Annotated in this window: 53 protein-coding genes and 4 pseudogenes (1 of these 57 running past the window's edge); 29 read left to right on the forward strand and 28 right to left on the reverse strand. The window is 72.7% G+C overall.

Annotation, left to right across the window (positions count from 1 at the left end; translation table 11 throughout):
• The first annotated feature begins 226 nt into the window (after positions 1-226).
• Both AB0M27_RS28020 and AB0M27_RS28025 read left to right on the forward strand, forming a co-directional pair.
• Positions 227-1525, forward strand: coding sequence for an aldolase (locus tag AB0M27_RS28020; protein WP_365725315.1), 1299 nt, complete (start codon positions 227-229; stop codon positions 1523-1525).
• A 342-nt stretch (positions 1526-1867) separates the two neighbouring features.
• Positions 1868-2163 (forward strand): annotated as a pseudogene (locus AB0M27_RS28025) (serine/threonine protein kinase); the annotation flags it as partial.
• On the opposite strand, the gene AB0M27_RS28030 reads toward AB0M27_RS28025, so the two are convergent.
• Together AB0M27_RS28030 and AB0M27_RS28035 are read right to left on the reverse strand one after the other, a co-directional pair.
• On the reverse strand, positions 2109-2888 hold the full coding sequence (locus AB0M27_RS28030) for a hypothetical protein (protein WP_365725316.1): 780 nt from the start codon (positions 2886-2888) through the stop codon (positions 2109-2111). The pseudogene AB0M27_RS28025 and the gene AB0M27_RS28030 overlap by 55 nt on opposite strands.
• Before the next feature lie 7 nt (positions 2889-2895).
• Positions 2896-3945: a LacI family DNA-binding transcriptional regulator gene (locus tag AB0M27_RS28035; protein WP_365725319.1), complete on the reverse strand. Its 1050-nt coding sequence runs from the start codon at positions 3943-3945 to the stop codon at positions 2896-2898.
• Between the two features lie 259 nt (positions 3946-4204).
• On the opposite strand from AB0M27_RS28035, the gene AB0M27_RS28040 reads away from it, so the two are divergent.
• Positions 4205-5155, forward strand: a complete 951-nt coding sequence (locus AB0M27_RS28040; RefSeq protein ID WP_365725321.1) for an ROK family protein — start codon at positions 4205-4207, stop codon at positions 5153-5155.
• Between the two features lie 273 nt (positions 5156-5428).
• Here the strand turns inward: AB0M27_RS28040 and AB0M27_RS28045 are convergent, their stop codons facing one another.
• The 4 genes from AB0M27_RS28045 to AB0M27_RS28060 form a co-directional block, all read right to left on the reverse strand.
• Entirely contained in the window at positions 5429-7450 is a 2022-nt protein-coding gene (locus tag AB0M27_RS28045) for an NPCBM/NEW2 domain-containing protein (RefSeq protein WP_365725322.1), read from the reverse strand.
• Positions 7451-7666: 216 nt separating this feature from the next.
• On the reverse strand, positions 7667-8437 hold the full coding sequence (locus tag AB0M27_RS28050) for a maleylpyruvate isomerase family mycothiol-dependent enzyme (protein ID WP_365725324.1): 771 nt from the start codon (positions 8435-8437) through the stop codon (positions 7667-7669).
• Positions 8434-8787, reverse strand: a complete 354-nt coding sequence (locus tag AB0M27_RS28055; RefSeq protein WP_365725326.1) for a hypothetical protein — start codon at positions 8785-8787, stop codon at positions 8434-8436. Before AB0M27_RS28055 ends, AB0M27_RS28050 begins: the two co-directional genes overlap by 4 nt.
• A 110-nt stretch (positions 8788-8897) precedes the next feature.
• Entirely contained in the window at positions 8898-9221 is a 324-nt protein-coding gene (locus tag AB0M27_RS28060; RefSeq protein ID WP_365725328.1) for a hypothetical protein, read from the reverse strand.
• 110 nt (positions 9222-9331) lie between these two features.
• Between AB0M27_RS28060 and AB0M27_RS28065 the strand changes: the two genes are divergently transcribed.
• Entirely contained in the window at positions 9332-9526 is a 195-nt protein-coding gene (locus AB0M27_RS28065) for a hypothetical protein (RefSeq protein WP_365725329.1), read from the forward strand.
• Between the two features lie 143 nt (positions 9527-9669).
• Positions 9670-10713 carry an NUDIX domain-containing protein gene (locus tag AB0M27_RS28070; protein WP_365725331.1) on the forward strand — a complete coding sequence of 348 codons (1044 nt, stop codon included), beginning with the start codon at positions 9670-9672 and terminating at the stop codon, positions 10711-10713.
• 123 nt (positions 10714-10836) lie between these two features.
• Here AB0M27_RS28070 and AB0M27_RS28075 read toward each other — a convergent pair whose 3' ends face one another.
• Positions 10837-11541, reverse strand: a complete 705-nt coding sequence (locus AB0M27_RS28075) for an MBL fold metallo-hydrolase (protein WP_365725333.1) — start codon at positions 11539-11541, stop codon at positions 10837-10839.
• Between the two features lie 62 nt (positions 11542-11603).
• Entirely contained in the window at positions 11604-12959 is a 1356-nt protein-coding gene (locus AB0M27_RS28080) for a dipeptidase (protein ID WP_365725334.1), read from the reverse strand.
• A 141-nt stretch (positions 12960-13100) separates the two neighbouring features.
• Between AB0M27_RS28080 and AB0M27_RS28085 the strand changes: the two genes are divergently transcribed.
• Positions 13101-14342, forward strand: coding sequence for a geranylgeranyl reductase family protein (locus AB0M27_RS28085; protein ID WP_365725336.1), 1242 nt, complete (start codon positions 13101-13103; stop codon positions 14340-14342).
• Between the two features lie 151 nt (positions 14343-14493).
• Here the strand turns inward: AB0M27_RS28085 and AB0M27_RS28090 are convergent, their stop codons facing one another.
• Positions 14494-14943 carry a nitroreductase family deazaflavin-dependent oxidoreductase gene (locus AB0M27_RS28090; protein ID WP_365725338.1) on the reverse strand — a complete coding sequence of 150 codons (450 nt, stop codon included), beginning with the start codon at positions 14941-14943 and terminating at the stop codon, positions 14494-14496.
• Between the two features lie 145 nt (positions 14944-15088).
• Here AB0M27_RS28090 and AB0M27_RS28095 point away from each other — a divergent pair, with 145 nt between their 5' ends.
• From AB0M27_RS28095 to AB0M27_RS28105, 3 genes are all read left to right on the forward strand, one after another.
• A complete protein-coding gene (locus AB0M27_RS28095) occupies positions 15089-15775 on the forward strand; it encodes a TetR/AcrR family transcriptional regulator (protein ID WP_365725341.1) in 687 nt (228 codons plus the stop codon).
• A gap of 117 nt (positions 15776-15892) precedes the next feature.
• Entirely contained in the window at positions 15893-17107 is a 1215-nt protein-coding gene (locus tag AB0M27_RS28100) for a sensor histidine kinase (RefSeq protein ID WP_365725343.1), read from the forward strand.
• Entirely contained in the window at positions 17104-17769 is a 666-nt protein-coding gene (locus AB0M27_RS28105) for a response regulator transcription factor (protein WP_365725345.1), read from the forward strand. The genes AB0M27_RS28100 and AB0M27_RS28105 overlap by 4 nt, the downstream gene beginning before the upstream one ends.
• A gap of 179 nt (positions 17770-17948) precedes the next feature.
• Here AB0M27_RS28105 and AB0M27_RS28110 read toward each other — a convergent pair whose 3' ends face one another.
• Entirely contained in the window at positions 17949-19439 is a 1491-nt protein-coding gene (locus AB0M27_RS28110; RefSeq protein ID WP_365725347.1) for an MFS transporter, read from the reverse strand.
• Positions 19440-19524: 85 nt separating this feature from the next.
• On the opposite strand from AB0M27_RS28110, the gene AB0M27_RS28115 reads away from it, so the two are divergent.
• Positions 19525-19923, forward strand: a complete 399-nt coding sequence (locus tag AB0M27_RS28115) for a MarR family transcriptional regulator (RefSeq protein WP_365725350.1) — start codon at positions 19525-19527, stop codon at positions 19921-19923.
• A 7-nt stretch (positions 19924-19930) separates the two neighbouring features.
• Here AB0M27_RS28115 and AB0M27_RS28120 read toward each other — a convergent pair whose 3' ends face one another.
• The 4 genes from AB0M27_RS28120 to AB0M27_RS28135 form a co-directional block, all read right to left on the reverse strand.
• On the reverse strand, positions 19931-20671 hold the full coding sequence (locus AB0M27_RS28120) for a maleylpyruvate isomerase family mycothiol-dependent enzyme (protein ID WP_365725355.1): 741 nt from the start codon (positions 20669-20671) through the stop codon (positions 19931-19933).
• Positions 20672-20854: 183 nt separating this feature from the next.
• Positions 20855-22045, reverse strand: a complete 1191-nt coding sequence (locus AB0M27_RS28125) for an MFS transporter (RefSeq protein ID WP_365725357.1) — start codon at positions 22043-22045, stop codon at positions 20855-20857.
• A gap of 338 nt (positions 22046-22383) precedes the next feature.
• Positions 22384-23070, reverse strand: a complete 687-nt coding sequence (locus tag AB0M27_RS28130; RefSeq protein ID WP_365725359.1) for an SDR family oxidoreductase — start codon at positions 23068-23070, stop codon at positions 22384-22386.
• Positions 23071-23168: 98 nt separating this feature from the next.
• Positions 23169-23897 (reverse strand): SDR family NAD(P)-dependent oxidoreductase, encoded by a 729-nt coding sequence (locus AB0M27_RS28135; RefSeq protein WP_365725361.1) that lies wholly within the window; start codon positions 23895-23897, stop codon positions 23169-23171.
• Positions 23898-24045: 148 nt separating this feature from the next.
• Between AB0M27_RS28135 and AB0M27_RS28140 the strand changes: the two genes are divergently transcribed.
• Positions 24046-25059 (forward strand): sigma-70 family RNA polymerase sigma factor, encoded by a 1014-nt coding sequence (locus tag AB0M27_RS28140; RefSeq protein WP_365725362.1) that lies wholly within the window; start codon positions 24046-24048, stop codon positions 25057-25059.
• Between the two features lie 207 nt (positions 25060-25266).
• Positions 25267-25662 (forward strand): luciferase family protein, encoded by a 396-nt coding sequence (locus AB0M27_RS28145; RefSeq protein ID WP_365725363.1) that lies wholly within the window; start codon positions 25267-25269, stop codon positions 25660-25662.
• Between the two features lie 150 nt (positions 25663-25812).
• Here AB0M27_RS28145 and AB0M27_RS28150 read toward each other — a convergent pair whose 3' ends face one another.
• Positions 25813-26592: a DeoR/GlpR family DNA-binding transcription regulator gene (locus AB0M27_RS28150; RefSeq protein WP_365725365.1), complete on the reverse strand. Its 780-nt coding sequence runs from the start codon at positions 26590-26592 to the stop codon at positions 25813-25815.
• Between the two features lie 124 nt (positions 26593-26716).
• On the opposite strand from AB0M27_RS28150, the gene AB0M27_RS28155 reads away from it, so the two are divergent.
• Together AB0M27_RS28155 and AB0M27_RS28160 are read left to right on the forward strand one after the other, a co-directional pair.
• Positions 26717-27598: an SIS domain-containing protein gene (locus tag AB0M27_RS28155; RefSeq protein WP_365725367.1), complete on the forward strand. Its 882-nt coding sequence runs from the start codon at positions 26717-26719 to the stop codon at positions 27596-27598.
• 31 nt (positions 27599-27629) lie between these two features.
• Complete coding sequence (locus AB0M27_RS28160) at positions 27630-28490, forward strand: class II fructose-bisphosphate aldolase (protein WP_365725368.1); 861 nt, start codon at positions 27630-27632, stop codon at positions 28488-28490.
• Between the two features lie 269 nt (positions 28491-28759).
• Here AB0M27_RS28160 and AB0M27_RS28165 read toward each other — a convergent pair whose 3' ends face one another.
• A complete protein-coding gene (locus AB0M27_RS28165; protein ID WP_365725452.1) occupies positions 28760-29893 on the reverse strand; it encodes a methyltransferase in 1134 nt (377 codons plus the stop codon).
• An 80-nt stretch (positions 29894-29973) separates the two neighbouring features.
• Between AB0M27_RS28165 and AB0M27_RS28170 the strand changes: the two genes are divergently transcribed.
• Together AB0M27_RS28170 and AB0M27_RS28175 are read left to right on the forward strand one after the other, a co-directional pair.
• Positions 29974-30618 (forward strand): alpha-ketoglutarate-dependent dioxygenase AlkB, encoded by a 645-nt coding sequence (locus tag AB0M27_RS28170; protein ID WP_365725370.1) that lies wholly within the window; start codon positions 29974-29976, stop codon positions 30616-30618.
• A gap of 36 nt (positions 30619-30654) precedes the next feature.
• Complete coding sequence (locus AB0M27_RS28175; RefSeq protein ID WP_365725372.1) at positions 30655-31893, forward strand: ROK family protein; 1239 nt, start codon at positions 30655-30657, stop codon at positions 31891-31893.
• Positions 31894-32015: 122 nt separating this feature from the next.
• Here AB0M27_RS28175 and AB0M27_RS28180 read toward each other — a convergent pair.
• The 4 genes and pseudogenes from AB0M27_RS28180 to AB0M27_RS28195 form a co-directional block, all read right to left on the reverse strand.
• A pseudogene (locus AB0M27_RS28180) lies at positions 32016-32189 on the reverse strand (phosphotriesterase); the annotation flags it as partial.
• Positions 32183-32767 (reverse strand): DUF4865 family protein, encoded by a 585-nt coding sequence (locus AB0M27_RS28185; protein WP_365725374.1) that lies wholly within the window; start codon positions 32765-32767, stop codon positions 32183-32185. The pseudogene AB0M27_RS28180 and the gene AB0M27_RS28185, both read right to left, overlap by 7 nt.
• Positions 32768-32783: 16 nt before the next feature.
• Positions 32784-33174, reverse strand: a pseudogene (locus AB0M27_RS28190) (cupin domain-containing protein).
• 4 nt (positions 33175-33178) lie between these two features.
• Entirely contained in the window at positions 33179-33754 is a 576-nt protein-coding gene (locus AB0M27_RS28195; RefSeq protein ID WP_365725376.1) for a TetR/AcrR family transcriptional regulator, read from the reverse strand.
• A gap of 234 nt (positions 33755-33988) precedes the next feature.
• Between AB0M27_RS28195 and AB0M27_RS28200 the strand changes: the two genes are divergently transcribed.
• From AB0M27_RS28200 to AB0M27_RS28210, 3 genes are read left to right on the forward strand one after another with little or no spacing between them, the layout of a single operon-like run.
• Entirely contained in the window at positions 33989-34282 is a 294-nt protein-coding gene (locus tag AB0M27_RS28200; RefSeq protein WP_365725378.1) for an SHOCT domain-containing protein, read from the forward strand.
• Positions 34279-35025, forward strand: coding sequence for an ABC transporter ATP-binding protein (locus AB0M27_RS28205; RefSeq protein WP_365725380.1), 747 nt, complete (start codon positions 34279-34281; stop codon positions 35023-35025). The genes AB0M27_RS28200 and AB0M27_RS28205 overlap by 4 nt, the downstream gene beginning before the upstream one ends.
• Complete coding sequence (locus tag AB0M27_RS28210) at positions 35022-37583, forward strand: FtsX-like permease family protein (RefSeq protein WP_365725382.1); 2562 nt, start codon at positions 35022-35024, stop codon at positions 37581-37583. The genes AB0M27_RS28205 and AB0M27_RS28210 overlap by 4 nt, the downstream gene beginning before the upstream one ends.
• Positions 37584-38000: 417 nt before the next feature.
• Here the strand turns inward: AB0M27_RS28210 and AB0M27_RS28215 are convergent, their stop codons facing one another.
• Positions 38001-38639 (reverse strand): ATP-binding protein, encoded by a 639-nt coding sequence (locus tag AB0M27_RS28215; RefSeq protein WP_365725383.1) that lies wholly within the window; start codon positions 38637-38639, stop codon positions 38001-38003.
• A gap of 254 nt (positions 38640-38893) precedes the next feature.
• Positions 38894-39217 (reverse strand): hypothetical protein, encoded by a 324-nt coding sequence (locus AB0M27_RS28220; RefSeq protein WP_153542731.1) that lies wholly within the window; start codon positions 39215-39217, stop codon positions 38894-38896.
• A 352-nt stretch (positions 39218-39569) separates the two neighbouring features.
• Here AB0M27_RS28220 and AB0M27_RS28225 point away from each other — a divergent pair, with 352 nt between their 5' ends.
• The 8 genes from AB0M27_RS28225 (at position 39570) to AB0M27_RS28260 (ending at position 47067) form a co-directional block, all read left to right on the forward strand.
• Positions 39570-40694: a PLP-dependent cysteine synthase family protein gene (locus tag AB0M27_RS28225; RefSeq protein ID WP_365725385.1), complete on the forward strand. Its 1125-nt coding sequence runs from the start codon at positions 39570-39572 to the stop codon at positions 40692-40694.
• Positions 40695-40926: 232 nt separating this feature from the next.
• Positions 40927-42129 carry an ATP-binding protein gene (locus tag AB0M27_RS28230; protein ID WP_365725387.1) on the forward strand — a complete coding sequence of 401 codons (1203 nt, stop codon included), beginning with the start codon at positions 40927-40929 and terminating at the stop codon, positions 42127-42129.
• Positions 42126-42527 carry a roadblock/LC7 domain-containing protein gene (locus AB0M27_RS28235; protein ID WP_365725389.1) on the forward strand — a complete coding sequence of 134 codons (402 nt, stop codon included), beginning with the start codon at positions 42126-42128 and terminating at the stop codon, positions 42525-42527. The genes AB0M27_RS28230 and AB0M27_RS28235 overlap by 4 nt, the downstream gene beginning before the upstream one ends.
• Positions 42524-42898 carry a DUF742 domain-containing protein gene (locus tag AB0M27_RS28240; protein WP_365725390.1) on the forward strand — a complete coding sequence of 125 codons (375 nt, stop codon included), beginning with the start codon at positions 42524-42526 and terminating at the stop codon, positions 42896-42898. The genes AB0M27_RS28235 and AB0M27_RS28240 overlap by 4 nt, the downstream gene beginning before the upstream one ends.
• Positions 42873-43475, forward strand: coding sequence for an ATP/GTP-binding protein (locus tag AB0M27_RS28245; protein ID WP_365725392.1), 603 nt, complete (start codon positions 42873-42875; stop codon positions 43473-43475). The genes AB0M27_RS28240 and AB0M27_RS28245 overlap by 26 nt, the downstream gene beginning before the upstream one ends.
• Before the next feature lie 110 nt (positions 43476-43585).
• Positions 43586-44890 (forward strand): cytochrome P450, encoded by a 1305-nt coding sequence (locus AB0M27_RS28250; protein WP_365725454.1) that lies wholly within the window; start codon positions 43586-43588, stop codon positions 44888-44890.
• Between the two features lie 126 nt (positions 44891-45016).
• A complete protein-coding gene (locus AB0M27_RS28255) occupies positions 45017-46279 on the forward strand; it encodes a cytochrome P450 (RefSeq protein ID WP_365725395.1) in 1263 nt (420 codons plus the stop codon).
• Positions 46276-47067 carry an enoyl-CoA hydratase/isomerase family protein gene (locus AB0M27_RS28260; RefSeq protein WP_365725399.1) on the forward strand — a complete coding sequence of 264 codons (792 nt, stop codon included), beginning with the start codon at positions 46276-46278 and terminating at the stop codon, positions 47065-47067. Before AB0M27_RS28255 ends, AB0M27_RS28260 begins: the two co-directional genes overlap by 4 nt.
• Here AB0M27_RS28260 and AB0M27_RS28265 read toward each other — a convergent pair whose 3' ends face one another.
• Positions 47068-47541, reverse strand: coding sequence for an SRPBCC family protein (locus AB0M27_RS28265; protein ID WP_365725401.1), 474 nt, complete (start codon positions 47539-47541; stop codon positions 47068-47070).
• A gap of 69 nt (positions 47542-47610) precedes the next feature.
• On the reverse strand, positions 47611-48444 hold the full coding sequence (locus AB0M27_RS28270) for a DeoR/GlpR family DNA-binding transcription regulator (RefSeq protein WP_365725403.1): 834 nt from the start codon (positions 48442-48444) through the stop codon (positions 47611-47613).
• A gap of 290 nt (positions 48445-48734) precedes the next feature.
• Between AB0M27_RS28270 and AB0M27_RS28275 the strand changes: the two are divergent.
• Positions 48735-50927, forward strand: a pseudogene (locus AB0M27_RS28275) (hypothetical protein); the annotation flags it as partial.
• A 74-nt stretch (positions 50928-51001) separates the two neighbouring features.
• Here AB0M27_RS28275 and AB0M27_RS28280 read toward each other — a convergent pair.
• From AB0M27_RS28280 to AB0M27_RS28295, 4 genes are all read right to left on the reverse strand, one after another.
• Positions 51002-53437, reverse strand: coding sequence for a right-handed parallel beta-helix repeat-containing protein (locus tag AB0M27_RS28280; protein ID WP_365725405.1), 2436 nt, complete (start codon positions 53435-53437; stop codon positions 51002-51004).
• 234 nt (positions 53438-53671) lie between these two features.
• Positions 53672-54277, reverse strand: coding sequence for a hypothetical protein (locus AB0M27_RS28285; RefSeq protein WP_365725407.1), 606 nt, complete (start codon positions 54275-54277; stop codon positions 53672-53674).
• Between the two features lie 177 nt (positions 54278-54454).
• Positions 54455-55279, reverse strand: coding sequence for an MOSC N-terminal beta barrel domain-containing protein (locus AB0M27_RS28290; protein ID WP_365725409.1), 825 nt, complete (start codon positions 55277-55279; stop codon positions 54455-54457).
• 44 nt (positions 55280-55323) lie between these two features.
• Positions 55324-55761, reverse strand: a complete 438-nt coding sequence (locus AB0M27_RS28295; RefSeq protein WP_365725411.1) for a DUF6643 family protein — start codon at positions 55759-55761, stop codon at positions 55324-55326.
• A 293-nt stretch (positions 55762-56054) separates the two neighbouring features.
• Here AB0M27_RS28295 and AB0M27_RS28300 point away from each other — a divergent pair, with 293 nt between their 5' ends.
• Positions 56055-56096, forward strand: the 5' end (the start) of a protein-coding gene (locus tag AB0M27_RS28300) for a TerD family protein (RefSeq protein ID WP_365725456.1). It continues 1293 nt past the right edge of the window; the window shows 42 of its 1335 coding nt (coding positions 1-42); its start codon is at positions 56055-56057; the stop codon falls past the right edge of the window.

Consider the following 56096-nt stretch of genomic DNA (forward strand, 5'->3'; position numbering starts at 1 on the left):
TGGGCCGCCCGTTCGCCGACGGATACATGTCCGCGAACATCTGAGCCGGAAACAGCGCACCGCGATGCTCGGCCAGGAACGCGAACACACTCCCCGCCGGAATCAACTCCTGGCAGGTCTCCCACACATCCACGGTCCGGACGGGGTGTTGACCAGCGAGAACCGCACGGATAACTTCGTTCTACGGATTGTTGATTCCGTACAGCGGAAAATTGGAGGGTGTGGGATGGGTCAGCAGGAGAAGGTGGCGACAAGCCTCGCGGGCGCCGTCAGCGAGGAGATCAGTGCCTCCCTCGCGCCGGTCGACGCGGAGCTGGAGCGCCGCTACCCCGGGGACCCCGGCACCCGGCAGCCCGTCCACACCGTCTACGTCCCCGGTGACGTCTTCGCCGCCGACACCATCCGCTCCTGGGGCGACCAGGCCCTCGCCGCGCTCGACGAACACGCCCCCGACGCCGCCTCCTTCGCCGCCGTCCTGGGCCTCGCGGACGAACTGGCCGAGCCGGTCCACTCCCGCGTCCGCGCCAAGCTGGAACGCGAGCCGATCGAAGACCTGCGCGTCGACTTCGAGGACGGCTACGGCCCCCGCCCCGACGCCGAGGAGGACCAGGCGGCGGCCCGCGCGGCCCGGCTGATCGCGGAGGCGTACCGGAACGGCACGGCGGCGCCGTACATGGGCATCCGCATGAAGTGCATGGAGGCCGCGGTACGCGACCGGGGCATCCGTACCCTCGACGTCTTCCTCACCGGCCTCGTCGAGTCGGGCGGGCTGCCCGAGGGCCTGGTCCTCACCCTGCCCAAGGTGACGTACCCCGAGCAGGTCACCGCGTTCGTGCGGCTGCTGGAGGCCTTCGAGAAGGCGCACGGCCTGGACGCCGGGCGGCTCGGCTTCGAGATCCAGATCGAGACCAGCCAGTCCATCCTCGCCACCGACGGCACCGCCACCGTCGCCCGGATGATCCAGGCCGCAGAGGGCCGCGCCACCGGGCTGCACTACGGCACCTTCGACTACAGCGCCTGCCTCGGCGTCTCCGCCGCCTACCAGGCCAGCGACCACCCGGCCGCCGACCACGCCAAGGCGATCATGCAGGTCGCGGCGGCGGGCACCGGTGTGCGCGTCTCCGACGGCTCGACCAACGTCCTGCCCGTCGGCCCGACCGCGAAGGTCCACGACGCCTGGCGCCTGCACTACGGCCTCACCCGCCGCGCCCTGGCCCGCGCCTACTACCAGGGCTGGGACATGCACCCCGGCCACATCCCGACCCGCTACGCCGCCGTCTTCGCCTTCTACCGCGAGGGCTTCGAGCAGGCCGCGGCCCGCCTCGCCCGCTACGCCAACCGCGCGGGCGGTGATGTCATGGACGAGCCCGCCACCGCCAAGGCCCTCAGCGGCTATCTGCTGCGCGGCCTCGACTGCGGCGCCCTCGACATCGCCGAGGTCGCCCGCCTCACCGGCCTCACCCGCGCCGACCTGGAGGGCTTCGCCGCTCCCCGGCGCGGTGACCTCACGGCCTCCGCGAAGTAGAGATCGCGGACCGGTCACAGACCCCGGCCGGGGGAGAGGCCCGGCACCGCCGCCCCGTACGCTGGTCGCCACGCGTCGACCACGCGGACGCGACCAAGGACGACAGAGGAACGGGGCGGCGGTGTCCTCGGGGGAGCAGGGACCGGAGTCGTACGGGCGCACGGACGACGGAGCCGGCCGGGCGCTACCGCCTCACCGCGCGGCTCGGCCGCGGCGGCATGGGCGTGGTCTGGCGGGCGGTGGACGAGCGGCGCGGGTGACGGCAAGCCGTCCTCACGTGCCTTCGCCTCGGCGCCGGACAAACCCACCAACGACCCTGCCCCGCCCGGCAGTTCGGGACACACCTCCAGCCCGGCGGCCGCCTGCCGGCCCATCGGTGGCGGGAGGTACGACTGCCAGGTCTGGCACACCGCCAAGTCCTACACGGTTCTCCGGCACCGAGGCCGGGACCCTGAACGCGGCCACCGACTACTTCTCCTGCCAGGCCAAATCCGGGCCGCCGGGAGACCTATGGCCGGTGGCCGAACGTGTGGTGGGCGAAGACCGACGACAGCGGCAACACCGGCGTCCACGTCAGCGACGTCTACCCCAGGCGCGGGAACAATGACGAACCGGTGCCCGGGCTCCCGGCCTGCTGACCCTCTGCGTACGGCTCGAAACCCGACTCCGTCACCCACTTCTGCTCGGTGAACAGCCGGGTTCCCCGCGCGCACAGCCCGGGGTCACGGCGGGCCCGCGCGCAGAACTCCTCCGGCGTGGCCCCGAACAGCTCGCGTAACGCAGCCGATCCCATGAGGAGTTCGGTGAGCAGGGTGCGCTGGTCGCCGGGATGGCGGCGGGGCGCACCGGCACCGTCGTGCAGCACGCCGTGCCGGTTGACGTAGGCGTACGCCCCGGTGAGCGCGGAACCGTCCGGCAACTCGATCCGCACCCCAGGCGCGGGCAGCCAGGCCCGCCGGAAGTGGGGCTCGCCGGCGTCGATCACCTCCAGCTGGCGCCGGTCCAGCCAGATGACGAACAACTCCCGTAACGCCTGGGGTGACCTGACGGGTGACGCGGAGACGTAGCCCAGTCGGCTGACGTGCGCCGAGATGCCCACGTCGAGCCCGGACACTCGCGACCGCACCATCGGCACGGGGGAGTCGATCCCGAACTCGGCCACCTTGTGGCGCAGTTGGCCGGGGCAGGCGTTGGAGCCGACGGCGAGCAGCGGCACCCGGTCGTCGTACACCAGGCGCTCCAGCGGGAACATCCGGTCGCCGTGCAGCAGCCCGGAGTCGGCGGGCCAGGCGCCGGGATAGGCGAGCGGATGGTCGCGGGGAGCGTCGGCGAGGCCGAGTTCCTCCAGGGTGCGGCCGGTCACGGGCGGCTCAGTCGGCCGGCGGCAGCTCGCCCGAGCCGCGCGTGATCAGCCGGGTGGGCAGCTCGATGCGCTCCGGTGCGACGAGGTTGCCGTCCAGCTGACGGAACAGGCGCTCGGCGGCGGTACGGCCCAGGGCGGCCGCGTCCTGGGCGACGACCGTGACGCCCGGCTGGAGCAGATCGGCCAGCTCGATGTCGTCGAAGCCGACCAGGGCGACCCGGCGGGACTGCTCGGCCAGCACCCGGATCACGGTGACCGTCACCCGGTTGTTGCCCGTGAAGATCGCGGTGACGGGGTCGGGCCCGGAGAGCATCTCCTCCGCCGCCCGGCGCACCCGCTCCGGGTTCGTCTGCCCGAGGGACATCCAGGCGTCCTCTACCGGTATCCCCGCGTCCTCCATGGCCGCCCGGTAGCCGCGCAGTCGCTCGGCGGCGGTGTGGATGCGCGGCATGTCGCCGATGAAGCCGATCCGGCGGTGGCCATGGGCGATGAGATGGGCGACGCCGTCCCGGGCACCGCCGTAGTTGTCGGAGAGGACCACGTCGGCGTCGATGCGCCCGGCCGGACGGTCCACGAACACGGTCGCCACGCCCGCCCTGATCTCCGGTTCGAGATAGCGGTGGTCGTCCCCGGCCGGGATCACCACCAGTCCGTCCACCCGCCGTGCGCACAGCGCCAGCGCCAGTTCCTGCTCGCGCTCCGGGTCCTCGGCGCTGGATCCGTTGATCAGCAGGGCGCCGTGGGCCCGGGCCACCTCCTCGACGGCGCGGCTGAGCGGGCCGTAGAAGGGGTCGGCGAGGTCCTCCAGGACCAGGCCGATGCTCGCCGTACGGCCCTTGCGCAGCACCCGGGCGCTGTCGTTGCGGCGGAAGCCCAGCGCGTCGATCGCCTCCTGCACCCGGCGCTCGGTGTCCGGGGTGACACCGGGCTCGCCGTTGACCACCCGGGAGACCGTCTTCAGGCCGACCCCGGCCCGCGCCGCCACGTCCTTCATGGTCGGGCGGTTGCCGTAACGGGTGCCGGAAAGGCTGTCTGTGCGGCGGGTGGTCTCGGGCACGATGCGGCGTCCTGTCCTGTCGTCCGTCTCGGCCACGGAGCCGGCGCGTGCGAGGTGGTGCACCGGTGCGCACGGGTGGGCACCCCGGGTGATGCGCCGATCCGTGGTTTGTATGAGGATGTGGCGTCGAGCATAGAGCCTGGACAACGTTGTCAGATGCGCGAGAGACTGTCCACCGCTGTCTGTCGGCCTGCGCCCCACCGTGTGACCGGCCTGCGTGTCTTTGGTTCTCAAGCTTCAACGGGGAGATCTGACTCTGATGCACACCGACCTCGTGGCGGCCCTGGACATCGGCGGCACCAAGATCGCCGGCGCCCTGGTGGACGGCGACGGACGGATCCTGGCCCGGGCCCAGCGCGGCACGCCCGCCCAGCAGGACGGCGAAGCGGTCATGCGGGCCGTCGAGGAGGTCCTCGGCGATCTCGCCGGGTCGCCGCTGTGGGAACGCGCCGGCGCCGTCGGCATCGGCAGCGCCGGACCGGTGGACGCCTCGGCGGGCACGGTCAGTCCGGTGAACGTGCCGGGCTGGCGGGACTTCCCGCTGGTCGAGCGGGTGCGCACGGCCACCGGCGGCCTCCCGGTCGAGCTCATCGGCGACGGCGTCGCGATCACGGCGGCCGAGCACTGGCAGGGCGCCGCCCGCGGGCACGACAACGCGCTGTGCATGGTCGTGTCCACCGGAGTCGGAGGCGGCCTGGTCCTGAACGGGCGGCTGCACCCTGGCCCGACCGGCAACGCCGGGCACATCGGACACATCAGCGTCGACCTCGACGGCGACCCGTGCCCGTGCGGCTCGCGCGGCTGTGTGGAGCGGATCGCGAGCGGCCCGAACATCGCCCGCCGCGCCCTGGAACAGGGCTGGCGTCCCGGCCCCGGCGGCGACACCTCGGCCGCCGCCGTGGCCGCCGCCGCCCGCGAGGGCGACCCGGTCGCGGTGGCCTCCTTCGAGCGTGCGGCACAGGCGCTGGCCGCCGGCATCGCGGCCACCGCGACCCTGGTCGAGATCGACATCGCCGTGATCGGCGGCGGTGTCGGCAAGGCGGGCGACATCCTCTTCACCCCCCTGCGCAAGGCGCTCGGCGACTACGCCACGCTGTCCTTCGTCCAGCGCCTGCGGGTCGTGCCCGCGCAGATGGGTACCGACGCGGGGCTGGTCGGCGCGGCGGCCGCCGCGCTGGCGCGGAGGCCGGACGCGACGGCGGGGGTCTGAACCGAGGCTCGGATACGGCGGCGGGGGCTGGACAGGGCGCTGCTCGCTGGAAGGTGCCACCCCCAGAGGGCGTACCCCCAGCGCCCACCCGTGCCGCCTGTGGGTCCCCCCAGGCCCTTGAGGCACTGGGGAGGCACGACGGCCCGCAGCGGCGGCGGCGCCACGAATCCGACGGCACTGCAGTTCCCTGAGGGGCGCGGGGAACTACGGCGACCAGCCCAAACGCACCCGCAGCGGCGTACGGTCCCAACCTCCCCCTGCGGGTGGGCGCCGTCAGCAACTCACTCGCGCGTCCGCCCAGTCCGCATGGTCGGAGTCGATGCCGTCTCCGGCGTCGGTGACGACCAGGCGGACCACCTGGGCGCCCGCCACGTCGGCGGTGAGGGGCTGGGCGGGCATCGCGTTGGTCAGGACGCCGGTCGAGGCGACCTTCGTGCCGTCGGCCCAGATCTCGAAGGTGACGGTGCCCTTCGTGCCCTTCTCGTCGTCGACGCCGACCTCCGCGGTGACCTTGCCGCAGGTCTGGCCGGTGTAGAAGGAGACGTCGCTCGGGGCGTGGACGCCGAGGCCCTTGGGGTACACGGTGCCGCCGATGGTGATCGGGTGGCCGTCGCCCGCTGCGCTCTCCCCGTTGCTGGTGTCGCGCTCCACCGGGCCCCAACCGCTGGTCGCCGACAGCCGGTTCAGGTCGCTCAGGTACGACGTCCCGGCGGGCGGCCGGACCACGACGGACGCGGTCAGCGGAACGGTGGTGGTGACCTGTTGCCCGGCCGGTGAGAGATAACGCGCCTGGAGGGTGAGGCCGTAGGAGCCGGTCGGTGTTCCGGCCGGCGCGGTGACGGTCCAGCCGGAGCGCAGGGTCTCGCCGGTGGCGAGGGCGTCGGCCGTGGTCGGTGATGCGGGCCGTACGGTCCATCCGTCGGGGCCGGTCAGGGTCACGGCCACCCGGCGTGCGGGGGTGCGGCCGAGGTCGGTGACGGTGCTGGTCAGGGTGGCCGGCGTACCCGCCTCCAGCAACGGGCTGCCGTCCAGGCCCAGTTCGGCGGCGGGCGGGTGCGCGGCCCAGCGGGGGTCGGCCGAGAGGCGCAGCAGGACCGTGCCGTGGGCGGGGACGGTGGCCGCGACGGTGCCGGCGGTGTTGTAGCTCGTGTGCTGCCACAGATCCCGCAGGGTGTACGCGGAGGCGTCGGGCAGGCCGACGGCGGACGCGGTGGTGGCGATCCGCTGGGCGGTGCCCGACTCGTTGAACAGGGCCACCGCGCGGCTGCCGTCCTTCATCTCCTTGGCGATCACCCAGCGTCCGCCGGCCGAGGAGACGACCGTGCCCTGCTTGCCCAGCGGGTCCTGGTCGACTGCGGTGACCTCCTTGTTGTCCAGGATGTCGAACGTCGCCTGGGAGGCCTTGCGCAGGTCGGTGCCGATGAGGAGCGGTGCGGCCATGACCGACCAGAGGGAGAAGTGCGAGCGATACTCGGTGTCCGTCATGCCGCCGTTGCCGACCTCCAGCATGTCCGGGTCGTTCCAGTGTCCGGGTCCGGCGTACGGCGCGAGCGGCAGGTTCTGCTTCAGGATCGACAGCATCGAGGACCAGCTGTCACTGATGTCACCGGTGGTCCGCCACAGGTGACCCACGTCCGACGCCCACTCCCAGGGCTTGTTCTGGCCCCATTCGCAGATGCTGTAGACGATGGGCCGACCGGTCGCCTTGAGGGCGTCCCGCATGGTGGTGTAGCGCTTTTTGGCGTCGACGCCCTGGTTGTTGCAGTTGTCGTACTTCAGATAGTCCACGCCCCAGTCGGCGAACTGCTGCGCGTCGCTGTACTCGTGGCCGAGCGCGCCCGGGAAGCCCGCGCTGTTGCAGGTCTTGGTGCCGGCGCTGGTGTAGATGCCGAGTTTGAGCCCCTTGGAGTGGACGTAGCCGGCGACGGCCTTGATGCCGTTCGGGAAGCGGGCCGGGTCGGGTACCAGCTTGCCCTCGGCGTCGCGCTGCGGAAGCGCCCAGCAGTCGTCCAGGTTGACGTACGTGTAGCCGGCGTCCTTCAGGCCCTTCGCCACGAAGAGGTCGGCGATGCCCTTGACCATGCTCTCGTTGAAGTCCGCACGGCAGTGCGTGGAGTTCCAGTTGTTGAAGCCCATGGGCGGGGTGAGGGCGAGATCGTCGGCCAGGGCGGGGGCGGCCGGGTCCTCGGCGGGGGCCGCCGGAGCGGGGGCGGCGAGGCCCGCCGCGCACAGCAGGCCTGCGGTGAGTGCTCCGAGCACTCTTCGGCGGGTGGTGCGGGTGTGAGGGTGACGCATCGTTGACGTTCCTCCGACTCGCGAAAGGTGGCTGACGACTGGGGGTTGCCTGGGTGACATGTATGTGTCAGCTGTGCGCGTTTACGGTAGGACGTGTCGGACTGTGTTGGAAGAGGTGCGGCCCCAACCGATCGATATCCCGCCAGAAGGCTTGACGCCAGGCCTGTTTGGGGAAATGACTGTTGTCAGGCGTTCGGATGTGTTCGCTTCCGGGGCTCACGTCTCGTCGTCGACGCGGCCCCAGCCGGGCAGCGGAGGCTGGGGCCAGGCGGGCGGGGCAGGAAGGAGCCGGGCCGGGCTGTCGGTCGTCAGTACGCCGGCCGGAGTCCGTCCGCTGAGCCAGCCGAGCACCTGGTGCCCGGCCCCGGCGACCGAAGGTCCCGCCGACGCCACGGACCAGCGCCGGCCGAGATCCACGGCCTCCACCGAGGCGAGTGGAAAGCCCTGGGCGCGCAGCGTGGTGAGGGTGTCGTCCAGCGCCCAGGAGACATAGCCGTCGGGCCACTGCCCGGTACCGTGGCCGACACCCAGGTCGAGGTGATGCGTCTCCAGCTCCCGAAGGCAGCGCGGCAGGAGGTACCAGGCCGGATGCCGCCAGCCGGCCAGCGCGGGGACCAGGCGGTCCCAGGCGGGGGCGGGCAGTGTGCGCGCCCGCGCCGCGAACCGGTCCAGGCTCTCGCGCAGTCGGGCCGCGAGCCGCTCGGCGGAGAGCGCCGCGTCGCGCTCGACCGCCGCGGCCAGGGTCACCGCGTCCGTGCGGGGGGCCGGTGCGCGGCCCGTGTGCGCGAGCCGCAGCAGCCAGACATACGCTTCTACGCCGTGGGCGACGTGGGCGAGCACATGACCCCGCGTCCACCCCGGGAGCCCCGATCGGTCACGCAGTTCCGTGCCGGACAGGCCGGCCGCGGCCCGCACGAGCCGGTCGCCCGAGCGTACGACGTCCTCGATGCGGCCGGTGCCGAAGACCGGGAGCCCGGGCCCGTTCACCGGAACTCCCGTACGACCTCGATCCGTCCGACGATATGGGCGTTGAACTCGTCCAACTCCTCGGCCGGGACCCACAGTTCGAGGATCGTCTCGCCGCCGGCCTGCCGGACCGGATACCGGGCGAGGAAATCCGTGTCGACCTCGAACCGGGTCACGAAACCGGCGCCGTCGTGCTTGACGTTCCAGTCCCGGGCGATACGGATCGCGTAGTCCTCGTTCAGGACCGGGTAGAAGATCGGCTGCTCCGGGAGCCGGGGCGGCCAGGCCCGCCAGTCGAGCGCGCGGACCAGCTCCAGCTCCTTGGGGCCCGTCGGGCGCCAGAGGGTCGTCGTCAGGGGTGGGCTGGTCATGGTGGCGTGTCTCCGGTAGGGGCCTGCCCTGTCGCCGGGCGGGTCGGGACGTCGGACGATACCGGCCCCGCGCGACAGCGGACCAGCGGATTTCGGCGGAGCCGGCAGCCTCACGGCGCGGCGAACCGCCGTGCTAGGTCGCGGTGATGGGCGGCTGCCCGCTCCACCTGCGTTCGATCCGCGGTCGGCCCGGCGAGCCCCTCGAGCCGGTCGGCGAGTTGCTGGTGCCGGTCCCGGGCGTGCTCGCGGCACGGCAGGCACGTGACGCGCTCGGGGTGCCGTGAGACGCGGGCGCGGGGCACCCGCAGCCCGCACCCCGTGGTGGTCTCGGCGGACAGCGTGCCGACCAGACCGAACGTGGCGGCGATGACGTTGCGCACCGCCGCCGCGTCGCCCTGCGCCTCGACGTGGATGTGACCGTAGGACTCCTCCATGCGCCCTCCCACCGGGACGGTAACCCGGCCCTCCCACCGGGACGGTAACCCCGGTCGTCCGCTCGCGGGTATCCGCGTGACTCCTGGCCGGATCCGCAGTTGATCAGCACATGAAGAAGCGCAGCATGCTCGCCATCGCCACCCTGGCCACCGGATTCGTCGTGGCCGCCGTCACCCCCTCCCACGCGGCGGACGCGGGACCCCTGAAGGACCTCAACGTCTCGGACACCCTCGACGGGGCGGGTCACCTGGTCAGCCAGGACAGCTTCGCCATCGACGACAACGGCCTCGGCGTCGAGGAGTAGGCCCCACGGCCCACGGCGCGTGTGCCGGTGTTCCCGCCGCAGGGGGCACCGGCACTCCCGTTCCGGCGCCCTCACCGGGGCGGGGTTTCCGTGGCAGGGTGGAGCGGGCAAGCCTCAGGGGGCCAACACAAGAGGGGGAGTCCGTGACCGTCGTCTGGATCAACGGCGCGTTCGGTGCGGGGAAGACGACCACCGCACGGGAGCTGATCGAGCTGATCCCGAACAGCACGCTCTTCGACCCCGAGGTCATCGGCGCGGGGCTCACGCACCTTCTGCCGGCCAAGCGCCTCGCCGAGGTCGGTGACTTCCAGGACCTGCCGATCTGGCGCCGGCTCGTGGTCGACACGGCTGCCGCGATGCTCGCCGAGCTCGGTGGGATCCTCGTGGTGCCGATGACGCTGCTCCGCCAGGAGTACCGCGACGAGATCTTCGGAGGGCTCGCCGCCCGCAGGATTTTGGTGCACCATCTGCTGCTCGCCCCGGCGGAAACGATCCTGCGCGAGCGGATAGCCGGCCGGGAGGTCCCGCCCGAGCTTCCCGACGGCGAGATGCGGATACGGCAGTGGTCGTACGACCACATCGAGCCCTACCGCGCCGCCCTCGCCTCCTGGCTCACCGCCGACGCCCACCTCGTGGACACCAGTGCCCTCACCCCGTACGCCACCGCCGTGCGCATCGCCGACGCGATCGGCAGCGGTGCCGTACCGCCCTGCGACATCGTGCAGACCCCCGAGCCGACCGCCGAGACCCTCGCCGCCGGGGTGCTGCTCTTCGACGAGCACGACCGGGTGCTGCTCGTCGACCCCACCTACAAGCCGGGCTGGGAGTTCCCCGGGGGCGTGGTCGAGCGAGGCGAGGCACCGGCCCGCGCCGGGATGCGCGAGGTCGCCGAGGAGACCGGGATACGGCTGCGGGAGGTGCCCCGGCTGCTCGTCGTGGACTGGGAACGGCCGGTGCCGCCCGGGTTCGGCGGGCTGCGGCTGCTGTTCGACGGTGGCCGGCTGGAGTCCGGCGAGGCGTCCCGGGTGCTGCTGCCGGGCCCGGAGCTGCGCGGCTGGCGCTTCGCCGGCGAGCAGGAGGCCGCCGAGATGCTGCCACCGGTCCGCTACGAGCGGCTGCGCTGGGCACTGCGGGCCCGCGAGCGGGGGACCGCGCTGTATCTGGAGGCGGGGGTACCCGTCGGCTGACCGCCACCACGGCACGAGCCGGCGGCGGTTCAGCCACCCGTCCGGGTCTGGCCATGAGCCGGCTGTTCCGCTCCAGGGCTGCAAGAGGTTACCGAGGAGGACGACGACCTGCGCGGGCGCCGGTCAGGCCACGCCCGCCGCCTTGCGCAGAGCCGCGGCGGCGTCGCCCACGACCGCGTCCCCGTGTCCGAAGCACGCCACCTCCGCGTCCAGGGCCGCCAACCGGGCAACAGACGCGAGGAGTTGGGGTCGGCTGAGGTTGAAGACGCCCGGGATCACCGTGCCGTCGACCGGAGAGGCCGCCACCGTGTCCCCGGTGAACAGCACTGCCTCGTCCGGCAGGAACAGGGCGATGCTGCCGTCCGTGTGCCCCGGTACATGGATCACCCGGGCGCCGCCGCCGAAGCCGAGCACATCGCCGTCGGCCACATCGGTGACCGCGGCCGGGGGCACCGGTGTGCCCTCGGGCAGATGCGGGGCGACCTCCGCGTGGATCGGCAGCTCCCACTCCTCGAAACGCGGTGGCGGGCCCTGGAGTTCACCTCGTACGAACGGCGCGTCGAGAGGGTGGGCCAGTACCTCCGCGCCGCTCAGCGCGGCGAACTCGCCCGCTCCGCCGACGTGGTCCTCGTGGAAGTGGGTCAGTACGATCCGCCGTACGTCCCCGGGTGCGTGCCCCAGCGCCGTCACCGCGTCGGCGATCGCACGGCCGGCACCGATCGGGCCCGCGTCGATCAGCGTCGACGCGTCGTCGTCGCGCCAGAGATAGGCCTGGCCGACGGGGAAGCGCAGGAGGTGGAGCCGGGGGAGCAGTCCGATGACGTCCATGCGCCGACGGTAGGCGGCGCCCCCGCCCGTGGGCGAGGGCGCTCTGCCGAGGGCAGAAGGGCTCAGCCCGCCGCGTAGTTCCGCAGGAACAGCGCCTCGGCGACCGACAGGCGCTCCAACTCCTCAGGGGACACGCTCTCGTTGACCGCGTGGATCTGTGCCTCCGGCTCGCTCAGGCCGATGAGCAGGATCTCCGCCTGCGGGTACAGGCCCGCGAGGGTGTTGCACAGCGGGATGGAGCCGCCCTCACCGGCGTACTGCATGGTCTCACCGGGGTAGGCGACCGCCATCGCGTCGGCCATCGCCTGGTAGGCCGGGCTGGTGGCGTCGGCGCGGAAGGCCTGGCCCTGGCCGATCTGCTCGGTGGTGACCCGGGCGTCCCAGGGTGTGCGGGCCTGGAGGTGCGCCTGGAGCAGCTTGGTCGCCTCCGCCGCGTCCACGCCCGGCGGCACCCGCAGGCTGATCAGGGCACGGGCGCTGGAGTGCACCGACGGGGTGGCGCCGACGACCGGCGGGCAGTCGATGCCGAGGACGGTCACGGCCGGGCGGGCCCAGAGGCGGTCGGCGACCGTGCCGTCGCCGATCAGCCCGACCCCGTCGAGTACCTTGGCATCCGCGCGGAACTGCTCCTCGGTGTACTCCAGGCCGTCCCACGTCCCCGAGGCGTCCAGCCCGTCGACCGTCGTCGAGCCGTCCTCGGCGCGCAGCGAGTCCAGCACGCGGATCAGCGCGGCGAGCGCGTCCGGGGCGGCACCGCCGAACTGGCCGGAGTGCAGGTTGCCCGCGAGGGTGTCGATCCGCACGCGGACCAGGGTCATGCCGCGCAGCGTGGTGGTCACCGTCGGCAGGCCGACGCGGAAGTTGCCCGCGTCGCCGATCACGATGGTGTCGGCCTCCAGCAGCTCCGGGTGCTCCTCGGCGTACCGCTCCAGGCCGCCCGTGCCCTGCTCCTCCGAGCCCTCGGCGATCACCTTGACGTTCACCGGGACGCCGCCGTTCGCCTTCAGGGCGCGCAGCGCGAGCAGGTGCATGATCACGCCGCCCTTGCAGTCGGCGGCCCCGCGGCCGTACCAGCGGCCGTCGCGCTCGGTCAGCTCGAACGGCGGGGTGGTCCAGCCGGTCTCGTCCAGCGGCGGCTGCACGTCGTAGTGCGCGTAGAGGAGAACCGTTTTGGCGCCCTCCGGACCCGGCAGGTAGCCGTAGACGGACTGCGTGCCGTCCGGGGTGTCGAGCAGGGCCACGTCGACGAAACCCTCGGCGCGCAGCGCGTCGGCGACCCAGTTCGCGGCGGCCTCGCTCTCGCTCTTCGGGAACTGCGTGAAGTCCGCCACCGACTTGAAGGCGACCAGCTCGGCCAGCTCCGCCTTGGCCCGGGGCATCAGCGAGGCGACGGTCTCGGCGACCGGATTCGACGACATGGGCACGCTCCTCGTGGGTGCGACGTTGTACAGCTTGAACAGGGTATGTGCCCCCGATACTCCCACAGCGGCCTGCGACGATGTCCGCCGTAGGATGCGAGGGACACTACGGCAGCGGCTTGATCGGAGCGGTAGACCATCGTGAGCGGCGAGAATTCTTCGGCGGACGACGTGCAGCGGGTGTGGGACGTCGTCGTGGTGGGCGCGGGACCCGCGGGGGCCTCGGCCGCCTACGCGGCGGCGGTCGCCGGACGGCGCGTGCTGTTGCTGGAGAAGGCCGAGTTGCCACGCTACAAGACCTGCGGCGGCGGCATCATCGGACCCTCGCGCGACGCGCTGCCGCCCGGCTTCGAGTTGCCCTTCCGCGACCGGGTGCACGCGGTCACCTTCTCGAACAACGGTCGCTTCACCCGCACCCGCCGTTCCAAGCAGATGCTGTTCGGTCTGATCAACCGGCCCGAGTTCGACCAGCAGCTGGTCGAGCACGCCCAGAAGGCGGGCGCAGAGCTGCGTACGGGCGTCACGGTGCAGCGGGTCGAGCAGCACGGCTCGGCGGTCCCCGACCGGCGCACGGTCGCCGTGGTCCTGCAGGGCGGCGAGACGGTGCTGGCCCGCGCGGTCGTCGGCGCCGACGGCAGCGCCAGCCGGATAGGGGCGCACGTCGGGGTGAAGCTGGACCAGGTGGACCTCGGCCTGGAGGCGGAGATCCCGGTTCCGGAGTCGGTGGCCGAGGACTGGAAGGGCCGGGTGCTCATCGACTGGGGCCCGCTGCCGGGCAGTTACGGCTGGGTGTTCCCCAAGGGCGACACCCTGACGGTCGGCGTGATCTCCGCGCGCGGTGAAGGCGCCGCCACCAAGCGGTACTTGGAGGATTTCACCGCCCGGCTGGGCCTGTCCGGCTTCGAGCCGGCCGTCTCCTCCGGGCATCTGACCCGCTGCCGCGCCGACGACTCGCCGCTGTCCCGGGGCCGGGTGCTGGTCTGCGGTGACGCGGCCGGGCTGCTGGAGCCGTGGACCCGCGAGGGCATCTCCTTCGCGCTGCGCTCGGGCCGGCTGGCGGGGGAGTGGGCGGTGCGCATCGCCGAGGCGCACGACGCGGTCGACACCCGCCGCCAGGCCCTGAACTACGCGTTCGCGATCAAGGCCGGGCTCGGCGTCGAGATGAGCGTCGGCAAGCGCCTGCTGACCGTGTTCGAGAGGCGTCCCGGCCTCTTCCACGCGGCCCTCACCGGCTTCCGCCCGGCGTGGAAGGCCTTCCGGGACATCACACAGGGCTCGACCTCCCTGGGCGACATCGTCCGCACCCACCCCATCGCCCAGCGCGCCCTGACCGCGCTGGACCGGGGGCAGGCGGCTCCGGTCGAGGACCCGGCGGCCTCCTGACCGCGCCGGGCGCGGCCTGCGACGGGGCCTGCGAGGGCCGGGCCGGTCGGGGGCGTGAGAGCCGTGTTGGTGAGAGCCGGGTCGGTGTGGGACGCACGAGAACCGGGCCGGTGGGGGCGGCCGGTCCGTGCCGAGCCGGAGCGGGTTCCGGTCAGTTCGTGACCGTGATGTGGAAGACCGGGTGGTCGGGGGCGATGCGCCGCAGATCTGCGTCCGGGGAGTCGGGGCCGACGCCGTTGAAGAAGACCCCGACCTCCGCCTTCCAGCGCTTGAGGTAGGCCCGCAGCAGCGGGACCTTGTCGTCGTCGGCGACCTCGGTGGCGGTGAAGACGTCCACGCTCTTGCCGAGCCGCAGCTCGCCGCCGCCGGCCGCCCGCATGTTGTGGGTCCACTGGACATGGCCGCGCGGGGCGAGCAGGTAGTGCTGCCCGTCCACCGTCAGCAGGTTCACCGGAGTGGTTCGCCACTCTCCGCTCTTGCGTCCGCGTACCGCCAGCACCCGGGAGCCCCAGATGCTGAGGCCGCGCCGGGTGAGCCAGGCCACCGCCCGGTTGAAGACGTTGACGGTGAACCAGCCCGGCTTCTTGACGTGTGTCGACATGGTGACCCCCACGATTTGGGAGAGCGGTGCTCTCGCTCGACTTGATTGTGGCGCAGACGGGTGCTCTGAAGCAAGAGCGGCGCTCTCTTTTTTGTTCGCCGCTCTCTTTTGTGTGCACTGCTCTCCTCCGTGGCACACTGCTGGTATGAGCACCGCACAGGGCGCCCGGGCACGGGCCAGGATCGAAGTCACCGCCGCCATCAAGGAAGCGGCCCGCAGACAGCTGGCGGAAGAAGGCGCGGCCAAGCTCTCGCTGCGGGCCGTCGCCCGAGAACTGGGCATGGTCTCCTCGGCGCTCTACCGCTACTTCCCCAGCCGTGACGAGCTGCTCACCGCGCTGATCATCGATGCCTACGACTCCCTCGGCGCCGCGGCCGAACAGGCGCGGGACGCCGCGGCCGGCGCCGCTGCGGTGGCCCGCTGGACGGCGGTGTGCGAGGCGGTGCGCGGTTGGGCGCTCGCCCACCCGCACGAGTACGCGCTGATCTACGGCTCGCCCGTGCCGGGTTATGCCGCCCCTCAGACGACCGTCCCGGCCGCGGCCCGGGTCGGCCTGGTCTTCATCGGCATCGTCCGGGACACCCACGAGGACTCCGGCCTCGCCGGCCTCGCCGTGCCCGACGGGCTGCGCCCCGAGGCCGAGCGCATGGCCGCCGACCTCGCTCCCGATCTGCCGCCCGAGGCGATCACGGCACTGGTGGCGGCCTGGGCCCAGCTGTTCGGGCTGGTCAGCTTCGAGCTGTTCGGCCAGTTCAACAAGGTGGTCGAGGACCGGGAGGCCTTCTTCCGGCACGCGGTCACGGGGCTGGCGCACGGAGTCGGGCTGCGGTAGGCGCAGGGCGGCGCCCGATGCCAAGCCCGCGGTGGGCGTCGTACTTCCCCGGGAGTACGCCTGATCACCTCGTCCGGCTGACGCCCGGGCCGCCCGGCGGCGTCTACCGTGGCCTGCATGGAAGACCAGCGCGCCCCAGGGCAGTGGTGGCGGCACGGGCCGGCGTGGCGGAGCGCCCCCGAAGAGACGGAGCCGAACCGGGCACACTGGCCCTGGCGCACCACCGCGCTGCTCACCGCGTTCGTCCTCATCGGCACCCACTTCGCGGCCCACAGCCAGCCCCATCGCGTGCCCCTGGACGCCTCCGCGCGCCTGCTGCTGCTCGTCGCCTCGGTCCTGCTCCTGTGGCGGCACCGGCACCCGGTGGCCGTGGCCTACGGCACCGCGGCGGCGACCCTCGTCTACCTGGCCGCGGGATACCCCTACGGACCGGTGTTCCTGATCGTCGCCATCGGCTGCTTCAGCGCGCTCGTCGCCGGGCACCGGCGGGCGGCCTGGGGCGCCGTAGGCCTGCTGTGGGCCGGGCACGCCCTGATCGCCCTGTGGCTCTACCGCTGGCTCCCACCCGCGGGCGACAATGCCGGGAGCGTCTATCAGGAGATCGGTATCGGCGCCTGGGTGCTGGCCGTCGTCGCCCTGGCCGAACTGGTCCGGGTGCGGCGCGAGCAGTGGGCGCGGGAGCGCGCCGACCGGGCGGCGGCCGCGCGGCGCCGCGCGGACGAGGAACGGCTCCGGATCGCCCGCGAGCTGCACGACGTCCTCGCGCACAGCATCTCCGTCATCAACGTCCAGGCCGGCATGGGGCTCGCGCTGCTCGACAGAGACCCCGAGCAGGCGCGCGCCGCGCTCACCACCATCAAGGCCGCCAGCAAGGAGGCCCTCGGCGAGGTGCGCCAGGTCCTCGACACCCTGCGCGCGCCCGGCGCCGCGCCGCGCGCCCCCGCCCCCGGCCTGGACCGGCTGCCGGAGCTGGTGGAACAGGCGGCCGCGGCCGGACTCACCGTGGAGATCGAGGGCGAGCCGCCGCAGCTGCCGCCCGGCGCCGACCTCGCCGTCTTCCGTATCGTGCAGGAGGCCCTGACCAACGTCGTACGGCACTCCGGATCGCGGCACGCGCGCGTGCGGTTCGCCCACGACGGCGAGGCGCTGCGGCTGCGCATCGACGACGACGGGCCGGCCACCGGCGCCGACGCCGGGGGCAGCGGCAACGGGCTCGCCGGTATGCGGGAACGGGCCGCCGCGCTCGGTGGCACCATCGAGGCGGGCCCGCGCCCCGACGGCGGCTTCCGGGTGCTCGCCAGACTGCCGTCGCACCCCAGGGAGGACCAGTGATCCGGGTACTGCTCGCCGACGACCAGTCGCTCGTGCGGGCCGGTTTCAGGGCGTTGCTCGACGCTCAGCCGGACATCGCGGTGGCCGGCGAGGCGGCCGACGGCGAGGCGGCGCTGCGGCTGGTGCGCGAACTGCGGCCGGACGTCGTCCTGATGGACATCCGCATGCCCCTGCTCGACGGCCTCGCCGCGACCCGGCGCATCACCGCCGACGCGGAGCTGAAGGACGTGAAGGTGGTCATGCTCACCACCTTCGAGCTGGACGAGTACGTCTTCGAGGCGATCCGCTCCGGCGCCTCCGGCTTCCTGGTGAAGGACACCGAACCGGAGGAACTCCTGCGCGCGGTACGGGCGGTGGTGCAGGGTGACGCGCTGCTGTCGCCGGGCGTCACCCGCCGGCTGATCGCGGAGTTCGCGGCCCGCTCCAAGGAACCCGCGGCGGCGGACGCCCTCGGCCGGCTCACCGAGCGGGAGCGGGAGGTGATGGCGCTGGTCGGCATCGGCCTGTCCAACGAGGAGATCGCCCGCCGGCTGGTGGTCAGCCCCCTGACCGCCAAGACCCATGTGAGCCGCACGATGGTGAAGTTGGGCGCGCGGGACCGCGCCCAACTCGTCGTGCTGGCCTACGAGTCGGGGTTGGTACGCCCGGGCTGGCTGGGCTGAACCGCCCGCCGGAAGCGCACCAGCGCGCTGAGGAGTGCACCAGCTTCACGGACGCGCGCCCGGCGGAGCAACAGCCCCGCCGGGCGCGGCAGCGCCCCGCAGGGCGCGGGGAACTGCGCGATCAGCCACGACGGACCCACAGACGATCGACGGCCCGTCACGGCTTTCCCGCGGAGAGCTCAGTCACGGACCGGCACGCGCTCCGCTTCTGCCTCCTCCGCCGTGGACCTGGCGACCACGAGGGACCGCTGTGTACGACGGCTGCGCAGACCGGTGAGGGTGATCAGCAGGCCGGCCGCCGCGATGCCCGTGACGACCATGAAGCCGGGCCGGTAGCTGTCGAGGACGGCCTGCGGGGTGGCGTGCGCGGGGGCGCCCGCCGTCACCACGGCGGTGACCACCGCCAGGAAGATCGCGCCGCCCACCTGCACCGAGGTGTTGAGCAGACCGGAGACCATGCCCTGCTCGTGGTCCTCGACGCCGCTGGTGGCCTGGATGTTGAGCGACGGGAAGACCAGCGCGCAGGCCGCGCCGATCAGGAGCATGGACGGCAGGATCACGGCCGCGTACACCGGGTCGAGGTCGACGCGCAGGAACAGCGCGTAGCCGAGGACCATGAAGACGAATCCGGTCGCGATCAGGCGCGGGGTGCCGAACCGGTCGACGATCGCGCCGACCTTCGTGGCGGACACCGCCACCAGCGCGCCCGCCGGCAGGAACGCGAGCGCCGTGTGCAGCGCGGACCAGCCGAGCAGGGACTGCATGTACAGCGTGGTCAAGAACTGGAAGCCCACGTACGAGCCGAAGAAGGCGATCGCGCCGAGCTGGGCGCGCACCTGGCTGCCCGAGCGCAGCACGCCCAGCCGGATCAGCGGGCTCGGCGAGCGCCGCTCGACCAGGACGAAGACGGTCAGCAGCACGGCGACGGCGAGGAAGGACAGCAGCGTGCGGGCCGAGGCCCAGCCGGCCCCGGGGGCCTGGACGACGGTGAAGACCAGCAGCAGCATCGCCGCGGTGCCGAGGACGGCGCCGGGGATGTCGTAGCCGTCGTGGTTCTCCTCGCGGGCGCTGCGCGGCAGCAGCCGCAGGCCGGCGAGCAGCGCGAGGAGGGCGATCGGCGCGGGCAGCAGCATGGTGAAGCGCCAGCTGGCCTCGGTGAGCAGGCCCGAGAGCACCAGGCCCATGGAGAAGCCGGTGGCGGCGCAGGTGGTGTAGATGGAGAGGGCGCGGTTGCGCAGCGGGCCCTCAGGGAACGTCGTGGTGATGATCGACAGGCCGGCCGGAGCCGTGAAGGCCGCGCTCAGGCCCTTGATGAAACGGCTGGCGATCAGCAGCGGACCCGAGTCCACGAGCCCGCCGAGCAACGAGGCGAGCGCGAAGACGCCGAGGGCGACGAGGAACACCTGACGCCGGCCGAGCAGGTCGGCGGTGCGGCCGCCGAGCAGGAGCAGGCCGCCGTAGCCGAGGATGTAGCCGCTGACGATCCATTGCAGCGTCGACGTGGACAGGTGGAGGTCGGAGCCGATGGACGGCAGCGCGACGCCGACCATCGACACGTCCAGCGCGTCCAGGAACATCGCCGCGCAGAGCACCAGCAGGGTGCCCCACAGTCGGGGAGTCCAGCGAACCGCCGGCGACGGGGCCGCGGAGTGGGTGAGCGGTGAGGTCATGCGGAAGACACTACATGCGCATGCATCAGATGCAAATGCATTTAATTCCGATGCAATAATCTTGGTTCTCTGCTACGGTGCGCCCATGGCGTCGAACAGGGCCGAGCAGGCGCTCGTGGAGCAGTGGCGGGGCATCCTGGGGCTGCATGCCCGCACCCAGTGCGAGCTGGACCGGGCTCTGCACGGACACGGCCTGTGCGCCAGCGACTTCGAGGTCCTCGACCTGCTGGCCGAGGGCGCGGCGGCGGACGGCGGCTGCGCCTACCGTGTGCAGGAGATCTCCGAACGCGTCCATCTCAGCCAGAGCGCGCTGTCCCGGCTGATCGGGCGCCTGGAGAAGGACGACCTGGTCGAGCGCGCGATGTGCGCCGAGGACCGGCGCGGGGTCCGCGTGGCGCTCACGGCGAAGGGGCGCGCGCTGCACGGCGAGGTGCGGCCGGTGCAGCGCGCGGTGCTGACCCGGATGCTGGCCGAGGGCGACTGACCGGGCGTCAGATTCCGCCCTTCTCCCGCCAGAGCGCGGCCAGGGAGCGATCACCGGACACGCTCGGCACGGGCTCCCGATTCCACAGGGCGAGGTACAACTTGTCGGCGGGGCCCGACAGTTCGGCATCGGCCTCGTCCGCCGCGTCCCGGACGGTCACCGGCGGCTCGGCCGTGAGCTGTACGGTCCACACCGCCTCCGGCCCCGCGTCCAGCGCGCGTACCCGCAGCGCGCGCGGCTCCGGTGTGCGCACGCGACTCCTGGCGCGGGCGTGGAAACCGCGCAGCAGTTCGTCGATGCCGTCCACCGCGAAGTCCGGCGCGATCGGCGAGGCCGTACCGCCGCGCGCGGCCTCCGCGTCGTACCGGTGGACGGTCGTCTCGTGCGCCTGCCGGCGGGTCCAGAAGGCCAGCGCCGAGGGGTTGGGCGCCGGGTGGAAGGTCCAGCACTCCAGGTCGGCGGGCGCGGCGGCCAGGGTGTCGACCAGCAGGCGGTGACTGTCCCGGTACCAGTCCAGCAGTTCGTCTCCGTCCAGGTCCGGCAGGTCACCGAAGGGGCGAGGATCCGGTTGTCCGTCGGCGACGACGGCCGCGGCCCACCGGTGCACCGTGCCGATGTGCCGCAGGAGGTCGCGCACCTGCCACTCCGGGCAGGTCGGCACCTTGGCATCGGTCCCCGCCGTGGCGGCGGCCGCCGCGAGCAACCGGCCCTCCCGGTCCAGGGTCTGAAGGAAGTCGGCAGTGTCCATGGGGCTGAGTGTGCCGGATGGGGGTGCTCGACGGGTCGGTAATTCTCGGTGGGGGACCGGCTGGGCCTTCGGCGCGGCGGCTGACCGGGTGTTCTGCACCCAGAGCTGTTCGGGCCGGTCGCGGTGTGTCGGCCGGCCCCGTCTGCTCGATGCGCTCGGGGCCGGGTGGTGTCGGCTGTCGGCTCACGCGCCCAGCGTTCGCCGCGTGGACACCCCGATGGCCGTGGCGACGGCGGCCAGTGCCGCGACGCTGGTGAGCGCGGCCGGCAGGGAGAACCAGTCGGTCATGAACCCGATGGCGGGCGGCCCGAGCAGCATGCCGCCGTAGCCGAAGGTCGAGGCGACGGCCACGCCGGACGGACCGGTCAGCGTGCCCGCCCGCTCCACGGCGACCGGGAAGAGGTTGGCGAGCCCGAGTCCGGTGACGGCGAAGCCGATCAGCGCGGCCCACACGGACGGCGCGAGGGAGCCGAGCAGCATGCCCACCGCCGCGACGGTGCCGCCGGCGATCACCGTGCGGGCGCGGCCGAGGCGCTCCAGGAGGGTCGTGCCGGTTGCCCGGCCCACGGTCATGGCCAGCGCGAAACACGAGTACCCGGCCGCCGCCACGCCGGACGACGCCGCGAGGTCCTGCTGGAGGTGGAGCGCGCCCCAGTCGGCCATGGCGCCTTCGCCGTAGGCGGTGCACAGCGCGATCAGCCCGAAGACGACGACCAGCCCGCGGCCACCGGTTTGCCGCGCCGCGGCACGGTGCGGTTCCGGGGGCGAGGAGAGGGTGGGGTCCGCCGGGGCGGGCGGTTCCTGCCGCAGCAGGGCGCGCCCGGCGACGGCCGTGACGAGCAGCCCGATGAGGGCCAGGCCGAACAGATGCCGCGTGGGGGAGAGCGTGCCCGCGACCAGTCCGCCGAGACCGGCGCCGATCATGCCGCCGAGGCTGAACGCCGCATGGAACGACGGCATGATCGGCCGCCGCAACGCGGCCACCAGGTCGACGGCGGCGCTGTTGAAGGCGACGTTGATGCCGCCGTAAGCGGCGCCGAAGACGAGGAGTACGGCGCCGAGGGCAGGCGCGGAGTGGGTCAACGGGGGCAGGCTGACGCTGAGGCAGAGCAGGACGGCGCAGACCACGGTGACCGGATGGCTGCCGTAGCGGCGGCACAGCCGCCCGGTCAGGGTCATGGTGACGACAGCACCGGCGGAGACGCAGAGCAGGGCGAGGCCCAGGGCGCTGGCGGAGGAGTCGGTCTGCTGCTTGATGGCGGGGATACGGACGACCCAGCCCGCGAAGACGAAGCCGTCGAGGGCGAAGAAGGCCGTGAGCGCGACGCGGAGCCGGGAGAGATCGCGGCTGCCACCCGGCACGACGCTGTGCATTCGGGGTTTGTTTATTAGCGGCACAAAGTCAGGCTAGGCGGGGGCGCCGGTGCGGGGCAAGCGAAATGCCGAGCGCCGGGGCGGTCCCGGTGGGTCGATGGGTGCGAGGAGGCGCGAGCGGGGCGCGCTCGCGCCGGCGGTGGGCGTGACGGACAGGAGACGCCGGCGTTCCGTGCCCTGCCTGCCTGCCTGCCTGCCTGCCTGCCTTCGCGTGCCGCCCTATGTGTGCCCGTGTGACACCGCGCAGGTGCGGAGGCCGGCCCGCGTGACTCGGCCCATGCGACTCGGCGCCCGCAGCCCGCAGCCGATCGGTGACGGGCCCCGCACCCCCGCGCGTATCAGACCGGCTCGACCCCCTTCCCCGTCACCTTCAGCACCGTCCGCCCGCCGTGGTCCTCGCCGGAGGCGATCGCGACGACGGCCCGCGCGACCCCGGTCGCGTCGAGCGGCACCGGGAAGTGCTCCTTCAGATAGGCGTCGGCCGACTGGCCGGTCTCGGCGCCGTACGCGGCGGCCGCGGCCTCGCCGATCGCGGTTCCGGTCAGCAACTGGCCCGGGACCAGGGCGACGAACCGGACGCCGAGTCCGCGGGCGTCGGCTTCGCGCTGGAGACAGCCGACCAGGAACATCTGCGTCCGCTTGGCGCCGGCGTAGCCGCCCGACAGCGGTGAGCCGCCGAGCCCGGCGCCGCTGGAGAGGATCACCACGGTCGAGCCCGGCCGCAACGGCCGTGCGAGAGCGGCGCGGCCGACCTCGAAGGCGATCCTGACGTCGACGTGCCACGGGGCCGAGAACGACTCCCAGCTCTGCTCCGCGACCGGCGCCATCCGCGGCCGGGTACCCGCGGCGACCACGACGAGGTCCGGGTCGGCCTCCCCGAGGAGCGCCGTGATCTGCGCGGGATCCGTGGCGTCCCGCTCGTGACCGGCGGCCAGGACGCGGACACCGGCGGCGGTGAGGGCGTCGACGGTGGCGCGGCCGACGCTGCCGGCGGCGCCGATGACCAGGGCCTTGTGGATGTTCATGGGGTTCCTCCCGGATGCTTGATGCACGGCGGATGCGGATGTGGGTGGGTGGTGTCCGGGCGGTGTCGCCAGGCGCCCTTTCGCGCGGGCTGAACGGCTCAGGAGCCGGTGGATCGTGCCGCCGGCAGGCCGGCCAGCTGCCGTTCCAGGGCCTTCACCACGCCGCCGTGCCAGCCATCGGCCAGAGACGCCGACAGCGGGTCGGGGAAGATGTCCTCCTCGTTTTTCTCCACACCGTCGAAGACCGCGCGCGCCACGGACTCGGCCGACGCCTTCGGGATGTCGAGAGAGCGGGTCATGCCGGTGTCCACGGGGCCGGTCAGCACGGCGTGCACCCGCACGCCCCGTCCCGCGAGCAGGGTGCGCAGCGACTGCGTCAGGGAGAACGCGGCCGCCTTCGACACCGAGTAGGCCGGGAGCAGCGGAAGCGCCGCGAGGCTGTTCAGGGACAGGTTGTTGACGATCGCTCCCTGGGAGCGGAGCAGCAGCGGCAGAAAGGCCCGGATCACGTCGTAGGTGCCGAAGAGGTTGACGGCGAGATGCCGTTCGAGGGCGGTACGGTCGTCCAGCTCGTCGGGTACGGCGATGCCGGCGTTGTTGACCAGGACGTCGAGGGATCCGACCTCCTCGACGGCCCGGCGCAGCCGGTCCGCGTCCGTCACGTCCAGCTGCAGAGGCGTGACCCGCCGGTCGGGGTGGTCCAGTGGCGCGCGGGTACCGGCGTACACCCGCGCCGCACCCCTCGCCAGGGCCTCCTCCACCAGCTCCCGGCCGATGCCGCGATTGCCGCCGGTGATCAGAACGGCACTGCCCGCGATGTTCGTCACGGTGATCTCCCTCGGTGCGTTGCGAAAGTCGGTCGCTTGTAGAGACACGGGCGCCCCCGGCAGGTCACCGATGACTTTCCGGCCCGGACGGTGTCCTTACCGAGAGGACCGGTGGAAGAGCGGAAGTGGCGAGGCGAGGGATGCCGTGGTGACCGAGACGACCCTGGACCGTGCCCGGGCCGGCGACGGGGAGGCGTTCCGGGCGCTCACCGAGCAGCACCGGCGCGAGCTCCAGTTGCACTGCTACCGGATCCTCGGCTCCGTACAGGACGCGGAGGACATGGTCCAGGAGACTCTGCTGGCCGCCTGGCGCGGGCTGGACGGATTTCAGGGCCGGGCCTCCGTACGCGCCTGGCTGTACCGCATCGCGACCAACCGCTGTCTCAATGCCCTGCGCGACGCGGGCCGTCGGCCGCAGCCGCGCGAGCCGGCCCGCCCGCCGGTGGACGTGCCCGAGCCCACGCGCCGCTCCGAGGACATCTGGTACGAGCCCTACCCGGACGCCCTGCTGGCGGACCTGCCCGACAGCGCGCCGGGCCCCGAGGCCCGTTACGAGACGAGGGAGGCGCTGGCGCTGTCGTTCACGGCCGGGCTCCGGCATCTGCCGCCACGGCAGCGCGCGGTCCTGGTGCTGCGCGATGTGCTCGGCTTCCGTGCCGCCGAGGTGGCCGAACTCCTCGACAGCAGCGGTGTGTCGGTGAACAGCGCCCTGCAGCGCGCGCGTGCGGCGCTGGACGGCCGGCTTCCCGCACCGGGCCGGGACCGTGTGCCCCTGCCGCGCTCGGCACGGGAACGCGCGCTCGTCGGACGGTTCGTGGACGCGCTGGAGAACTCCGACGTCGACGGGCTCGTCGCGCTGCTCACCGAGGACGCCTGGCTGACGATGCCGCCCGAGCCGCTGGAGTACCAGGGGCACACGGCGATCGCCCGGTTCTACCGCGCCCTGTCCTGGTGGGGTGGCCGGGCGCTGCGCCTCGTACCCACGCGTGCGAACGGCCAGCCCGCGTTCGGCAGCTATCTGCGCGAGCCCGGCAGCCCGGTCGCACACGCCTACGGGCTTGTCGTTCTCACATTGCGAGACGACCGGATCTCCGCCATCACCCGCTTCGGCGACAACCAACTTCTGCCGCGCTTCGGCCTGCCCCGGACACTCCGGGACTAGATCCCGCGTGCCCAAGAATCGACCGATGTGGCCTTGACCAGCACCGACTTGTGCTCGCCCGGGCTGGCGACGGCGTCAACGCGGCGCGGCGGACGCCCCGTTCGGTGTGCTCCGAGGGCGTCCCGGCGCGCTCTGGGCTCGGATACAGGTCGGTTAATGCTTGCTCACGAGCTGGTTGCCGAGGGGTGAGCGGGCCATGATGGGCCCATGACGTTGGCCTCGCGCGCGCTCGCGCAACTGGCGACCTGGCCCGACCTGAGTCAGACGGACCCGAGCTGCGGCCTGGGACAGGGCGTGAGTTCGGCCCAGGGCGAGATCGCCCACTTCCACTCGGACCGCGATGTGGATCTGCGGCTGACCGACCGGGCGATCCGGCGGTTCGCCAAGGACCTCAGGGACTCGGGCGCGATCAGGATCGTGCCCGGTTCGCAGTGGGTGACCCTGCGCCTCGACGCGGCGAGCGACGTCGACCTGCTGCTGACCCTGGTGAGCGTGGCGCTCCAGGCCCAGCAGGCCTGGCCCGACCCGCTCGACCGGCCGGCGGCGGGCTGCAACGACCAGCGCGGAGCGGGGTTCGTGAAGGCCGACCTCGGCGGCATCTGAGCCGAGCCGGCGTGGCGCGGTCACTGTGAGGACAGGCCGACCGCACCGCTGAACTCGCGCCGGCTGTACGCCTCGAACGGCGCCGGCAGCACGGCGGGCACCCGGCGGCCGGTGCAGGGACCCTTCGTCGCCGTGAGTCCGCGCCCGTCGTCACACCGCGACGACCCGGACGCCCGCCTCCTCGAAGCGGCGTACCGTCTCCTGCCCCACGGCCGTGTCCGTCACGAGCGTGTCCACCAGCTCCGCCCCGCAGATCCGGGCGAACGCCCGCTGGCCCAGCTTGCTGGAGTCCGCGGCGACCACCACCCGCTCGGCGCGCTCGCACAGCAGCCGGTTGATCGCGGCCTCCGCCTCGTCATGGGCCGCCGCGCCGTGCGTGACGTCGAAGGCGACGACCCCGAGCACCGCCACGTCGAGCGTGATCTGACCGAGCACCCCGTCCGCGAGCGGGCCGATGAGCTCGAAGGACTGCGGGCGCGCCACACCGCCCGTCACCACGATCTTGAACTGCGGCCGTACGGCGAGCTCGTTGGCGATGTTGAGCGCGTTGGTGACGATGGTCAGCGCGGGCGATCCGGTGGCCAGATCGCCGCGTACGGCCAGGGCGCGGGCCACCTCCGTGGTGGTCGTGCCCCCGGTCAGCCCCACCGCCTCGCCCGGCGCGACGAGTTCGGCGACGGCCTTGGCGATGCGCTGCTTCTCCGTGGCGCGGCGGGCCGTCTTGTAGCGCAGGGGGAGTTCGTACGACACCCCGTGCACCACCGCGCCGCCCCGGGTGCGCACCAGCATCTGCTGCTCGGCGAGCTGGTCGAAGTCCCGGCGGATCGTCGCCGCCGACACCTCCAGCTCGGCCGCCGCCTCCTCCACCTCCAGCCGGCCGCGCTCGACGAGCAGTTCCAGCAGCGCCTTCCAGCGGGCGTCCCGGGACATCCGCAGCCTCCGTTCTCCGTGGTCCCGTGACCCTAGCGCACCGGACTCTGCGCTCGAATGCTTGATTGTGCTCGAAAGATCGCTATATCTTGCAGGAACAATCAGTCAGGGGAGGGTGTGGGCCATGACCCATGTCGAGGACGAGCTGAACAGTCAGCCGGAGTGCTGGATACGGGCGGCCGAGGAGGCGGAGCGGTACCGGGACGCGTTGCCGGGGCCGGGGGAGCGGGTCGCGATCGTGGGGTGCGGTACCTCGTACTTCATGGCGCAGGCGGTGGCCGCCCTGCGGGAGGGCGCCGGCCAGGGCGAGACCGACGCGTTCGCCGCGTCCGAGTTCCCCTGCGGGCGCCGGTACGACCGGGTGGTGGCCCTCACCCGCTCCGGCACCACCACCGAAGTACTCGAACTACTGGACGAGTTGCGGGGCCGGAATCGGACCACGGCCGTCACCGGCGATCCGGACACCCCGGTGGCCTCGGCCGCCGACGACCTCGTGGTGCTGGACTTCGCCGACGAACGCTCCGTCGTCCAGACCCGGTTCGCCACCACCGCCCTCACCCTCCTGCGCGCCCATCTCGGCCTGCACACCGACTCCGTGGTCGCCGACGCGCGCACGGCCCTCAGCACTCCTCTTCCCGAAGGGCTGGTCCTCTGCACCCAGTTCACCTTCCTCGGGCGCGGCTGGACCGTCGGGCTCGCGAACGAGGCCGGGCTGAAGATGCGTGAGGCATCGCTGTCCTGGACCGAGGCGTATCCGGCGATGGAGTACCGGCACGGCCCGATCAGCATCACCACCGAGGGCACGGCCACCTGGATGCTCGGCGAGGCACCCGACGGGCTCGCCGAACAGGTTCGCGCCACCGGCGGCCGGTGGATCGCCGGCGGGCTCGATCCGCTCGCCGAGCTCGTCCGCGTCCAGCGGCTCGCGGTCGCCGTCGCCGCCACCCGTGGCCTCGACCCCGACCAGCCCCGCCATCTCACCCGCTCGGTGATCCTCGCCCCCTGAGCCCCGGCCCGCGCCCGGAAGGACACCTCACGTGCCCCTCGCGTCCACCGGCGAGCTGGTCACCGCAGCCGCCGCAACCAGCTCCGCCGTCGCCGCGTTCAACGTCATCACCCTGGAACACGTCGAGGCCGTCATCGCCGGCGCCGAGTCGGCCGGCGCGCCCGTCGTGCTCCAGGTCAGCGAGAACGCCGTCAAGTTCCGCTACGGGCGGCTGCTGCCGCTGGCCCGGGCCGCCGTCGCCGCCGCCGAACGCGCCGCCGTTCCGGCCGCGTTGCACCTGGACCATGTCCAGAGCGACCACCTGCTGCGCCAGGCGCTCGACGCCGGGTTCAGCTCGGTGATGTACGACGCGGCCCGGCTGCCGTACGCCGACAACCTCTCCGCCACCCGGGCCGCCGCCGACTGGGTGCACGCCCAAGGGCTGTGGATCGAGGCCGAGTTGGGTCAAATCGGCGGCAAGGACGGCAGGCTCCCGCTGGACGCCCACGCGCCCGGCGCCCGCACCGACCCCGACCAGGCCCGCGACTTCGTCGCCCGCACCGGGGTCGACGCCCTCGCCGTGGCCATCGGCAGCGTGCACGCCATGACGACCCGCACCGCCACCCTCGATCACGGCCTGCTGAAGCGCCTGTCCGCCGCGCTGTCCACGCCCCTGGTCCTGCACGGCTCCTCCGGCGTGCCCGACGACGGACTGGTCGCTGCGGTCGCGGGCGGTATCGCAAAGGTCAACGTCGGCACCGCCCTCAACGCGGCCATGACGGGCGCGATCCGGGACTTCCTCGCCGCCCACCCGGAGGCCGTCGACTCACGCAAGTACCTCGGCGTGGGCAGGGAGGCGATGGCCCGGGAGGTGGCGCGCATCATCGGCGTTCTGGGCCGCGCCGGCACCTGACCAGGGGCCGCCCGGCTCCGGGTTGGCGCACCTGCCCGCCGGGGCGCGGACGAACGCCGGGGCGTGGGTGACCACATACCCACCCACCCATGGGCGGGTGCGTATGTGGTTTCTGGCCGACATCACCAACCATCTCTCCGCCCTCGCAGAGGTCGCAACTCGGCCGACGGGGCGGAGCGGACGAAGCGTCAGACGACCTCGGCGGGCCGAGGGGCGATGGGGCTCCGTCGCCGGCCACGGCACCGCCGAAATGGCCTCCGGTCCGGCCACTAGCCCCTCTTGACCGCCTTCAGCACCACGAACTTCGGGTCCGACGCGACCAGTTCACAGTTCCCGAACAACCGCCTCAGCTTCACGTGATAGCCCAGGTGCCGGTTACCGATCACCCACAGCTCACCCCCCGGCCGCAGCGCGCGCCGCGCCCCTGTGAACATCCGCCACGCCGTCGCGTCGGTCGTGGCCTGGTGGGAGTGGAACGGCGGGTTGTTCAGGACCAGGTCCACACTGCCGGGCGCCACTCCGGCCAGCCCGTCACCGACCCGGAACTCCGCGTGTCCCGGCACCCCGTTGGCCTTGTACGTCGCCTCCGCCGAGGCCACCGCCTGGAAGGACTCGTCCACGAACAGCACCTCGGCCGACGCATCGGCGAGCGCCACCGCCGTACCGACCACGCCGTTGCCGCACCCGAGGTCCACCACGCGGCCCGCACCCGGTCCGGGCAGGTGCTGGAGGAGGAAGCGGGTGCCGATGTCGAGGCGGTCGGCGCAGAAGACGCCGGCGTGGTTGACGACCGGGCGCCCGGAGACCGCGCCGATGCCGTCCGGGAGGACATAACCGTACGGCCACGGATTCGCCGGCCGCTCCAGCGCCGGGTCCGGGGTGCAGAAGATCAGCCGGGCCTTCTGCTGTGCCAGCGAGGTCCGGGTCGGGCCGAGGATCCGCTCGAACAGCTGGATCGTGGAGGTGTGGATCTCCTTCACCATCCCGGTGCCGACGACCACCGTGCCGGCGTGCACGGCGGGCGCCAGCCGCAGCAGCTGGTCCTCCAGCAGCGCCAGGCTCTTCGGCACCCGCACCAGCAGCACATCCACCCGCTGCGGCGGCGGATCCTGGGTGGTCAGCAACTGGACGCCACCGGGCTCGACACCGGCCCGCGCCAGATTCGCCCGGGTCGCCTCCTGGCTCAGGAAGGAGTCGGTGATCTGCGTCGGCCGGTGCTGCGCGAGCGCCGTGGCCAGCGCCCCCCAGCGGTCCCCGAGCACCACGAGCGAGCCGGTGAGCGGCACCCCCTCCTCGGCCAGGTGGCGCAGCAGGTACGCGTCGGAGGCGTCCCAGGCGCGCAGCCGGTCGCGGGGATCCTCGGGGAAGCGGGACAGCTCGACCTCGCCCCACGGTGTCGTCATTCGGTCGCTCATCGTGCCTCCCAGGCTAGCGGAGCCGCAGCTCAGGGCTGGTGGGGCGGGCCTGCGGCAAGATTGAGCGTGTGGACGCGGAGCTGTTTCCCCGGGAGCGCGCTCAGGTCGCGCCGGGCGCCGTGCACGTCCCGGACTGGCTGGACGCCGACGAGCAGCGCGACCTGCTCGCCGCCTGCCGCCAGTGGGCGCGGCCGCCGGCCGGACTGCGCACCGTGCGCACCCCGGGCGGCGGCACGATGACCGCCCGGCAGGTCTGCCTCGGCTGGCACTGGTACCCGTACGCCTACGCCCGCACAGCCGTCGACGGCGACGGCGCCCCCGTGAAGCCGTTCCCGGCCTGGCTCGGCGAGCTGGGCCGCCGCGCCGCCGTCACCGCGCTGGGCCCGCAGGAGCCGTACGCGTACGACATCGCGCTGATCAACTTCTACGACGGCGAGGCCCGCATGGGCATGCACCGCGACAGCGACGAACGGGCGGACGCGCCGGTGGTGTCGCTGAGCCTGGGCGACACATGCGTCTTCCGGTTCGGGAACACCGAGACGCGCGCCAAGCCCTACACGGACGTCGAGCTGCGCAGCGGCGACCTGTTCGTCTTCGGCGGGCCCTCCCGGCTCGCCCACCACGGGGTTCCGCGGGTGTACGGCGGCACCGCGCCGACCGGGTTGGGCCTGTCCGGACGTCTGAACATCACGCTTCGGGTCAGCGGCCGGTAGGCCGCCGCACCTGCGGATCATGGGAGACTCGCCCTCATGAGCGGCAAGGCGGATCCCCGGACGGCGGGGGAGAGGACCACCTCGAGGGCGCGGCTGGACCGAGGGCGCGGAGCGCTCGGACCCGCGCTGGAGCTGGTGCACACCGGGCGGGCACCGACCCGGGCCGTGCTCACCGCGGAACTCGGGGTCACCCGGGCGACCGCGGGGGCGGTGGCCGCCGAGCTGGAGGCGCTCGGACTGATTCGCGTGGACGCCCGGCCGGGCGCCGCGGCCGGTTCGCAGGGCCGCCCCTCGCACCGGCTGGAGGTCGCCGGGGACGGCCCGGTGGCGCTCGCCGCGCAGGTTCACGCCGACGGCTTCCGGGCCGCTCTGGTCGGCCTCGGCGGGCGGATCGTGGCGACCGCGCCCGGGTGCGAGACCGTCGACGCGGACCCGGCGAAGGTGCTCGGCTCCGTCGTCGAGGCGGGCGCGGATCTGCTGCGCACGACCGGCCGCCGCTGTGTCGGCGCCGGACTCGCCGTGCCGTCCGCCGTGGCCGAGCCCGACGGTCTCGCCCTCAACCCGCTGCACCTGGCCTGGCCCGTCGGCGCCCCGGTCCGGCGGATCTTCGCGGAGTGCGTGCGCGCGGCGGGCATCACCGGCCCGGCCTTCGCGGGCAACGACGTCAACCTCGCCGCGCTCGCCGAACACCGGCACGGCGCCGGCCGGGGCGCCCGGGACCTGCTGTGCGTGGCCACCGGACACCGCGGTGTCGGCGGCGCGCTGGTGCTGGACGGCCGCCTGCACACCGGCAGTTCGGGGCTCGCCCTGGAGGTCGGCCACCTCACCGTCAACCCGGAGGGCCGGCCCTGCCACTGCGGCAGCCGCGGCTGTCTGGACGTCGAGGCCGACCCGCTGGCCCTGCTGGTCGAGGCCGGCCGCGAGCCGGGCCCCGAGGTGTCCCTGCTCCAGCAGGCCAACGACCTGCTGCGCACCCAGTACGACTACCCGGCCGTGCGCAGAGCCGCCGAGGCCCTGATCGACCGCCTGGGCCTGGGCCTGGCCGGACTGGTCAACATCCTCAACCCCGACCGCATCATCCTCGGCGGCCTCCACCGCACCCTCCTGGACGCCGACCCCGGCCGGCTCCGCGCGGTCGTCGCCGACCGCAGCCTGTGGGGCCAGAGCGGCGGAGTACCGATCCTTCCCTGCACCCTGGACCACAACAGCCTGGTCGGCGCGGCCGAGCTGGCCTGGCAGCCGGTACTGGACGACCCCCTGGGGGCGCTGCGCTGACGGCGGTCCGGCCCCCTCGGTGGCACTTCCCTGCCACCCGGCAGCAGCGCTCGGCACCTCACCCGGCCGGCACCCCTGCCGCTGGTGAACCGCCAACGGCGCCAGGCGCGCCCCCGAACACGGGCAGCTCCGCCCGCCGCCCGGAACGCGGCCAGCTCGGCCCGCGCCGCCGCCAGGTCGTTCAGCGCCTGGCCCGGCAACTGCGGGCTGCGCAGGAAGAGATGGTCGTGCGCGTCGCACACGCCCAGCTCCTCGGGCCGGATGTCGCCGAGGACCGTACGGACGTGGCTCACCACTGCCGCCCGCGCGGGAGCCGGTCGCGGCCCGGCGCGGACAGGTGCAGCACCTGGTAGAGGTCCCCGTCGGCCCTGGGCGTGTCGTGCTCCCAGAGCGAGAAGTGGACCAGCTCCCACGCGCGCGTGTCGACGGCCGCCGCCGCGAGGACCGCGCCGTTCTCCGTCGCCAGCCGCCCGGTCTCGGCCGCCGCGTCCGCCATGAACGCGGCCAGCTCCACGCCCTCCGGCACCGGTTGACGCCGCCGTACGGCGAACGCGGGCGCTGCCCCGGTCGCGGTGCCCTCCTCGAACGCCAGGCCCGTCCACTGACGGACCGCCGGCCGCCCGAAGTCGTCCACGGGCCCCTGGAAGGCACCTCCCCACAGGAAGCTGTTCATGCCCTCCATGGTGTTCCAGAGGTAGAACGGCCCGTACTCGTTCACCGGCGAGCCGTGCACCCCGCGCTCGCGCAGCACGTACGTCTTGATGCCGAGGCCGTCCCAGTCGTCCAGCAGGTGCCCGACCCGGGCGACACGGGAGCGGATGACGCCCATGTCGTAGTCGGCGGGAAGGGTGAACTCGTAGTGCATGGCATGCATCTCGCGCATCCCTTTCTCAGGCGGGGTAGTCGTCCACGTGCGCGTGCCACTCGGTCGTCGTGCCGTCCTCGGCGGCCTCCACGACCGCGAGGTGGGTCATGAAGGTGCGAGGCGCGGCGCCGTGCCAGTGCCACTCGTCCGGCTCGATCCACACCGTGTCGCCCGCGCGGACCGCTTCCGCCTCGCCGCCCTTGCGCCGCACCAGCCCCTCGCCGTCCAGCACGTGCAGCACCTGCCCGTGCTGGTGCCGGTGCCAGGCCGTGTGGGCGCCCGGAGCGAAGTGGACGTTGAACATGCGCAGCCGCGAGGGAGCGGCCGGGGACGGCCATCTCGTCCAGCCAGACCATGCCGGTGAAGTTCTCCGCCGGGCCCTGCCGCGTGTCGGGACGCCGTCCGGTGATGTGCACCGACTCAGTTCTCCTGTCCGGTAGTTCGGGGCGCGAGCAGGGAGAGCAGCCCGCGGACACCGGCGTCGAAGGCGTCGGGGGAGCCGGAGGCGCGGGCGAGTACGTAGCTGCCCTGCACGGTGGCGAGGACGGCCGCGCCGATCTCCTCGCCGTCCAGCTCCGGCGCGAACTGTCCCTGCCGCTTGCCCTCTTCGACGAGCTCGGCGATCCGCGCGCGGATGGCGGCGATCGTCTCGTCGACCGGCGCGCGCAGTTCCTCGCTCGCGATCACGTCGGGGTCCATGGTCAGCCGGCCGACCGGGCAGCCGCGCAGCACGTCACGCTCGCGCAGCAGATACGCCTCGATGCGCTCGTACGGCGTGCCCGGACCGCTCAGGACCCCCTCGGCGGTGGCGCGCAGCTCCTCCGCGGTCCGCCGGATCGCCGCCAGGGCGAGGTCCGGCTTGCCCTTGAAGTGGTGGTACATGCTGCCTTGGCCGGCACCCGCGCGCTCCAGGATCGCCTTGGGGCTCGTGCCCACGTACCCGCGCTCCCACAGCAGTTCACGGGTGGACTCGATCAGTCGTTCCGAGGTGCTCATGCGATCACTGTACATACTAGTAGTTACAATTCGCCAGTCCCCAGCGAGTCGCCACTGAGCCGACACTGAGTCGCCAGGGAGTCCCCGGGGAGCAGCTGGCGGCCCACGCCGTACTCCCCGCGAGGTACCCGCACTGCCGCCGGCCGCACGACGACCCGGACCCCTTCCCGGAGGGAGTCTCGTGGCATCCCCGGAGACCGGGGACCACGGAACCGACAAGGGAGATGACCCGAGATGCAGACCCTGGCCGACTGGGGCGGCGGCGGACCCGGCCCCTGGATCCTGTTCTTCCCGCTGATCTGGGCGGCCGTCGTGATCGGCGCCGTCACCTTCCTGCGCCGCACCGGCTGGCGCGGACCCGGCGGGCCCTGGCGGCCCATGGACGGCTCACGTCCCGCGGGGGACTCGCCGCTCGCGGTCCTCGGCCGCCGCTTCGCCTCCGGTGAGATCGACGAGGATGAGTACTGGCGCCGCCTGTCAGTGCTGGAGGAGCAGTTCGGCCGTGCGGGCAAGGGGGGCACGGCATGACCACGACCGCACTGCGGGCCGCGGCCCGCGTGGTGGAGGCGGTGAAGGTGTACGGCGGTGGCGACACCGCCGTACGCGCCCTGGACGGCGTCGACGTCTCCTTTCCCGCCGGACGCTTCACAGCGATCATGGGCCCCTCGGGCTCCGGCAAGTCCACCCTCATGCACTGCGCGGCCGGCCTCGACACGCTCACCTCCGGCGCCGCCTACATGGGGGACACCGAACTCGGCACGCTGGACGACCGGCGCCTGACCCTGCTGCGCCGGGACCGGGTCGGCTTCGTCTTCCAGGCGTTCAACCTGGTGCCGACACTGACCGTCGCGGAGAACATCACCCTGCCCCTGGACCTGGCGGGCCGGCGCGGCGACCGGGAGTGGATCGACGCGCTCGTCGATGTCGTCGGCCTGCGCGACCGGCTGCACCACCGTCCCTCGGAACTCTCCGGCGGCCAGCAGCAACGCGTCGCCGTGGCACGGGCGTTCGCCGGGAAGCCCGACGTGGTCTTCGCCGACGAGCCGACCGGAAACCTCGACTCCCGCTCCGGAGCCGAGGTGCTCGGCCTCCTCGGCTCCGCCGTGCGGGAGATGGACCGTACGGTCGTCATGGTCACCCACGATCCGGTGGCCGCCGCACATGCCGACGAGGTGCTCTTCCTCGCCGACGGACGGCTGGTCGACCGGATGGAGGCGCCGACCGCGGACCGGGTCCTGGACCGCATGAAGGCCTTCGAGGTGCGGTCATGAACGCGTCGCTCCGGCTCAGCCTCACGTCCTTGCGCGCGCACCGGCGCCGGTTCGCCGGCACCTTCCTCGCCGTGTTCCTCGGCGTCGCCTTCCTGGCCGGCACCCTCGTCATGGGCGACACGCTGCGCGCCAGCTTCGACAGCATGTTCGGCGAGGCCACCAGCGGTACGGACGCCGTCGTACGCGGCGCCGACGCCATCACCACACCCGGCGAGGCCCAGGGCGTACGGCGGCCGGTGGACACCTCGCTGGTGAAGACCGTCGAGCGGGTGCCCGGCGTGGCCGCCGCGGTTCCCAACATCCAGGGCGCCGGCCAGCTTGTGGGCCGCGACGGCACACCGGTAGGTGGCCAGGGGCCGCCCACGCTCGCCGGGAACTGGATCACGGATCCCCGCCTCAACCCGTACCGGCTCGCCGAAGGCCGGGCTCCCGCCAAGCCGGGTGAGGTCGTGGTGAACCGGGGCGCCGCGAAGCAGGGCGGTCTGAAGATCGGTGACACCACGACCCTGCGCACCCCGGATCCCGTGAAGGTCACCGTCGTCGGGCTCGCCACCTTCGGCGGCCAGGACGGCATGGCCCAGGTGACCTTCACGGGCACGACCCGGGCCGACGCCGAGAAGTACCTCACCGCACGGCCCGGCCAGGCGGCGTCCATCGCGGTGCGGGCCGCACCCGGAGTGAGCCAGAAGGACCTGGTGAGCCGGCTGACTCCGGTGCTGCCGAAGGGAGTCGAGGCCATCACCGGTCAGCAGTCGGCGCAGGAGAACACCGACATGATCTCCAGCCAGTTCCTGACCATCTTCACCACCTTCCTGCTCGTGTTCTCCGGCGTCGCCCTGCTCGTCGCCACCTTCTCCATCCACAACACGTTCGCGATCGTGGTCGCCCAACGCACCCGTGAGAACGCCCTGTTGCGTGCCCTCGGCGCGGCCCGCCGCCAGGTGACCGCCGCCGCCCTCGCCGAGGCCTGCGTCGTCGCGCTCACCGCGTCCTTCGCCGGACTCGCGGGCGGCATCGGCATCGCCGCGAGCCTCCAGGTGCTGTTCCCGGCGATCGGATTCCCGTTCCCCGACGGCGACCTGGTGATCAAGACCCTGTCGATGGTGCTGCCGCTCGTGGTGGGGATCGTGGTCTGCCTGGGATCGGCGCTCCTGCCGGCCCGGCGCGCCGGACGGACGGCGCCGCTCGCCGCCCTGCGCGAGACGGCCGTCGACACCTCCGGTGCCTCCCGCGTCCGTGCGATCACCGGTGGTGTGCTCGGCGCGCTGGCGCTCGCCACGACCCTGACCGGCGTCCTCGTCTCCCCGTCCGTATGGCTGGCGGGAGTCGGCGCGCTGCTCGCCCTGGCGGCCTTCGTGGTCCTCGGCCCGGTCGCCGCCACCACGGCCGTACGGCTGCTCGGCGGCCCCCTGGACCGGCTGCGCGGGGTCACCGGCTCCCTGGCCCGGCGCAACGCCCTGCGCAGCCCGAAGCGGACGGCGGCCACCGCGAGCGCGCTGATGATCGGGGTGGCCGTCGTGTCGTTGTTCACCGTCTTCGGCGCCTCGCTCAAGGCCACGATGGACCAGACGGTGTCCCGGTCGTTCGCAGGCGACCTCGCCGTCAGCAGCCCGTCCTTCGGTGCGGGCGGCAGCGGACTCAGCCCCCGGCTCGCGCCCGCACTCCAGCAGGTGCCCCAGGTGGACACGGCCGTGGGACTCGGCCGCGGGGTCGCCGAAGTCGACGGGAAGGGAAGGGCCTTGACCGTCACCGATCCGGCCGCGCTCGCCCGCACCTTCGACCTGGGCACGGTCACCGGCTCCCTGCAGGGCCTCGGCTCCGACGGCATCGCCCTCACCCGGAAGGAGGCCGACCGGCAGCATCTGCGCACCGGCGACACGGCCAGGCTGACCTTCACCGACGGCAAGACCGTGAACTTCACCGTCCGTGCCGTGTACGGCCAGTCGGAACTCGCCGGCGACTACGTCATCACCCGCGCCGCCTGGGCCCCGCACCGCACCCAGGACGCGGACACGTTGATCGCCGTCACCTTCAAGCACGGGGTGAGCGCCGACGCGGGCAAGGCGGCGGTGAAGAGGGTCGCCGCGCAGTACGGCAACCCGTCCGTGCAGACCCGCGACGAGTACGCGCAGTCCTCGGCGGGCGGCATCGACATGATGCTGACCCTCGTCTACGCGCTGCTCGCCCTCGCGGTGGTCATCGCCCTGCTCGGCATCGCCAACACGCTGACCCTCGCGCTGCACGAACGCACCCGGGAGCTCGGCCTGCTGCGGGCCGTCGGACAGACCCGCGCCCAGTTGCGGGCCATGGTCCGCTGGGAGTCGGTCCTGGTCGCCGCGTTCGGCACGGTCGGGGGTCTCGGCCTCGGCGCCTTCCTGGGCTGGGTGCTGGTGAAGGCCTCCGACGGCGCGAGCGACACCGCGTTCGCCTTCGCCCTCCCGCCCGCCCGGCTCGCCGTGGTCGCCCTCGTCGGCCTCCTCGCCGGTGCGCTGGCGGGCCTCCGACCGGCCCGACGGGCGGCCCGGCTGGACGTCCTGCGGGCGATCGCGACGGAGTGACCGCGTCACGTCGGCCGGGGCGCCTGTCCGCCGGGCCGGTTCGGACCGTGGGCGACTGCGGGTGCGTGGGGGCTGCTCGCGCCTACGCGGGGCCGCGCGAGACCGTGCGCGACCGCGAGTGCGTGGTCGGCTGGTCGCGCAGTTGCCGTGCCCCTTGGGCAGCTGCGGTTGCCGCCCGCTTGAGGCGCACCGTAGCTGCGGGCAGTCGTCCCTTCCCCAGTGCCTCAGGGGCCTGGGTGGCCCCGGGCGGCACGGCGGGCGCAGCTACGGTGCGAATCTTGGTGCGGCTGGCCGTAACTCCCCAGCGGCGCGGGGAACTGCGCGGCCGGCCCACCACCTACCCGCACCCGCGCAAGGTCCGAACCGACCAGGCGGTGGGCGCGCTGCCGCGAGGCCGGAGGCCCCGTCACCGCCCGGTCAACCGGGAACGGTCGACCGGGCGGGAGCCTGAACTCCGGCGGGAGAACGAGCCGCACTTGCCACGGGAGCCGCCGCGACGGCAGCTTCCGCACTGAACGCGACCCCGGCGCCGACAGGCGTCCCCGCCGTCGCCTTGGCCGCCGTGCCGACGCGGACGGGTTCCGGCGCGGGAGGTATCCCGGCGGCACGGCGCGAGGCATGCGCCGGTTGCGGCCGTACCACCGCCGGGGCGGTCAGCGTGAACCAGACGACCTTGCCGTTCTCGCCGTCCGGCCGGGCACCCCAGCTCTCGCTCACCGCCGCCACCATGGCCAGCCCCCGCCCGCAGGTGGCCAGCGGACCACCGTCCGGCAGGTCCGCGACGTCGGCCGGCACCGGAAGCCGGGGGTCGTTGTCGCGCACCGAGACCGTGAGCCCGTCCGGCGCCAGCTCCAGCTCGACCGTGCACGACTTGTCGGGCCTGGCGTGCCGGTGGACGTTGCTCAGCAGCTCCGTCACACCGAGCGCGGCCCGGTCTATCAACGCGTCCATGTGCCAGTAGCGCAACTGCGCAGATACGATTCTGCGGACCTGGCCGATCCGCGACGGCAGGGCTTGGAGCTCCACCGTGCAGTGCCTGCTTGGGTGACTGATCACGGCTGCGACTCCCCGATGTAGAGGTCCGAACGGACCGGAAGAACACGGAGAACAACGGATCCAGCAGGGTGCTTGCGTCCAAACGTCCGCCTGCTGTCGTGGCCGGCGGGCTGGTTCGCAGCGTTATCGCCGGTAAACCCAGAGTGACGTGAGACCAGCGTGACTCAGCGGATGTGGTCCCGCAACTCGCCGCGACGGACCGCTGCTCCGAGTAACACGACCGGCCCGAACCCCGGCCGGCGGCCGTACCGCGTTCAGCCGCCGCGTCCGGCGGCCCGCCGCACCGCCTCGATGAACCGCCGCGCCGCGGGCGGACCCGGCTCGCCCGGAGCGGGGTCGTGCTCGCCCAGCGTCAGCAGGTACCGCTTGCCGTTGAGGTCGGCCAACGCCTTGTCGTCCGGCCGGAACCACGGCCTGGACGCGCGCACCGCCTGCACCGGGGCACTGTCGATCTCGCTGCCGTAGCTGGTGAGCAGTTCCAGCCTGCCGTCGTTGATCCGGACCTGACCGGCCCGGGTGAGCGAACGCAGCCGCTTGCCGATCCGCACGCCCGTGGCTGTGAACTCCGGCTCCGCCATCCTTCGCCGCCCCCTTGCCCGTGTGCTCCCGCGATCCAGTGTGCGCTCGCGTCCGATCCAGTGTGCGCCCGCGTCCGACAACGGCGTGCGCCTGCGTTCGGGACGATCGTCCCGTCGCGTGCAGTCTGCCCCGATGCGGCCGGGAGCACCAGTACGCGCGAGGCGCCCGCGAAAGCCGCCCGGAACACTCCCGCCTAATGCGCCTCCGGATGCCTCGTACGCCTGTGCCCCAGGGCGGCTTTGGGTGGCTCAAAGATGCGTTTATGCAGGTGGGAGCCGTTGTGAAAGAAGCCTATGCTCGAGATGCCGACCGTGCGAGGCGTCGTCGGCGCCCAGCCTAAGGAGCACCGCCGTGAGCACCACCGACCAGACCCGGACCGGCGCCACCCTCGACGTCGACCGCAGCGACGCCGCCTACCGTGACTGGCTGAAAGAGGCCGTCCGCAAGGTCCAGGCCGACGCCAACCGATCGGCGGACACGCACCTGCTGCGCTTCCCCCTCCCCGAGCAGTGGGGCATCGACCTCTACCTGAAGGACGAGTCGACGCACCCCACCGGAAGCCTCAAACACCGCCTCGCCCGCTCCCTCTTCCTCTACGGCCTCTGCAATGGCTGGATCCGCCCCGGCCGCCCGGTCATCGAGGCCTCCAGCGGCTCCACCGCCGTCTCCGAGGCCTACTTCGCCAAGCTGATCGGCGTGCCCTTCATCGCGGTCATGCCGCGCACGACCAGCGCCGAGAAGTGCCGCCTGATCGAGTTCCACGGCGGCCGGTGTCACTTCGTGGACGACTCGCGCAAGATGTACGAGGAGTCCGCCCGCCTCGCGGTGGAGACCGGCGGCCACTACATGGACCAGTTCACCTACGCCGAGCGGGCCACCGACTGGCGCGGCAACAACAACATCGCCGAATCGATCTTCCGCCAGCTGGAGTTGGAGCGCTTCCCGGAGCCGGCCTGGATCGTCGCCACCGCCGGCACCGGCGGCACCTCCGCCACCCTCGCGCGCTATGTCCACTACATGCAGTACGACACCCGTATCTGCGTCGCGGACCCGGACAACTCCTGCTTCTTCGAGGGCTGGACCACCGGCGATCCGGACGTCACCTGCGACTGCGGCTCCCGCATCGAGGGCATCGGCCGGCCGCGCATGGAGCCGAGCTTCGTGCCGGGCGCGATCGACCGGATGATGAAGGTCCCGGACGCGGCCAGCGTCGCCGCCGTACGGGCACTGGAGCGGGCCATCGGCCGCAAGGCGGGCGGCTCCACGGGTACCGGGCTGTGGAGCGCGCTGAAGATCGTCTCCGAGATGGTGGCCGAGGGCCGCCGGGGCAGTGTCGTCACCCTGCTGTGCGACCCGGGCGACCGCTACCTCGACAAGTACTACTCCGACGCTTGGCTGGCCGGGCAGGGCCTGGACATCGCGCCGTACACCGCGGCGATCGAGACCCTGCTGGCCACGGGGGTGTGGCCGCACTGAGCCGGCCCCACCCTTTCGGGGGCCGGCGCCCAACGGGCGGGTGACGGGGCTGTGAGGGTTTGATGACGTCTCAATTGTGGTTCTGGGCAAGTCGGTTGTGCCCGTGTGACTGATAAGATCATCCCACTTTTCGGTGGGCTGACGGCGTGTCATGAACGCGTACGGGGGGACAGTCTCAAAGGCACCATCGCGCTCGCACGCTCCAGGCGCGATGCGACTTGAAGAGAGTCTCATGACGTCATTGACCACGGATCCACTGCTGTGGATCTTGCTGGTGGTGCTCGTCGCTGCGGTCGTCGCAGTGATGCGGGCCCGGAGAACCAACATGGCGCTCCGAAGAACGAGAAAGGACCTGGAGGCAGGACTGGGGCAGGCCCGCGGCGACATCGGGCAGCTCCACACGCACGTCGCCACGCTGACCGCACAGCATCAGCGTGACCTCGCCGACGTACGGGCGGACGCGGAGGCGTCGACCAAGGCGGTGCTGAAGTCCGCCATGGGCACGCTCCAGTCGCTCGCCGAGGAACAGCAGGTCCTCCTGGACAGCCTGCTGAAGAAGTACGGCGACACCACGGAGGTCCTGGCCGACCTGATGACGGTCGACCACACCGGCAGCCAGTTCGGCCGCCGCGCCAAGGGCATCTCCGTGCTGTGCGGCGGATGGCTGGGCCGGCGTGACGGCGCGGCGACCGTCTACGACGTCGCGCGCAGCGCCCAGGGCAGGATCAAGGACTTCAACCGGGTCAGCGTCCACTCGCAGGTCAGCGTCTCCCTCGTCGGCAAGGCGGTCGAGCCGGTGGCCGTCGTACTGGCCGAACTGCTGGACAACGCGACGAACTACAGCGCGCCCGGAACGCCGGTCGAGGTCAACATCCAGACCGTGCCGACCGGTGTCTGCTTCATCGTGGACGACGCCGGACTGGGCATGGACCAGGAGACCAAGGACCGGGCGGCGGCCCTGCTCTCCGTCGACGGTCCCGTCGACATCACCGGTCTCGGCGATCCGCCGCGGTTCGGCTTCGCCGTGTGCGGCATGCTCGCCGCCCGCTACGGCTTCGCCGTCTCCGTCGGTTCCGTGTCCCCCTACGGCGGAGTGCGTGCCGTGATTCGTGTGCCCGAAAGTCTCCTCTCGGCCGACACTCCTTCCCCGGCGGCCGACGCCGAGGACACCGCGGAACCGGAGGCCGCCTCCCAACGGCTGGCGCCGGTCCCGGTCGTGGGACCCTCGCACGTGGTGGGAACGACCTCGGGAGGTCTGCCCAAACGCCGGCGGCGCAGCGGCCCCGTCACGGTGGTCCCGGCCCTCGACACCGACGGCCAGGAGCGGACTCCCGAGCCGGTCAGCGAAGTGACGGCCTCGCGGCTCGGGGCGTTCGCGCGCGGAACTCAGCTCGGGCGGACCACGAACTCCACGGAAGGACCTGACAACCAGTGAAGATCGACCTGTCCTGGGTGCTGAACGACGTGCTCGAGGTACGCGGAGCCCGGCACGCGATCCTCGTCTCGGGAGACGGCCTGTTGCTGCAGCGTTCGGACGACATCGCACGCGACGATGCCGAGACGAACGCCGCCGCGATGAGTTCGATGCAGTCGCTGAGCCGCGCCGTCGCGGCGTTCGTGGGAGCGGGCCACGGGATCTGGAAGCAGACGCTGCTGGAGTACGACGGCGGCTGGATCTTCCTGATCGCCGCCGGCCAGGGCTCGTATCTCGCCGTCTCGGCCGCGCCGGACGTCGACATGGAGGCCATGTCCTTCCGGATGCAGAAGACGGTGGCCGCCCTGAGCAAGGCGATGAGTGTGGCTCCGCGCTCGGAGAACGGTGCCGGGGTATGACCACGCCCGGTGAGGAGGCCTCCGTCACCAGCGAGTTCGTCCGCTCCTACGTCATCACTGGTGGCCGGAGCCTGCCGGCCGCGGACGACCTGGCGCTGCACACCCTGGTCACCCTGGCTCCCGAGCGGACACCTCCGCTGGGGGCCGGCCCCGAGGTGATGGCGATCTGGCAGCTGTGCGCGGGCGGCTACCTGTCGGTCGCCGAGGTCGCGGGCCACGTGGGACTGCCGGTGGGGGTGGCCCGGCTGCTGCTGACCGATTTATTCGAGCAGGGCCACCTCCTGCGCCGCGCCGAGCCGCCCCGGGCTCAGAACGTTGACAGAGCGACCCTCGAGAAGGTTCTGAATGGACTCCAATCCCTCATCGGCTGAGACGGCCCCTGGATCCATCTACGTCTCCAGCGCGGTGACCAATGCTGCCAAGATCCTGGTCGTCGGGCATTTCGCCGTGGGCAAGACGACCTTCATCGGCTCGCTGTCGGAGATCACCCCGCTGCGCACCGAGGAGAAGATGACGCAGGCGTCCCTGCACGTGGACGACCTCAGGGGCGTGGCGGACAAGACCACCACCACCGTGGCCCTGGACTTCGGCCGTCTGACGCTCAGCGACGACCTCGTGCTGTACCTGTTCGGAACCCCGGGTCAGCAGCGTTTCATGCAGCTGTGGGAGGACATGGCCCGCGGCGCGCTCGGCGCACTGCTCCTGGTCGACCCGGCCCGGCTGGAGGAGACCTTCCCCGTCATCGACCTCGTCGAGCGGTACGGCCTCGAGTACGCCATCGCGGTCAACGGCTTCGAGCCGGGCACGGTCTACGAGGAGGCGGAGGTGCGCGAGGCCCTCGACCTGCTCCCGGACACCCCCGTCGTCTACTGCGACGCCCGCGACCGGCAGTCCTCCGCCCACGCGCTGATCGCGCTCGTCCGTCACCTGCTCACCCGAGCCGCCTGACCCGCCCATCCGCCCGGACCGTCTCCCCCCGGACCACCGGCCCGGAGCCAGCAGAAGGAACCCCCATGGACCGCCAGTCAGTCCCCGCCCCCGCCGGCGCCAGATGCCCCATGCACGACGCCGCGTTCGCCGCCGACCCCCAAGAGGTCTACGACCGGTTGCGCGCCCACGGTCCCGCCGGACCGGTCGAACTCGCACCCGGCATCGACGCCACCCTCGTCGTCGGGCACGAAACGGCCCTGCGCGTGCTGCAGAACACCACGCTGTTCGCCCGGGACGCCCGCCGCTGGAAGGCTCTGGGCGAAGGGCAGATCCCGCTGGACCACCCGGTGCTGCCGATGATGGCGTACCGGCCCAACTGCCTGTTCACCGACGGCGCCGTGCACCTCAGGCTGCGCAAGGCCGTCACCGACAGCCTGGCCCGGCTCAACATCACCCGGATCCGGCGCGACGTCGAGCCCATCGCCGACTACCTCATCGACCAGTTCAGCGAGCGCGGTCGTGCCGACCTCCTCAACGACTACGCCAAACTGCTGCCGCTGCTGCTGTTCAACAAGCTGTTCGGCTGCCCGGCGGACATCGGGGACACCCTCACCAGCGCCATGTCGGCCATCTTCGACGGCAAGGACGCCCTGCGCGCCAACGAGGAGCTCACCGCCTGCCTCATGCAGCTGATCGCCCTCAAGCGTCGGCAGCCCGGCGACGACGTCACCTCCTGGCTGATCCAGCACCCGGCGGGGCTGACCGACGAGGAGCTCAAGGACCAGCTGGTCATGCTGATGGGCGCCGGCGTGGAACCCGAGCGCAACCTGATCGGCAACGCCCTGATCCTGCTGCTGTCGCCCGACACCAGCGGACGCGACTCCGGGCTGCTGATCGAGGAGGCGATCGATCACGTGCTGTGGAACCAGACGCCCATCGCCAACTACGCCACCCACTACCCGGTCCAGGACGTGGACCTCGGGGGAGTCGTGGCCGAGGCGGGCACGCCGGTCGTCATCAGCTTCGCCGCCGCCAACACCGACCCCGCGCTCGACGAGGCCCGCCGCAGGCACAGCAAGGGCGCCCACCTGGCCTGGGGAGCCGGACCGCACGCGTGCCCGGCCAAGGATCCGGCGCAGGTCATCGCCGTCACCGCGATCGAGAAGCTGCTCAACGCCCTGCCCGACCTGACGCTGGCCGTCCCGGCGAAGGACCTTCAGTGGCGGCCGGGCCCGTTCCACCGGGCGCTGGTCGCGCTGCCCGTGGCCTTCAGCCCGACACCGGCCACCCATATCGCCTCCGCGCTGCAGAGCCGGACCGTCCCCGCCGCGGGGGAGCAGCCGATCCCCACGGCACCGGTCGCCGCCGCCCGCCAGGAGCCGGCCAGGAAGAAGGGCTTCTGGAGCACCTTCCTGGACATCTTCCGGGTGTGATCCCTGAGATGTGGTCGTCTCATGTGTGGCATGTGACGGGAGCAACACTGTCAGGCGCATGACGAGGGAGAGGGGAAGGGTAGGTTCCGGCGGTAACGGTAGCGCCCAGCCACAAAGGAGCTTCGCGTGACCGCCGTTGGCGTCATACGCGGTACCACCACCGACCGCCGAGCCGTCATCCCCCTCCTTCGCCGTCTGCGTTCCGCCGAAGGACAGGCCTATCCCCTCCCCATCTGGGAGGAACTGCGCACACTGGGTGAAGTGGTGCCCGCTCCCTGGGGCGGGTACTTCGTGACCGGATTCGATGCCTGCAACCAGATCCTGCGCGGCAGGGACTGGCTCGTGCCGGATTTCGCCTGGCAGCAACGCCGGCCGGACATGGCACGCTGGCAGGATCCGGCTACCCGGGAAATGACACGGACGCTGTCCCGCCTCAACCCGCCCGAGCACACCTTCCGGCGCCGCGCCCTGGGCAACCTCTTCGACCGCGGCACCCTCGAGGCCATGCGGCCCCGGATCGCCGCCCACGTCAGCAAGCTCCTGGACCGCCTCGATCTGCAGCTGCGCGCCCACGGCGAGGCCGACTTCGTCACCCTGGTCGGTGACCAGCTGCCCATCCACACCGTCGGCCACTGGCTCGCCATCCCGGCCGAGCACTACCCGCACATCCTGGACTTCACCCACCGGCAGGTCCACGCCCAGGAACTGATCCCCACCAAGAGCGAACTGGCCGTCTCGGCCGAGGCCACCCTGGAGATGCGGGCCTTCTTCACCGGCCTCGTCGCCGACCGGCGCGCCCACCCCGGCGACGACGTCCTCAGCGGCTGGATCCGCTACTGGGACGCCCAGTACCCCGACGACCGCGCTGCGGCCGACCAGATGCTGTACGACCTGACGATGTTCCTCACCATCGCCTCCCTGGAGACCACCGCGACCCTGCTGACCAACGCCGTGTGGTTCCTGACCCAGGACCCCGCCCGGGCCGACTGGCTGCGCGGGCACCCCGAGGACGTCGACAACGCGATCGAGGAAGCGCTGCGCTATGACCCGCCGATCCACCTCAACTCGCGCTTCGCCGCCGACGACACCGTCCTGGCAGGCGTCCCCATCGCCAAGGACACCACCGTCCACGTCCTGTACGGCGCCGCCAACCACGACCCGCGCCGCAACCCGGATCCCCACCTCTTCGACATCCGCCGCAAGGGCGTCCACCTCACCTTCGGCGGCGGCGTCCACTACTGCCTCGGCTCGGGCCTGGCCCGCCTGGAGGCCCGCCTCCTGCTCACCCACCTGCTGGAACGTTTCCCCACTCTGCGGCCGGCCGCAGGCCCGACCTACGCGAACCGGATGGTCTTCCGGCGCATCACCTCCCTGAAAGTGACGACATGACCGCCCTCCCCCTCACGACCCTCCCGGCAGGCGCCGTACGGCGCGCTCTGCGGACCCACCGGGAGGGTCCCGTCCTCACCGTCGAGCTGAACACGCCCGAGCAGGGCAACACCGTCACCGACGCCCTGCTGGACGACCTCCTGGCGGTCCTCCAGGACCAGGACCCGGCGGTCCGGGTGCTCGTGCTCACCGGGAGCGGCGCCGACTTCTGCCTCGGCGGGGACCGCGGTGAGTCCGCCCGGCATCTCGCCCACGACCCCACGGGCAGCGGCATCCGTATGTCGGGGACCAAGGCACGGCGCGTCTGCGAGGCCCTGACCTCGAACCCGGCCGTCACCATCGCGCGCGTCCACGGCAAGGCCATCGGGGCGGGCTTCGCCCTCGCGCTCGCCTGCGATCTGCGGGTCGGATCCGAGGACGCGACCTTCCGGCTGCCCGAACTCGCGCTCGGACTGCCCACCGCGTGGGGCGGCCTCCTGCCCCGTCTCATCAACGAGGTCGGCGCCGCCCGCGTCCGCGAGATCGTCCTCACCGGCCGGGCCATCACCGCGGCGGAAGCCCAGTCCCTGTCCATCCTGCAGAAGGTCGTCCCGGCTCACGAACTGGACAAGGCCGTCGCCGACTGGGCCAGGCCCGTCGTCCGCCGCCCCCAGGCGGCACTGCGCGTCACCAAGACCCTGCTCAACTCGCTGTCCGCGGCCTCGCGTCTGGCCGACGTCTCCGCACTGGACGCGGAACTGATGGCCGCGGTCGTGGCCGAATCGCAGCACACCCGCGGCACCGGCTGATCAGCGGCTCGCCAGGCGCCGGTCCAGGGACGTCACCGCGTCGCGGAAGGCATGCCCGAGGCCCGGCCGGGCCAGCCCGAGAGCGAACCGCAACGGCGCCGTCCCGTCGGCGGCGAAGGTCCACCGCACCCGGGTGCCCGTGCCCCGAGGAGTCAGGCGCCACTCCTCGACCAGGGCACGGACGCCCGGTGCGTTGGTGGTGTCGACGCGGTAGGCGTACACCTCGGGCGCCTTGGCCACCAGGACTGTCTCCGCGAACCGCGTCCCGCCCCTGAGCCGGATCTCACGCCCGGCGCCACCGTCGGTGGCCCGGGCCAGCGTCACCGCCGAGAACCACTGCGTCCAGCCGGGCACATCCTCCGCCAGCGCGCGGAAGACCTGCTCGGGGGACGCGGAGACCTCCCGCGCGAAGACCAGACGCACGGGCGCGACCCCGACGAAGTCGAGGTCCACCGGGCGCAGACGACGAGCCATGGACGCAACCCCCTTGTGCCATCCCCGCAGGGCGGTCGAACCGGGCGGCCCACCATAGCTGACAGACCCTCAGATGTCTGCGTCGTCTTCCCCGGGCTCGCCCGCCACGACCACCCGCAGGTGCTCGGAGATCTCCGCGCGTGCCTCGGCGGGCAGGCCCGCATCGGTCACCAGCGTGTCCACCTGCTCCAGCGCGGCGAAGGAACTCAGGCCCACCGTGCCCCACTTGGTGTGGTCGGCGACCACCACGACCCGGCGCGCGGAGTGCACCAGCCGCCGGTTCGTCTCCGCCTCGGCGAGGTTCGGCGTGGACAGACCGGCCTCCACCGATATGCCGTGCACACCGAGGAACAGCAGATCGAAGTGGAGGGCGGCGATCGCCTGGTCGGCCACCGGTCCCACCAGTGAGTCCGACGGGGTGCGCACACCGCCGGTCAGCACCACAGTGGCCGCGCCCTGCCGCTGGCTGCCCGAGGTGCGCTGTGCCGCGTGGAAGACGTCCGCGACCCGCACCGAGTTCGTCACGACGGTCAGGTCGGGCACCTCCAGCAGCTGCTGGGCGAGCGCGTACGTCGTCGTACCGCCGGAGAGGGCGATCGCCGTGCCCGGGGTGACCAGCTTGGCGGCGGCGCGGGCGATGTCCTCCTTGGCGGTCAGCTCCAGTCCCGACTTCGCCTCGAAGCCGGGCTCGTGCGTACTGGCCTCGACCACCGGCACCGCGCCGCCGTGCACCTTCTCCAGCACGCCCTGGCGGGCGAGGGCGTCCAGGTCACGGCGTACGGTCATGTCCGACACGCCGAGCTTGCGGGTCAGTTCGTTGACCCGCACACCGCCCCGGCGCCGGACCTCGTCCAGGATCAGGGCGCGGCGCTGCTCCGCGAGGAGGTTCTGATTCTCACTCACGTACGCTCCGGTCCTTTCGCCGCCATCTCCGTCCGACACCCGGCGCACCGGCCTCGACCAGGAGATTCCGGCCGGCCGGAGTTGCGCGGGCGTCCCATCTTTTCACGGGTCGGCACCGGTTGCGCCACCACCTGTCACGACGTGTGCATGCCACGTGAGCCCCGGCCGCCCCGGCCATCGTCACCCGGATCGGGGAGATTCCGTGACGAAAGGTGTACGGCACCCCCGGACCGGAGATCCTGAGCCCGCATCGACACAGTCCTTCGGGCGCGTCACGGGGGGCCAGAACGGTGGACCGCGCTCAGGAACGCCGCAGCGAGCTGCAGACGGACCCCGAGCTGGAGTTGCTGGTGCACGGGGTGGGCGGGGCCACTCCGGAGGAGATGCTCGGTGATCCGCGTACCGTCCGGGTCACGGGCGACGACACGGCCGCCGTCTTCCGGCGCGCCGAGGACGCCGCCGACGGCGCGGGCGGGAAAGACGCCCGGGACGGGCCGGTCCAGGAGACGTATGTCTGGTGCAACCTGGCCTCCGGCGACGGCAGCCGCGCCCTGTGGCTGTTGCTGCTGCCGTTCATGGTGGTCAACCTCGCCCACTGGAGGCGCCCCGCCGCGCCCGGCCGGCACCACACGGTCCGCCTGTACGGCCTCCTCGTACGGCTGGCCGCCCTCACCCTGACCGTGCTGCCGGTGGCCGCCGCCTGCGAGGTGGCCCTGGATCTGGTGGCCTGGCAGTGCGCCGGCGTCCGGTCCTGCGCCCAGCGCAACTCCTGGCTGACCTTCCTCGCATCCCCGGCGGCCACGGGCCCCGGCGGGCACGACACCTGGTGGAGCCTGCCCGGCCGCCGGCTCGCCCTCGCCGCACTGGTGCCGACCGCGCTGACGGTCCTGCTCTGGTACCTCTCCCGCCGCACCTGGAGCACGTACGAGTCCCACCGGCCGATGTCCTACGACGCCGAGCCGGACACCGACGGCAGCGCGCTGACCAGGGCCGGCTTCTGGTGCGGGCGCCGCCTCGTGGCCCGACTGCGCGCCGCCCACGCCGCCGCGGCCCTGCTGACCGTCGCCGCCGCCGTCGCGACCCCGGCGATCCGCTTCGACCACCGGCCCGGCGGACCCGCCGCCCCGGACATCCTCGGCCGGCTGCTCGCCGCGGCCCTGCCGGCGTGGTCGGCGACGGCCGTCGGAGTCGCCTGCCGCCGGGGCCGCAGCGAGAACCGCCTCGACCAGCGGCTCGACCGGCACGTCGTACGCCTCCTGCCGCTCGGCGCGCTCGCCCTGCTACTCACCGTTGTCTACGTCGGCTGGTCCCGGCCCGGCTGGCGGTCCGCCGGGCGGCTGCCGGGCGACCCGGCCTTCGGCGCCCTCATGCTGACCCAGGGGCTGCTGGTCGTCGCGCTCGCCGTCGTGGCCGGGAGCGTCCACCGCCGCGGCCCCGACCCGCGCGCCGGCATGCGGGGCCTCGGCGGACCGGCCGTCGCCCTGCTCGCCTGCGCGCTGGGCGGCGTGATGTCCGGCGGGGTCGCACAGCGCGTCGCCGACTGGCTCGACGGCAGCCACGCCGCGCTCCCGGGGCCGCCGGTGCTGACCTGGCAGGCGTCCACGATCCCGCCGGTCCTCGCGGTCCTGCTGCTGATCGCCGCCCGGCTGGCCCGCGCCGAACGCGACCGGGTCCGCCACGAGCATCCTGGCGAACCCGAGGCACTCCTGATCGTCGCCGTGCTCGCCGTGACCACCCTGCTGCTCGGCGCTGTGGCGCTGGCCGGCGCGCTGGCCACGGGCAAGACGCCCGACGGAGCCGCGCGCCGCGCCTACGACGCCGTACAGGCCGTCGCCGAGACCTCGCAGGCGCTGGGCTCCTGGCTGGTCGGCCTCGGCTTCGTGCTCTTCGTGACCTGGGGCAGGCGCGCGTCCAAGGACGCCTCGGCGCGGACACGATCGGCATCCTCTGGGACGTCGGCACCTTCTGGCCGCGCGCCGCGCACCCCTTCGCCCCACCGTGCTACGCCGAGCGCGCCGTGCCGGATCTGACGTGGCGCGTGGCCACCTGGACCCAGCGCATCGGGGGCCGCCTTGTCCTCTCCGGTCATTCCCAGGGCAGTGTCCTGGCCGCGGCTGCCCCCATCGGTGCGCGGCCGGATCGCGCTGCTGACCTACGGCTCCCCGCTGGAACGCCTCTACGGCCGCTGGTTCCCGGCCCACTTCGGACCGCCCGCCCTCGCCGCCCTGCACCGCGACGTCGCCTGCTGGGGCAACCTCTACCGCAGCACCGACCCCATCGGCGGCCCCGTCCGCGTCCCCGACGACGCCGCGCCCGAGGTCGACCACGGCCCGCTGCAGGACCCGCTCGCCTACGGCCGCATGCCCGCGCATCCCCTCCCGGCGCCCGTCCTCGGCCACTCCGACTACCAGGCGGACCCCGTCTTCGCCCGGGAGCGCGCGCGTCTGCTGGGCCGCCTGCGCCCGGAGCTGCCGGGTCCACGGCCGGAGCCCACGGAGCACCGGGCCGACGCCGGCTGGGCCGGGCAGCCCGCAGCGCGTGAGGCAGGCCACGGTGCTCAGGGCAGCTCCGGAAGGTCCTCCGCGAACAGCAGGGTCAGATCGTCGGTGCTGGGGTCCGCCAGCTGGGCGACGCGGCTCGCATGCCGCTCCACCATGGCCTCGAAGGTCTGCCGGGCGGTGCGGCCGTTGCCGAACGCCGGGCCCTTCGGGATGGCCGTGAAGTACTTCAGCAGCGCCTCGGAGGCGCCCGGCGTCAGCCGGTACTCGTGCTCGTCGGCCTGCTGTTCCACGATCCTGAGCAGTTCGTCGGGGCCGTAGTCGCCGAAGGTGATGGTGCGGGAGAAGCGCGAGGCGACACCGGGGTTGACGGACAGAAAGCGCTCCATCTCCGCTGTGTAGCCGGCGACGATCACGACCACCGCGTCCCGGTGGTCCTCCATCAGCTTCACCAGCGTGTCGATGGCCTCCTTGCCGAAGTCACGCCCGGCGTCCTCGGGGGATAGCGCGTACGCCTCGTCGATGAACAGCACACCGCCGCGCGCCTTCTCGAACGCCTCCTGGGTGCGGATCGCCGTGGAACCGATGTGCTCGCCGACCAGGTCGACCCGGGACACCTCCACCAGGTGCCCCTTCTCCAGCACGCCGAGCGAGGCGAGGATCTCGCCGTAGAGGCGGGCGACCGTCGTCTTGCCGGTGCCGGGGGAACCGGTGAAGACCAGATGCCGCTTGACCGAGGCCGCCTTCAGGCCCGCCTGCTGCCGGCGCCGCCCGACCTCGATCATGTCGGTCAGCGCCCGCACCTCGCGCTTGACGCTCTCCAGGCCCACCAGCGCGTCGAGTTCCCCGAGCACGTCCTTCGACGTCCGCACCGGCTTCGCCGGCTCGGCGGCGACCCGCGGCTCCTGCTCCGTGCTGCGCTGCCCGGGGATCGAGCCGAGCAGCCCGGGGGAATGCGACGCCGTCTGTACGGCGGTCTCGCGGATCGTGGGCGGGCGCATGCCGCCGCTCTCGTCGCTGGTGCAGTCCTCCACGACCGGGCCCGTCCCGGACCCGGAGTCCGGGCCCGCGTCGGCGAACTCGTAACCGCCGCGCGCGCAGCGCTCCGTTCGGCACTTGCGCAGTGTCGCCCGGCAGCCGTCGATCACATGGAAGCCGTAACCGCCGCTGCCGCTGACCCGGCAGTTCAGGAAGCTGCCGCGGCCGCCCGCCGAGACGTAGAAGCCCGCCTCGGCGGGGGAGTCGACCGTGCAGCGCTCGATGGTCGGGTCGGCGCCCTTGGTGACGATCACGCCGGTCTGGGTGCCGTCCAGGGTGCAGTTGTTCAGCGTGCCGCCGCTGCCGTGGTCGCGGAACCACGCTCCGGTCGCCGCCTCCCGGATCCGGCAGTCGTCGAGCTGCGCGGTCGCCCCGTCGCTCACCGACACCGCCGTGTTGCGCACCTGCGACAGATCGCTGTCCACGACGTCCGCGCGCGAACCGCGGTCCAGGACGAACAGGGCGTCCGGCACGTCGTGCACCCGGCAGGAGTCGAGGACGGCGGTGGCACCGTCGCTGACCCACACCGCCGGATAGTCGCCGGTGCTGTCGAAGATCTCGCACTGATGGGCGTCCACCCGGGTCCCCGGATCCCACACCGACAGGCCGTTGCGCCCGAACTGACGGACCGTCGTCCGGGTCAGTGTGAGCACCGAACGGGAGCGCAGGTCGACCGCGTTCTCCGGGATGTCGTGGATGCGGCAGTCGGCGAGCGTGAGCACCGCGTCCGTGTCCAGGGTGACGCCGTCGGCGGTGGTGCGGTGCACATCGCAGTCGGTCAGATGCGCCGTCGCCCGCTGGGTGACCTGCACGCCGGAGCCGCGGACCTCGTAGATCTCACAACCCACCGCCTCCAGCGCGGAGTTCTCGCCCGTGGCGGTCAGCCCGGTGCCGGAGGCGTGGTGCACACGGCAGCGCTCCAGCCGCGGATGCGCACCGCCGCGGACGGCCACGCCCGCCTGCCCGGCCGCCACGACCTCGCACTCCTCGAACACCCCGCTGCCGCCGTCGAGTACGGCGATGCCGATGCCGGCCGGGTTGTCGACGGTGCAGCGGCGCACGGTCGGTCGGGCGCCGCCGCGCACCTCGATGCCCGCGGCGGACCGGGTCACGATCCGCACGTCCATCAGCTCGGGCGTGCCGTCCTCGACCAGCAGCGCGGGCGCCGCCGCGTCCTGGCCCTCCACGTGCAGGTCCTGCACCACGGCCGAGGCGCGCACGGTGAGCGGCACACCGTCCACGGGCGCGATCCGCACCGAACCGGGGGACCCCTCCGGGCCACGGAGCGTCACCGCCCGCTGGACCACGAGGTTTTCCCGGTAGGTCCCGGGGGCGATGGTGAGGACGTCGCCGTCGGCGGCGGCCTCCAGGGCGGCGGCGAGCGATGCGTACTCACCTGTGCGGCGCCGCCACCGCGACGTACCGGTGTGCGTCACCTGGACCGTGCCCTGTGCCATGGCGTTGCTGTGCCCCCACCTCGTCGTACTGATGGCTCGCTCCCCCAGGGGGCACGTGCTGCCGGTGCCGGGACCGCGACCGTGCTCAGCCCGTGGGGCTGGTGCGCGTTCGCGCTCCCGAAAACCTGCGCGCGCCCCTGCGGTTCGCTCACCCGCGGGTTGTCGCCGAATGCGCTTCGGCCGGTCCACCGTAGCGTGTGCGTGCACGGTGGGTTGACCAGAGCCGGAAGGCCGTCAGCAGCCGGTGCCCGCCTTGCCCCAGTCCGGACCCGCCCGGTCCCAGGCCTGGTCCCAGCGTGCGTACCGGCTGCGGACCATGCGCCACACCGCCAGCCGCCTGCCGCCTTCGACCAGGCCCGCGACCAGCAGGGCCGCGCCGATCCCGGCGAGCACCGCGTGTGTCGTGGCGGTGGGGGAGTCCAGCGGGCGGGTCGTTATTCGGCCGTGCGGGTCCGTCCAGAGTCCGAAGTGGTCGCCCGTGTGCGGGGACTTGAGGTCGGCCAGGGCCGGGCCGTGCCGGGGGGTGCCGTCGGGTGCGGTCCAGTCCGCGAGGACACGGCTGTGGGTCTCGCGCGCCGGCGTGGTGTCGGGGTCGGTCTCCAGCGGGGCCTCGCCCAGGTCACGTATCACCGTGGCCGTGACGAGGCGGCGTGTGTGGCGCTGCTCGCGCACGGACCGCTGCAGCGAGTCCTGGGCGGCGGCGCCGGCCAGGCAGCCGACCACGGGCGCGGCCACGGCGACCAGCACCAGCGCCGCGAGCGCCACCCATGCCTCGGCCAGGTCGGTCGCGCGGCGCAGCGGATTGTGCCGCCAGCGCCACAGGCCACGGATCGCCCGCATGTCCCCACCCCCTTACGCCCCGTCATAACCCCCGGCGCGGGAGCGCATCCGCGACCCGGAGCAAGAGAGAGCGACGTCACGTGCACCGCGGACGGTCACGCACGCGGCATCTCACGAATCTCTCACGCCCTCCCAACGAGCGGGACCCGCCCCCGGTTCCCCGGCCGCCGTCGCGCGCTACTGCAGCACCCGCACCGGGTCCCCGACCCTGATCGTGCCGCGCGAGAGGGGCACGAGGTTCTGGCCGAAGAGCAGCCTGGATCCGACCTTGCGGTGACGTGCCAGGGTGCGCAGCGGCTCCCGCCCGCGTACGGCGGTGTCCTGGTCGACGGTGGTGACGACACAGCGTCCGCTCGCCTTCGCGACGCGGAAGACGACCTCGCCCATGGAGATCCGTGACCAGTGGTCCTCGGCCCAGGCCTCGGTGCCGGCGACGACGACGTTCGGCCGGAAGCGGTTCATCGGCAGCGGGCCCTCGGCGGCGTGCGCGCCCTCGGCGATCAGCGAGTTCAGGGCGTCCAGGGAGGCCGTCGTGGTGACCAGCAAGGGGTAGCCGTCGGCGAAGCTCACCGTCTCGCCGGGCAGGGCGTACTCGGGATCGACGGGGCGGCGGGTGCCCGGATCGTCCATGTGGACCAGGCGGACGTCCGCCCCTGCACAGGCGCTGCACCAGGCGTCCGCGGCAGCGGCGGCCGGCACCGCCTCGACCTTGGTGCCGAAGACGTTCACGGGCACGGTTCCGGCCGGCTCGGGCACGGACACCGTCAGGGGCGCCTGGCCGGGCGCGAACAGACGCACGCCGCCGCCGGCCTCGGGCTCGGCGGCGGCCAGCGCGAGGCGCGGCTGTTCGCGCTGTGTGACGACCTTTCCTCCGTCGTCGATCAGCGTCCAGCGCCGGTCTCCGGCCAGGCCCCAGGGCTCCACCACAGCCTCCCGGGGTGCGTGACCCCGGAATGCCTTGACCGGATGAACGTGGATCGACTGCAATACGGCGTTTCCCATGCGGCCATCGTGCCATCAGGCGCCGACAGCGACCGGTGCGCCGGTCAGTAGCCGCGGTACTGCTGGTTGTTGTACGGGTCCTGGTACGGAGCCGGCGCGGGCCGCGGCGCGGCCGGGCGCATGGCCTCGTAACCCGTGCCCATGCCCATCGGGCGCTGCGGCTGCGGGGCGTGCGGGCCGGGGTAACCCCGAGGGGCGGCAGCCTGCTGCGGGATGTACGCCGTGGGCGCCTGCTGCAGCGGCGCGGGCTGCGGCGCCTGCGGGTAGCCGTAGGCCGGAGCCTGCGGGGAGGGTGCCGCCGGGAGAGCGGGCAGAGCCGGCGGCAGGGCGGGCAGGCTGCTGCCGGTGTCATAGGCGGCGGGGACCCGGATCGGGGCGATCTGCGGGGTACCGCGCTCGGCGACGAGCGAGTCGTAGATCGGGGTGTCCGGGAAGGAGGCGGAGTAGTAGCCGCCACCATAAGTGGAGCGGGGGGAGGTCATGGCACATAAGTTAAGCCCACGATGTGCTCGTTGGGGAGACCGATAAGAGGGTTGTTTTCCGTGTCGGCAGTGACCCGGGATCCCCAATCCGAGCGAACTTGGCAAAAAGGGACGTCGGTCCGCGTTCTAATCGTGTAAAGGGCGAGTTCCTGCGGGGTTACCGGCAGTTGACCGGCGATCTTTCTGTGCTCGTCGTGGGAGTTCGCTGTACCGGCGAATAGGTTGTGCGGGTAGGGATGACCTGGACGACCGAGGGTGTCTGGAAGCCGACACGGATGGGGGCAGGCATGTCCATGCTTAAAGGGGCGAACACGCCGGTGCCGACCACGGCGCTG

This window comes from Streptomyces sp. NPDC052107 (assembly GCF_040680215.1).
Classification (GTDB): Bacteria; Actinomycetota; Actinomycetes; order Streptomycetales; family Streptomycetaceae; genus Streptomyces.

Coding starts and splice junctions, on each gene's coding strand:
- AB0M27_RS28020 (WP_365725315.1), top strand. CDS start 227: ATGGGTCAGCAGGAGAAGGTGGCGACAAGCCTCGCGGGCGCCGTCAGC.
- AB0M27_RS28040 (WP_365725321.1), top strand. CDS start 4,205: ATGCACACCGACCTCGTGGCGGCCCTGGACATCGGCGGCACCAAGATC.
- AB0M27_RS28045 (WP_365725322.1), bottom strand. CDS start 7,450: ATGCGTCACCCTCACACCCGCACCACCCGCCGAAGAGTGCTCGGAGCA.
- AB0M27_RS28055 (WP_365725326.1), bottom strand. CDS start 8,787: ATGACCAGCCCACCCCTGACGACGACCCTCTGGCGCCCGACGGGCCCC.
- AB0M27_RS28060 (WP_365725328.1), bottom strand. CDS start 9,221: ATGGAGGAGTCCTACGGTCACATCCACGTCGAGGCGCAGGGCGACGCG.
- AB0M27_RS28065 (WP_365725329.1), top strand. CDS start 9,332: ATGAAGAAGCGCAGCATGCTCGCCATCGCCACCCTGGCCACCGGATTC.
- AB0M27_RS28075 (WP_365725333.1), bottom strand. CDS start 11,541: ATGGACGTCATCGGACTGCTCCCCCGGCTCCACCTCCTGCGCTTCCCC.
- AB0M27_RS28080 (WP_365725334.1), bottom strand. CDS start 12,959: ATGTCGTCGAATCCGGTCGCCGAGACCGTCGCCTCGCTGATGCCCCGG.
- AB0M27_RS28090 (WP_365725338.1), bottom strand. CDS start 14,943: ATGTCGACACACGTCAAGAAGCCGGGCTGGTTCACCGTCAACGTCTTC.
- AB0M27_RS28095 (WP_365725341.1), top strand. CDS start 15,089: ATGAGCACCGCACAGGGCGCCCGGGCACGGGCCAGGATCGAAGTCACC.
- AB0M27_RS28100 (WP_365725343.1), top strand. CDS start 15,893: ATGGAAGACCAGCGCGCCCCAGGGCAGTGGTGGCGGCACGGGCCGGCG.
- AB0M27_RS28110 (WP_365725347.1), bottom strand. CDS start 19,439: ATGACCTCACCGCTCACCCACTCCGCGGCCCCGTCGCCGGCGGTTCGC.
- AB0M27_RS28115 (WP_365725350.1), top strand. CDS start 19,525: ATGGCGTCGAACAGGGCCGAGCAGGCGCTCGTGGAGCAGTGGCGGGGC.
- AB0M27_RS28120 (WP_365725355.1), bottom strand. CDS start 20,671: ATGGACACTGCCGACTTCCTTCAGACCCTGGACCGGGAGGGCCGGTTG.
- AB0M27_RS28125 (WP_365725357.1), bottom strand. CDS start 22,045: ATGCACAGCGTCGTGCCGGGTGGCAGCCGCGATCTCTCCCGGCTCCGC.
- AB0M27_RS28130 (WP_365725359.1), bottom strand. CDS start 23,070: ATGAACATCCACAAGGCCCTGGTCATCGGCGCCGCCGGCAGCGTCGGC.
- AB0M27_RS28145 (WP_365725363.1), top strand. CDS start 25,267: ATGACGTTGGCCTCGCGCGCGCTCGCGCAACTGGCGACCTGGCCCGAC.
- AB0M27_RS28150 (WP_365725365.1), bottom strand. CDS start 26,592: ATGTCCCGGGACGCCCGCTGGAAGGCGCTGCTGGAACTGCTCGTCGAG.
- AB0M27_RS28155 (WP_365725367.1), top strand. CDS start 26,717: ATGACCCATGTCGAGGACGAGCTGAACAGTCAGCCGGAGTGCTGGATA.
- AB0M27_RS28165 (WP_365725452.1), bottom strand. CDS start 29,893: ATGACGACACCGTGGGGCGAGGTCGAGCTGTCCCGCTTCCCCGAGGAT.
- AB0M27_RS28175 (WP_365725372.1), top strand. CDS start 30,655: ATGAGCGGCAAGGCGGATCCCCGGACGGCGGGGGAGAGGACCACCTCG.
- AB0M27_RS28185 (WP_365725374.1), bottom strand. CDS start 32,767: ATGCATGCCATGCACTACGAGTTCACCCTTCCCGCCGACTACGACATG.
- AB0M27_RS28195 (WP_365725376.1), bottom strand. CDS start 33,754: ATGAGCACCTCGGAACGACTGATCGAGTCCACCCGTGAACTGCTGTGG.
- AB0M27_RS28200 (WP_365725378.1), top strand. CDS start 33,989: ATGCAGACCCTGGCCGACTGGGGCGGCGGCGGACCCGGCCCCTGGATC.
- AB0M27_RS28205 (WP_365725380.1), top strand. CDS start 34,279: ATGACCACGACCGCACTGCGGGCCGCGGCCCGCGTGGTGGAGGCGGTG.
- AB0M27_RS28210 (WP_365725382.1), top strand. CDS start 35,022: ATGAACGCGTCGCTCCGGCTCAGCCTCACGTCCTTGCGCGCGCACCGG.
- AB0M27_RS28220 (WP_153542731.1), bottom strand. CDS start 39,217: ATGGCGGAGCCGGAGTTCACAGCCACGGGCGTGCGGATCGGCAAGCGG.
- AB0M27_RS28230 (WP_365725387.1), top strand. CDS start 40,927: ATGACGTCATTGACCACGGATCCACTGCTGTGGATCTTGCTGGTGGTG.
- AB0M27_RS28240 (WP_365725390.1), top strand. CDS start 42,524: ATGACCACGCCCGGTGAGGAGGCCTCCGTCACCAGCGAGTTCGTCCGC.
- AB0M27_RS28245 (WP_365725392.1), top strand. CDS start 42,873: ATGGACTCCAATCCCTCATCGGCTGAGACGGCCCCTGGATCCATCTAC.
- AB0M27_RS28250 (WP_365725454.1), top strand. CDS start 43,586: ATGCACGACGCCGCGTTCGCCGCCGACCCCCAAGAGGTCTACGACCGG.
- AB0M27_RS28260 (WP_365725399.1), top strand. CDS start 46,276: ATGACCGCCCTCCCCCTCACGACCCTCCCGGCAGGCGCCGTACGGCGC.
- AB0M27_RS28265 (WP_365725401.1), bottom strand. CDS start 47,541: ATGGCTCGTCGTCTGCGCCCGGTGGACCTCGACTTCGTCGGGGTCGCG.
- AB0M27_RS28280 (WP_365725405.1), bottom strand. CDS start 53,437: ATGGCACAGGGCACGGTCCAGGTGACGCACACCGGTACGTCGCGGTGG.
- AB0M27_RS28285 (WP_365725407.1), bottom strand. CDS start 54,277: ATGCGGGCGATCCGTGGCCTGTGGCGCTGGCGGCACAATCCGCTGCGC.
- AB0M27_RS28290 (WP_365725409.1), bottom strand. CDS start 55,279: ATGGGAAACGCCGTATTGCAGTCGATCCACGTTCATCCGGTCAAGGCA.
- AB0M27_RS28295 (WP_365725411.1), bottom strand. CDS start 55,761: ATGACCTCCCCCCGCTCCACTTATGGTGGCGGCTACTACTCCGCCTCC.